The sequence below is a fragment of the Myxococcota bacterium genome (assembly GCA_039030075.1).
GTDB lineage: Bacteria > Myxococcota_A > UBA9160 > UBA9160 > SMWR01 > JAHEJV01.
Genome location: JBCCEW010000027.1, coordinates 1 through 57,401 on the forward strand (window position 1 = coordinate 1; position 57,401 = coordinate 57,401).

Below are 57,401 nucleotides of genomic sequence, written 5' to 3' on the forward strand. Positions count from 1 at the left end.
ACGGCCACCACCTTGCCCTCCGAGGGCTTCTCCTTCGCCGTGTCGGGAATGATGATCCCGCCCTTCGTCGTCTCTTCCTCGTCGATCCGCTTGACGAGAATCCGGTCCTGCAACGGACGGATCTTCATGGGATTGCTCCTTGTCCATGTTGGATTGGGGGGCCCAGGCCGGGCTCACCGCCGGGGTGTTGTCGGATGCTTCGGGGCCAGGCCCCACTGCGCACACCCCCCGGTCCCCAGGCGAGGGCGGCCGGGCGGCGTCGCAAAACGCCGGGTGTTCTAGGCACGGGCGGGCCGGGGTCAACGCGTCGCGGCGGATTTTTTCGTGCGACGGGCGGGCGACCCGGTCCCTGGCGGTGGGGTTTTCCCTCGCCCGACGGACGGACCCGGCTGCCTACGGCTTGTGCAGTGCCTGCTCAAGGTTCAGGCGGCCCGGTGGCTTGGGAGCGCCTCACGCGCGCTGCGACGCTCCGAGGCGGGCCGCTCGTGGCACATCGCTTGCTTCCTCTCTCGCCGTCGCGGGCGCGCCCCGGAGATCGCCTGGATCTCCGCCCGGCGGTGTCCCGCACTCCATGGAGAACACCGCGTGCTCGACCCCAAGCCCACGACCCGAGGCCTGCTCGCCGGCATCACCCTGCTCGGCCTGGCCCAATCCGCTTCGGCCGACGAGATCTCGGCCGGCGACACCGCCTGGATGCTGACCAGTACGGCGCTGGTCCTGATGATGACCCTCCCCGGCCTGGCGCTGTTCTACGGCGGCCTGGTCCGGGCCAAGAACATCCTCTCGGTGCTGATGCAGTGTCTGATCTCCGCCGGCATGGCGGGGGTGCTGTGGGTGGTGGCCGGCTACAGCCTCGCCTTCGGCGAGGGCAACGCGTTCATCGGTGATCTCAGCATGCTGGGCCTGGCGGGGATCACGCCGGACTCGGTGTCGGGCTCCATCCCCACCTACGTGTTCGTGATGTTCCAGGGCATGTTCGCGATCATCACGCCGGCGCTGATGCTCGGCGCGTTCGCCGAGCGCATGCGCTTCGCCCCCTACCTGGCCTTCATCACGATCTGGCTGTTCGTCGTGTACATCCCGCTGGCTCACATGGTCTGGGGCGGCGGCTACATCGGCGAGACGATCGGCGCCCTCGACTTCGCCGGCGGCCTGGTCGTCCACATGTCGAGCGGTTTCTCGGCGCTGGCGGGCGCGATCATCATCGGGCCGCGCCGCGGCTACATGAAGGACATGATGCCGCCCCACAGCCTGCCGCTCACCGTGATCGGCGCGGCGCTGCTGTGGGTGGGTTGGTTCGGATTCAACGCGGGCAGCGAGCTTGCCGCCGACGGCACCGCCGGCCTCGCGTTCCTGACCACGAACACGGCCGCGGCCACCGCTGTGCTCGCGTGGGTCGCCATCGAGTGGATCCACCGCGGCAACGCGACGGTACTCGGCGCGGCCACCGCGGCGGTCTCGGGCCTCGTGGCCATCACCCCGGCCTGCGCCTTCGTGACGCCGGTCGGTGCCATCTGGGTCGGTCTCGGCGGCGCGGTGATCTGCTACGTGGCCGTCACGATCCTGAAGCCGATGCTCGGCTACGACGACTCGCTCGACGTGTTCGGCGTGCACGGCATCGGCGGCCTATGGGGCGCACTCGCCACCGCGCTCTTCATCGCCGACTTCGCCCTGCCCGAGGGCCAGACCTGGGGCGGCCAGCTCTGGGCCCAGGTCCAGAGCATCGTCCTGGTCGCGGTCTACGCGCCCGTCGCCAGCGCCATCATCCTCTACGTGTTGAAGGCGGTCTTCGGCGGTCTGCGCGTCGGCGACGAGCAGGAGTCGCAGGGCGTGGACGTCGTCGAGCACAGCGAGACGGCCTACACCTCGTAAGCGTGTGAACACCGGGTGCGGCGTCGTCGGGCGCCGCACCCGGCCACTTCCCGTATGCTCCCGTCTCGCGCCGCATGCCACGACGGAGAGAGCCGTGAAGTACCTGCACACGATGGTCCGGGTGACCGACCTCGAAGATTCCCTCGAGTTCTACTGCGAGAAGCTCGGCCTCGAGGAAATCCGCCGGGTCGATGTCGAAGCCGGCCGTTTCACCCTCGTCTTCCTCGCGGCGCCCGGCGACAACGAGGCCCAGGTCGAGCTGACCCACAACTGGGATCCGGATCCGTCGCCCCTCGCCGGCGGCCGCAACTTCGGCCACCTCGCCTACCGGGTCGACGACATCTACGAGGTCTGCCAGCGGTTGATGGACGGCGGCGTGACCGTGAACCGCCCCCCGCGCGATGGCCACATGGCCTTCGTGCGCTCGCCCGACGGCATCTCCATCGAGCTCCTCCAGAACGGGCCGCCGCTGTCCCCGCAGGAGCCCTGGGCCTCGATGCCCAACGAGGGAGAGTGGTAATCAGGAGCGCGCAGAACTCGCCGTAAGGCGAGCCATCTGCACCGGTTCTGGGATCGCCGCCAGGCCGTGGGCGTCACGTCTGCGCCCGGCGTGGCCACTCCTACACATGAATTGGATCCTCCTCCCCGTGCGAACCGAACCGAGCCCCTTCCGGCGACGGATGGGCTGGAACCGTGAACAGCGCATCGCCCTGCTCAAGCGCCGGCTCGTCAGCGAGGCGGGTCTGAACGGCGCGAGCGCGATGGCCATCTCGACCGAGCTGGAATCCCTCCTCGCCGAAGAAGAGCGATCATTACAGAGTTAGCGATCCCATCGCTTTTTCTGTAACATTGCGTGCGTGGCAGCCCCCACCGCGCGCAGCCTGATCCTCGACCTGCTCTCCACCCTTCGGGAGGGGAGCATGCCCGTGGCTGCGCTCGTGAAGGCGGGAGGCCTCTTCGGGCTCGCCGAGGGCAGCCTCCGCGTCGCCCTCACCCGCCTCGCGGCCGACGGCCGTGTCGAGCGCGACGAGCGCGGGTCCTACCGCCTCGGTGCCGCCGCAGCCCCCGTGCAAGGCGTGGTGGGCGGCTGGCGCACCCTCGACCGCCGCCTGCGGCCATGGCGCGGCCCCTGGTGGGCGGTCCAGCGCCCGGAGCGCGCGCTGCGCGGGGCCGCTGGGCGACGCGCGGCCCAGGCCCTGCGACTCCACGGCTTCGCGTCCCTGCGCGCTGGGCTCTGGGTGCGTCCCGCCAACTGGCGTGAGCCCCTCGACACGCTGCGCGAGCGTCTCCACGCCATCGGGCTACCCGACGACGCCTGGGTGTTCGAGGTGCGCGATTTCGACACAGCGACCGATGCCCGGGCCCGCGCGTTGTGGGACGGCGCCGCCCTGGTCGCCGACTATCGACGCGCCACCCAGGCGCTGCGCACCAGCGCCGCGAAGCTCCCCGAGCTCGACACAGGCGTTGCGATGCGCGAGTCGTTCTTGTTGGGCGGCAGCGTCGTGCAACAGCTGGTGCTCGACCCCTGGCTACCCGCACCGCTCGTCGACGAAGACGAGCGCCAGACGCTCCTCGAGACCATGCGCGAATACGACCGCCTGGGCCGCAGCGCCTGGGCCGACTTCCTCGGACGCTTCGGCGTCCCCCATCGCACGGCACCGGCGGATACCCGCTGGGCCGCAGCCGGTGCCTGGCCCGAGACCGCTGAGCACCTCGGAGGGAACCCGTGAACGAATCGACTGCATCCGCGAGCGTAGAACCCGATGCACTGAGCTGGCGCGAACGCGTCACCCGGGAAGAGATCGACGGCTGGCTCGCCATGAACGACTGGAAGAGCGCGTTCTCGATCGTGCTGAACTGGGCACTCGTGTTCGCGTCGATGGCGCTGGTCGCCGTGTGGCCGAACCCGCTGACGATCGTGTTCGCCCTCTTCGTGATCGGGGCGCGCCAGCTCGGCTTCGCCGTGATGATGCACGAGTCGTCCCACCGCACCCTGTTCTCCAACCGCAAGGTCAACGACTGGGTGGGCAACTGGCTGTGCGCCTACCCCGTCTGGAGCGACATCACGCCCTACCGTCCCTACCACCTGCAGCACCATGCCCACACCGGGAAGCGCAAGGACCCGGACCTCGGCCTGGTGAAGCCCTTCCCGATCACGCGCACGAGCCTGACGCGGAAGATCTGGCGCGATCTCTCGGGCCAGACCGGTTGGAAGTTCGCGAAGGGCGGCTTCAAGCGGACCTTCGGCCGCTGGAACGAGGACGAGACCGCGCGGCGCGCGGCCCAGGGTGTGCTCGTCACGAACCTGGTGCTGCTGGGTCTGCTCACGGCCGTGGGCCACCCGGCGCTCTACCTCTTGTGGGTCGTCGCCTGGCTCACCACGAACACGCTGGTGACGCGCATCCGCGCGATCGCCGAGCATGCCCTCACCCCCGACGCCGAAGAGCCGAGCGGCCACACGCGCACGACGATCCCGGCCTGGTGGGAGCGGCTGTTGATCGCGCCGAACTGCGTCAACTACCACATGGAGCACCACCTGCTGATCATGGTGCCTCACTACAACCTGCGCGCGATGCACGAACGCCTGATGGAGCTGGGTGTCATCGACCCCGGTTGCATCACCCACGGCTACGCAGCGGTGCTGCGCCACGCGGCGAGCAAGCCCGACCAAGCGTCGGCCGCCGACGTCGGCGAGACCCTGCCGAAGCGCTACCCGCCGTTCTGAGGCGCGGAGCCGCCGGGTCGCCACCGTTCACGCCGCGCGCATGAACCGCCCGCGCGCGTGGGCTAGGCTGCGGCTACTGCGCGAGTAGCTCAGTTGGTAGAGCATCAGCTTCCCAAGCTGAGGGTCGCCGGTTCGAACCCGGTCTCGCGCTCCAGAGATTCCGAAGGCCTCGTAGTCGAAAACCGGCGCGGGGCCTTTGCTTTTTCGTGCAGCGTCGCCGCTTGCGACACGGGTCGAGCGACTTCCTGCCACTGGGAAACGCGGAACTGACGGCCTAGTGACGGCCTACGCGCCCGAGTCATCCGCGCCCGCGATCATGGCATCGAGCCCCGCCATCGCGGTCTCCAGGTTCTCGGGTATGTGCTTCGCGTAGATGTCGAGGGTGGTGCTCGCACGCGAGTGACCCAGCATCGCCTGCGTGGTCTTGAGATCGGTCCCACCCCCGAGTACGAGCGTTGCCGCGGTGTGGCGAAGGGGCTGGAGCGACACCTTCTTCCCCTGCAACCCGGCAGCCGCCACCACCGGCCGCAGGTTGCGTCGGCCCCAGTTCGAGAAGCGAATCGGCGTGCCGGCACCAGACGTGAAGACAAGCACCGTCGGATGCGGAGACGCGGGCAAGCTCTCGCGGTGCCGATTCACGGCCTGTCTGGCCCAGGACGGCAGCGGTACCGTCCTGCGTGACATCTTGGTCTTCAGGTCGGCGATGTACTGGCGCCCCTGAGCGGTCTCCTTGAGCGCCTGGGCCAAACGGACACGGCCAGCGCCCAGGTCGATATCGCCCCAGCGCAGGCCGAACACCTCGCCGCGCCGAAGACTACACAGCCCCAACGCCAACGCAGCCTCGACCCACGGCGGCTGGGTGTCCCTGGCGACCGCGAGCAGGTGTTGAGCCTCCTGCGGAGTCAGGTGGGCGATCTCCGGCCTGGGGAGCTTCGGGCGGTCAACATGAGCAGTTGGGTTCGCCGCGAGCTTGCCCCTGCGCACTGCGAGCTCGAACACCCGAGCAGCCAGGTCCAACACCATCCGGCGCGTTCGCAGACCAACGCCAGCATCCCGCATGTCGTTCTTCAACGACTCGATATGGGCGTCCGTCACGCGCTTGATCTGCATTCCTCCCAACCTGGGAACAAGGTGCTTGTTCAGCGTGCTTCTGTACGTGCCCAGTGTCGTGGGCTCAACAGCCTCCTCCTTTGAGGACAGGTACAGCTGCACGAGGTCCGAGACAGTCATGAGTCCGGGGTCAGCGATGCGTCCACCGCTATCGAGGGTCTCCAGTGCCTTGCGAAGCGCTCGGTTCGCCTCTGTCTTCGTCTTGAAGTAGCCGAGCGTCCGACGACGCCGCTTGCCGCTGCCATCCCGGCCAAGATCGATCTGGGCCTGGTAGGGCCGACGGCGCCCTTCCCTCTTGGTGACGCTGCCGTCTCCTTGATCTCGTCGTTTTGCCACTACTTTGTCCTCCTGTTCTTTCCCTTGAGCCACCCTTGAACGGTCTTCGTATCCGAGTCGAGCTTCTTGGCGATCTTCGCCGGCGTCATACCCCTCTGCGCCAGCTTCACAGCCTCTCGCTTCCTCTCGCGATACGCCGCCATCCGGCACTTTTCGGAGCAGTACTCCCTGCTCCGGCGCGTCTTGCGACGGTTGTCCACGATGAAAACGTCGTTGCATACGAGGCATCGCTTCTCGACACGCTCAATGTCGAGCGAGTAGGCGAACTCCAACCAAATCAGCCCCAGTAGAGACCGAGCCTGATCTCTCATCTCAACGCGATCGCCATAGAGAACGGGCCGACGGAGCACGGCCGGATCAAACGATTCTGTTTCGGGATGTAGCGAGCGACGCCGACCTCCGAACTGGTCGGTTACGCGTGCTACGACCAGTTGCCGCAACCGACGACTCGCTAGCTCCTTGCTGTCAAACCGCTCAGCAGACGAACGAGGGAGTAGGTTCGCCCAGACTTCCCCACCGCTCTCGGTCAATCCGACGCGCGAGCCCAACGAAGCCGATGCTGTCTTGTGCCACCACGACAGCCTTTCGTTCATCTCCTTGAGTGTCCCGCTCTCCGCGGCCTCCCATGAGCTCATTGCGAGGCGCAGGTCCAGAGATTCAGAGATCCAACTGTCAACTCGCTCCGCCCAGGGTTGCTCGCCCTCGGCGTCGTGGACTGTGACCGGGACTCGCTCCCAGATTCCGAGCATCCCGAACTCGTCCGCGAACGCCTGAACCGCGCCGAGAGCCTCTTCGCCTTGATAGGCGAACAGACTTGAGAATCGACGGTGCAGAGGTGGACCCCCCTCTGCGGGCAGGAAGAGATCCTCTTCGTCGCCGGTCCACCAGACGAGCCATGCCCCAGCTGGGGCTTCGTGAATGCCGTAGCCACCTGGGTCGCGGCGCCAATTCAGGACCACGCGGTCCGCAAGCTCCACCGGCTCCCCTCCATCGGTTGTTACGCGATGAACACGATAACATATTTTTTACCGTGGTTGCGAATTTCGAGTCCCGACGGCACATTCCTCACTGCGGAACGCGGGAATACACACAGGTGGCCGAGCGTGTCCGCCTGGAACTCAGGAGGCCCTATGCCGGATCGAGATCCTTCAAGCCCTCAAATCAATGCGGCGCACCAGGGCGACGACGAGTGGGAGGACGGTGCTCTCGGCGGCAGCAACCGCTGGGAGTTCATCGGGACCAGCAGATCGCGTTGGTACGAGCTCGTCCGGGAGGGCGAACTTGTGGTCGCGCGCAACGGAAACCGACTGGTGTCTTCGGTCAAGAGTTCGAAGGCGTACCTGGCTCGGAACCGGGTCTGACCCCAACCCCTCAACGCAGAAGCGCCCCGCCCCCCGTATTCAGCGACGAGAGGGCCGAGGCGCTGGAGCGAAGCGATGAGTTTATCGCGATGGACCCGAGAGCACCCCTGCCCCATCTGCAGCGGGCACGACAAGCTCCCACGCGGTCACGGAGAGCGCTGCCACGGGTACCTCTCTTCCGATTCCCTGTACGCCTACTGCGCGCGAGAGGAACTCGCCGGCAGCCTGACGCCGCAGGGGGAGTCTGGATGCTACCCGCACCGTCTGGAGGGCAAGTGCCGCTGCGGCGAGACGCACGGCATTGCCAAGTGCGCCTCGAAGCCAAACGGCGTGGCACGTAAGCGCGCGTTCTCCCCGAGTTCGGCAAATCGGTCCCATGGGTCCGTCTTGCGCGACCTCGGCCCTGAGGTCGCCTCGTACCAGTACCAGGATGAGGACGGGCAGCCGCTCTTCGAAGTCGTGCGCTTCGAGGCCCCTGATGGCGGGAAGGAGTTCCGCCAGCGCGCCCCGGACGGCACCTGGAGCGTCCAGAGCATCCGGAAGGTGCCCTTCCACCTACCCGAGCTCCTCCGGGCCGTGGCGGCCGGCGACTCGATCTACGTTGTCGAAGGCGAGAAGGACGTGCTCGCGGTCGAGGCAGCCGACTGCGCCGCCACCTGCAACCCCGGCGGCGCCGGGAAGTGGCAGGACGATTGGGCTCCGCTCTTCGACGGCGCCCACGTGATCGTCGTCCAGGACAAGGACGATCCCGGCGAGAAGCACGCCCGGAAGGTGTACCACTCACTAAAGAACGTAGTGGCCAGCATCCGTGTCGTGGAGGCTGCCAGCGGGAAGGACGCCGCGGACCACTTGAAGGCGGGGGAGCGGATCGACAGCTTGGTGGAAGTCAGCCTCGAGACCCAGGAAGACAGGACGGGGCGACTCAGGATCCTCACAGCCACCGAGATCGAGCAGGACCGGGCACCACGGGAGATCGTCGAACGCCTGATCCACGAGGACTCCCTGCACTCCATCGTTGCCCCTGCGAAGGGTGGGAAATCGTTCCTCGCTCTTCAGCTGGGACTTGCGGTTTCCCATGGTGAGCCCTTTCTCGGGCAGCGCACCCGCCAGGTACCGGTGCTCTATGTGTCCACTGAGCCTGGGATGAGCGCGGCGGTGCTCAGAGGGCGGCTCGCAGCTATCGCGCGGGATGTCGGACTCCCCGCACCAGACTTCGACCGCGGGCTAAGGGTGGCTGCATCCACGACCGAGCGCGGTGCGCTCGACCTGGACCTGACAACGGATGAAGGCCGCGCCGAGCTGCGCGACGCAGTTCGAGAATCCGGGGCCGGCTTGGTGGTGCTGGACACCTTCTACAGCATGTCGGGGGACAAGGACATGATCGACAACCTCCAGATGAAGGAGGTCTACCTCGAACTCTCGCGCCTGGGGAAGAACGAGAGATTCGCGAACGTCCTCCTCGACCATTCCGGGAAGTCCGCAGCCGAGGGGTTGCCAGTGAGCTTGTCCGCGATCGGCGCGTCTTCGAAGGGCGGCGCGTGCAACACCATCATTCAGCTGAACCGGCAAGGTGGCGCCTGGGAGATGAAGGTGGCCTCACACTTCGGCACCTGGGATGACCCGCTCGTCTTCACCCGCCCCATGTGTGACGGGAAGCCGGGCTTTGGCGTCGTGCCGACTAGCCACGCCGAAACCAACGACATCGACATCTCCTGGCTCCAGGAGCTCTTCGAGAGCCATGGCGAACGAAGCGACGCGTACGAGGGCTGTCTCCACTTCGGCTCCGCTACCAAGCTCAAAGCAGCCCTTGCGAAGAACGGCATCACCAGCACCCCGAACCAGGAGGCCATCGACGCGGACATTCGACGGCAGTTCTGCTTCTGGCCAACCACCTCACCCATGAACCGAGATGGGAAGCCGATCGAGGTCCTAGACGGATCCCGGAGCGCTCGAATCTATGTCTGGAGGTGGGGGGAAACGACCTCCACCACCGCCCCTATATAGGAGGTCATGGTGATGGTGGAGGTCAGCGGTGAAACGAGTGTCACACGGAAGCAAGCCGAGCTGGCGCTCGCGCGCCCAGCTTCGGCTCTTGCATTCCGTAGGGATGACTGGTGTAGGTCGGTGGCGGTTGGTGTCGGTGGTGAGAGTGGACCGGGTCCGTCAGCGTTTTCTGCCCCGATTCGGGACCGGGTTAAACGTCATGGAAGCGCGCGCAGATTTCGGGGCGACCTGGGAGAATTGACCCCCCGGTATGCCGCTGCGAACAGCCTCCCCCCTGGCCGTCAGTTGGCCGTCGAGGCAGAAAACCGCAGCCACCACAGTCGCTTGGCGCTGACCCTTAGCTACGCAAGCGCAGGGTACTCGCCGTTGACCCGAGGGAATGCTGCGGCCGCCGGCGATTCGCGGGGACAGAGGGAGAGGAGGTCCCCCTCCTCGTGGGTTCACCTCGGGCCGCCTCAACGATTCACAGGGCACGATGCCCAAAGAAAGGGAGAACGAACCTTGAGCTTGAACAACAACGAACTCTTCATCGGAGCCTGCGTCCGGAACGACCACGAGCGGGCCGCTCTGTTGTTCCTAGAGGAGGCGTTTGCGGCGGAAGACGACGCTTTCTCCAAGACTCAGGAACTCGCGTACATCGACTATTGGTGTGACTACGACACCGATCCGCTCGGGCTCGTGATTGTCGAGCGCACCCAGGATTGGCTACGAGCCTACTACCCGGACAGCCTGGGCTTCATGGCACCGGGGAAGCAGTTGCCCTTTGCGCAAGCCATCATCGCGCGGTTCAGGGAGATCTGGCCCGCGCGTGCGAGTGCGCCGTGCGACGATTCAACCTCGCCGGTGAATTAGTCCAGGACCCGGACCTCTCCCGCCAGTTCACGGGCGCGTGTGTTCGGGCCTGGCGGGAGTCCACGGGCCTCTCCAGGGCTCGTCTGGCCGCCATCCTCGGCTGCTATGAGAGCACTGTCCAGAGATGGGAAGCCAGTGCCGTGGTGGCGCCCCGGGTCGTGTTCCAGCTGGCGGGCACGGAAAGACTCGTCCGACGCCTGAACTACCAGCGGCGGGAGGCCAAGCACTCCCGGGACTACCGGCGTCGTCGCGACGTTTGCGAAGACCGGATCAAACGCGGTTTGAAATCAGAGCCGGAAGTGCCCCTCTGGTAGCAGGCATGAGAAAGATTGCCCTGGACAGTGGCGGAGGTGCCTGGACAGGCCGTATCTTTCCGAGTTACCCCCTCCAAGAAACCAGCAACTTCCTCCGTGAAGAGGAAACGGTCAATGGCGACCGAATTTGGAGATGTATCCGTAGCAGGACCCCAACAGCCCCAGGTCCCGATCACAGGCTTGCCGCCGCAGGTCTTGCAGCAGATCGCCAACCAGGCGAGTCAGCAAGCGGCGATTCAGTCGGCCAAGACGCACTATGTCTCGTTCTCTGCCGAGGTGGTGCCGCACACGATCGAATCGTTGCTCGCACTGTGCGCCGACCTGGTGAACAAGCATCAGCCGGACGAGATCTACCTCGCCCTCAATACCCCTGGCGGCCAGGTCGCCTGCGGGATCGGTGCGTACAACATGCTCCGGGCACTGCCGGTGAAGATCATCACGCACAACGTGGGTGCGGTTGATTCGATCGGAAACGTGATCTTCCTAGCGGGTGACCAGCGCTATTGCTGCTCGAACGCGGGTTTCATGTTCCATGGCGTCGGATTCGACATCAATGGACAGAACCTGCGCCTGGAGCGGAAGCTACTCGGAGAGCGACTCGACGCTTTGCAGGCAGACGAGCGCAAGATCGCCAGCATCATCTCCGATCGGACCGAGATGACGGACGATCAAGTCGAAGAGTCCTTCCTGAACCAGGTCACCCGCGATCCGGACTTCGCAAAATCCAACGGTATTGTTCACGAAGTCCGAGACCTGGACATTCCGAAAGGCGCACCCATTTACCAGCTTGTATTCCAGCGGCAGGGCGTCGTTGTCCGGTAGGGTCGGGAGGAATTCGTCGGTCACGGGGGGGAGCCTATCACGCACCATGATACACCCCTGTGAAGCAGTTCACCGATGACATTATCGGCAGGTCGATCCAGAGGGATTAGCGACATTCTGTTCGAGTCGCAAATTCTGGGGGTTGGCCGTCTTGTTGCGCATTCGTTAAGGAGCTCTAGATCCCCCTTTTCCACACCTGCGCCCTACTCCAGCGCCCTCAGCACCTCGGTGCTGTTTTCCGCCGTCTTGCGGGCGAGGTCCTCGAACCCTGGGTTGGCGGCCAGCTGACGCACTCGCTCCTGGACCGCGACTAGTTCTGCCCGCTGCACCGGGAGTCGCTCTCGGAGGCTGAGGAGCCTGCGGAGCCGCTGTGTGCGGCCCTTGGCAGTGAGCACCTTGCCCTTGCTGCGGCCACTGCGCGCGCGCATCGGTTCACCGCTCACGAACTCGGCCTCAATCCGCGCGGCCTCCTTCTCCGCGTCTCGGATCCGCGCTCGAAGCCCCTGAGCGTGGGACTCCAACAGGGACCGCTCCGAGGTGGCCTCGGGCAGGATCGCGTCCAGTCGGTGCCACCGCGCCACCATGGCGGCGAGCTGGTCAGCGGGTCGTTCCAGCACCCGGCGTTGGTGGTCCTCGTCAAGGCCCAGGACAACCTGGGCGGCCTTCTCGCGCAACTGCATCTGTTCTGCTTCGTTCAGCATCAGCATGATCTCCAGCTTGGGGTTAGTTCAGAGTTTCAGTGCTCGGCTCAGCGAGCCTGCCACCCTGCCGGGCCAGAATGGCGGCCTCCTCTGAGAGCCGGACGAAGGTACGCATGCTTCCGCCCTGGAGTGAGTCCGTGTAATCGAGGAAAGCGGGTAGACGCAGGAGTTCGGCGTAGACCTGCATCGCCTTCCAGTCGGCTCTCGGGCGAACCAACCTCTCAGGTTTGCCCGTGTCGATGATGCGATGGCACGTCCAAAGGAGCTCGTTCGCGCTGAACGACATGCTGACCCATTCCTTGTGGGAGGGATCGTCACTAGGAATGTGCGTAAGGGCGTCGTGGATGAGCTCGAAGGTCTCGTAGTGGTACTCGCGGAGCCATCGACGGGCGCGCTTCGGCGTCAGCTTGTTCCAGGGGACGGGAACGAAATCGATGTGGAATCTGTCGATACCCATCACCGCCCCTCCGACCGATAGGTCTCGGCGCGATCCGACCTCATCTCGCGCGACCACCAATGAGAGGCTTCGGCCTTGAGCTGGGTCGCCGCATTCTCCAGCGCCGCGGTGAGAAGCTCGTAGGTCCTGGGCCAGAGCTGCGCCCCCTTGTCGCCGTACCCGAAGCCGTCGTCCGTCTTGTCGCGAAGCTCTCGGATGCTGCGGGCGATCTCCTGGGTCTGCTCCGAGGCGTGCACCGAATCTACGTCGAGTCGGCAGCGCGGGTGTTCGAGGAACTCCGGCACCGCCTGCAAGACCATGGCGAAGTCCTCCAGGAGCATCTCGGGAACGTAGACGCCGGCGTGCACGAGGTCCGCGAGCACGAGCGTCCAGTCCCGGAAATCGCCGCGGAGCCAATCGAGGGCCTCGCCGCGGTTCTTCCACTCGGGAACCGGAATGACGTTGGTGGGGATCGATACGATGGGGCCGGGCTGGACTGTGTCGGACATGGGTGGACTCCAGTGGTGGGAGGCATTGTTAACATTTAAGCGTTAACATAGGCTGCCATGGAGCCGCAACGGGTAAGTGTTAACTTTCCCGGGTGGGGCTAAAGAGGCTTGAGGCCGAGCACCGGACTCGGCGGAAGACCGTCGTGGTCGACGAGTATCGGTGCGTCGTCTGCGGCGAGTGGACAGCGGCGAAGCGCCCTCGGCTGACGTGCTCGGACTCACATCGTGTGATGCTGGCGCGGATGCGGAAGCGCGGCGAGATGCCCCCGCACACCCGGTCAACGGAGTGTTAGCCAGATGCGCCTCCACTATGTCGGTTCGTTCCAGCGAGGGCACCACCACCCGTCTGAAAGCGCGGCCGGAGAAGCATGGGGCCAGCTCTCACGGTACGGAGCGGTCAACTTTCTATCAGCCTTCAGCGGAAATATCGGCGGCGAAGATCCCGACCGTCCGCGAATAACGTCGTATGCGGCCGTACGGATCCGTCAGGGGGTTGAGTTTCGGAGTTTTTCGCAAGACGGCTCGCTTCTGACTGCGCCGCTCTCCTTGTACTACGCCGCGTTGAACGCCGCACGCGCGTGCCTCGCGCTCGAAACGGGAACCGAATCTGGGAAGAGCCACGGGCTCACGTTTCGCCTGGGCGAAAGCCTGATGGATTGCCATGCGATCATCGCCAAAGGTACGTACGCAGATCTCCTTGCCGCGTTCGACGTGTCGTTCGAGGTCGGAGACGAAATCTCGTTGCGAGATGCCCTATCGGCGATTCCAGAGATAGCTCACGAGTTCAACTCCCCGGACCGGGGATTGACGAACGTGTACTCGGTCTCGGTCAAAGCGGCACGAGGCGAACTAACGCTTCGCGTGAACGACTCCTACCGGCCTCTTGAGGATTTTGCAGCCAGCTGGCGAGATTGGTTTCCGATCCTCGCAACGATCTGCGCGTACAACGAGAACGAACGCAGCCTGGCCCTGGTCGATGCAGGGTCAATCGCTGGCCCGGAAACCGTTGAAGAGTTCTGCAACGCTCACCTTGAGACCAGCCTCACGTGGCTCAATGCTCCAATCTGGTGGCTTATTCGACACCCCGTATCGAAGCTGGAATTGCCACGGATCGCCTACTACTTCGTTGCCCTCTTCATCCTGGGAAGCGTCGTCCGCTATGAACCCGAGATGATGATCGAAGCTGCATCACCTGATGACGAGCTCAACTGGTTCTTGCAGCGATTCCTTGCAGCGGCAGATCGGCATGTGCCACAGCTGCTCGTCTCGCGGCTCCGCGGACACAACGTGTTTTTCCCCTCGGTCTAGCCGTGCTCGCCTACGCTCCCGACCCGCGAGCTCTGCGCTGCGCCGCCAACTCACGGAGGAGCGATTCGACGGTCGCCCCAACGCGTGGCACGCGTTGTTCAACGAAGATCGGATCGTCGATCTCCGGCAACGCCCTAGGTAACGCTCCCAGAATCCGCGCCTGGGCCTGGAGGACGCTTAAGGTCATGACGACGAAGAGGCCGGGGTCATCCGGGTCGAACTCTTGCGCCTTGATCTGAATAGCCTGGTGAAACTTCCCGCCCGCAACCTCGTGCTTTACGTCAAGTCCGAAGGCGATTCCCAGGAATCGAGAATGCATTGCAAACGAAGACGCCCGCTCGTAGGCATCGTGTAGCCCGAAGTCTCTCGCGGCCGACCGAACCGCGTGTTGGTGTGTCTGGAAGAACGCGCGGCCGTCGGCTTCGGTTGAGATGTCCTGCCACTCCGACGCGATCTCAGGGCTCTCACTCATGAGGTAACAAAGCGAAAGAGACTCCACCTGCAGTCTTGTGTAGGCAAACGGGGCGGAGAGTCGAAAGCGAAGCAGATCCGCGAACGCGGCCGAGTTCAATACTGCGATCTTGGCAAGGAGAGTGCCTCGTGATTCGCGGCTCCTGAAAGCGTGCAGCGCATCCCTCACCCGGGGGTTTGTGCCCGCATGAGCCGGGAGCTCGCCGTCGGATTCCAGGCCTAGCTCCTCTACAAGCTCTTGAATGGGTTCGTAGTGCCGGTCGCTGAAGCTCTGGGTAAGCACGCGCAACGCGGTGTCATAGAGACCGCATACGTCATTGAGAGCCGACCAGAAACCGGGACAATGATCGCTGAGCACGCTCTTGCAAATCGGGACGTTCTCATTGTCCGCTTGCAGAAGCTCATCGATAGTCGGGCTAAGCATGTGTTCGTACCCGCCGTTTGACCGCGCGACGACCTATCGAAGCTCGTCTCGGATCCGTAAGGCCTCCTGAACCACATCCCGTTTGTCGAGGTTCGTGTCAGGGTCTCCTCCCGAAACTGCGTTCGAGAGGTACACCAAGCCCTCCCGCGCGATGGCGATATTCGAAAGGCTCGGAACTATCCCTAGGTACGCCCAAACGCGATAGTGCGGAACGAGATGTGCGCGTGCTGCGAGCTGCGTGGCTCTCTGCCGCAGGACGAGAGAGGATTCCATCTCCCGCTCAGGAGAGTGCGCGCCCGGATTGGCGAAGACATTCGAGTGGAACACGAGGTCATCGGCAACTTCACCGATCAGCATTCGCAGACCCTGAACGGGCTCCAGAACAACTTTGAGTAGTACTTGTCCCACAACGAATACTGCGACTCCTCCGAGTACTGTGAATGCCATCGTGACGGCCGCCTGCTGAAACTCAACCACAGAGCCCTCCTCCACCCCAAGCTCCCAGGGGCCGCTTAGTCACAGAACTTAGTCGCTGCGCGATCGCACTCCGAACTCAGCGAGGAACGGCGCAAGATCTTCTGGTACCGAAGTGAAGTGCTTTGAGGAACGCTCGCGGAAACGCTCGAACAGAACGTCGTCAATTGCGATGCGCTTCAAGTAGCGCCTCACGGCCTCCACGAACGCCGATACAAGCTCCTCGACCCGCACAGCTACGAACTGGTCGGGAGCGAGGGCCTTCATTGCATTGGAAATCGCGTCGAAATCAGACTGACCATACGAGTAGCCTATGCTCCGAACGCCGAACTTCGCTCCAACCCGCGAATCCGGTGTCAGCGTATGGAGCAAACCGCATCTAGCTGCATAGAGCTCAAGAGCGGTGCACTCCAGCGCGCTATCGGGGAGCAGATAGCTATCGACCCATCTCGTGAACGACTCGCGCACCGACTGATCCGCCGGGGCGGTTAGCCAGCTCAGCGCGTCAATCCCGGTGTAAAGCAAAATCAGGGCCGGGATGGGTAGGCCTTCCGCAACGCAGCGCTCGATTCCCTGACGGAGCTGAACAAGCGTTCGCGATGTTCCCTCGGCGTGCTCCATTCATCTATCCGGTGAGATTCAGCATCATCTTGTCTGGTGCAGCTCGCAGCAGCGGGCACGGTTCTTCCGAACACACGGACTCGCCAACTAGGCGCGTCTTTCGGGCGCCCGCGATCTCATATAGAGCTTGCCGAGCGAAGTCAGCTGAACTTCCGCTGCGTCAGCCAAGTAGGCATTCCTTGGAACAGTCATCACCAAGCCAAAGTTCCGCAGCGGACGAATCAGCTTTCGCTGGCTTGATGAAGGCTTCTCTGGATACTGAATGGCGCCCGAGGCGTGGATCTCGTCTAGGTACGCCTGCTCCGAGTCAGTGAGCGAGCCGCCCACTTGCTCCTGGAGTGCTCCTTCCAGCTCGGGAAGGCTCGTCTCGATCTTCTGGCCGAAGAGAGAAAGCGTGAGCTTCGAGCCACCGAGCAAGGCGGGAAGACTACCGCGAACCACCACGACTCCGATCAGTGCAACTACAGGCCAAGCGAGAACTTTCAGTAACTTGATCGTCTCATCTAAAGACAACATGACCGGAAAGATGCCCCCGTATTCAGTGCCTCACATGGCTGATCTGGCCCCAGGATGCTCCGTACCGCTCAACCCGCGGACCTAGAGGAAGCTCCAGCGTGCTGAGAGGTAGGAGGAACACAGGATCATTGCATTCGCAACGAGGTACCTATTGTAGGGACCTCGCTTCTCCGTAGGAGCGTACTGTGCACGGTGAACTGTCTTGAACAGTAGCCATCCACCGATCGCGCCAACTTGAGAAGACACGATGAGCATCGGGTACGCCAGCATCTCGAAGATACCGAGAACTAGCGGTAGCCAACTCGAAGTGCGAAACGCCGTGGGCCATGGCACTTGAGTGCGAGAGGCCAGTTCGTGGGAAGTGACCGCTCGGACAGCGAGGGGGCTAGCAGCCGCCAACGCTAGGTACACGAGCCAGCAGTCAGGGCTCCTCGTAAGAAGCGTCTCCACCATCAGCTCCTTGGCTCATCCGAAGTAGCCCCTGAATGTGTAGGGAGAGATCCGCTCATCCAGCGGGACCAGCTTCCGACGAAACGGCACAAAAGGGCAACACAGAAAGGTCTCTGGGACAGCCCCGAACAGAGGAATGCGCAAGCTCGATTGCCCTCCCGACACTACCAATCGGGCGACTATGCGATGTTGCCTCCCAGCACGCTCGGCCCACCCGTCGCGGGAAGGCGTCGACCGGTTCCCGTCGTGAGCCTCGTCGAGCTGGAAGACGACCGGGGCACGGAGTTGATGAAGCCACTCGCTGAGCGCACCCCACCGGAGACGGAGAGAAGCGCCCCCTCGATGGCCTGGTTGCGAGCAGCGCGCTTGAAGGCACGGCCCTCTGCCACCTGTTGGGCTGCCAGCCGTCGCCCGCGCTCACGGAGGCGCTGAACAGCGAACTGCTCGCGGAAGACGCTCTCCGCCAGCTGGCCCAGGGGCGTGCCCGTATCGACCCGCACGCCGGCACCGGCGAACGAGGACCGAATGGTCCCGCGTTCGTAGAGCCCCTCCAGTCTGCGGAGGAACACCTCCTGCTCGGCGTCCTGCCGAATCTGAATCGCGTTCTTCCGCGCTGTGCGCCGAGCGCGAACGCCCGCGCGACGCAGCTCCACGGCATTGAGGATCGATCCTGCCCCCTGCCCAGCCAGGCCGAGGGCGAGTAGTGCGGCGGCTGCTGCCATTATCCGAGACTCCTATTCGAGAGAAGGGGTGTTCCGAGGGCATTGCGGCGGTTCTGCTCCGCCAGGTTCCCGCCGGTGCCCAAGAGCGAGGTTCGCCCTTGCGAGCTACGGACCCGGAACTGGGTCAGCGCCGCCTTCCGACGCTCTCGCTCCACCTCCTCCGGGTCTGCCTCGTCTTCGGGAACGGGTGGGTTCCGGCCTGTCGTATCGCCGAGATTCTTCCGGGCGATGCCGCGCAACGCGGGGTCGAGCAGCGGGCCAGCCAGCAAGCTGGTGACGGCGCTGCCCGTGCTGTCCCGCAGCGTGCGGCGAACGACTTTCTTGAAGGTGCCCATCAGGCCGCCTCCTTCGCTGTTTGGGGAAGGAGCAAGTGCCATGCGCCGGGCTTGTTGAGCGCCACCAACGTGCCCGAGCCGGGGGGCAATGCGTGTGGTCCGAAAGCGCAATGCAGCCGACCGGTGTGGCCGCTCAGCGTGTACCGGCCGCCGACGCGGACGCAGTTGACGAAAAACCGGGCTTCGATCCAGTCATCGGATTCCGGATTGCCGATGCCAACCCCCTTGTTCCCAGGCACGAGCGGCGAGTGGGCGTCATCGAGGGCGCCGTGACCGCCGACCAGCACCCCGAGCGGCGTGATGAGGTTCACGCGGGGCGACCGCCGTGCGTTCTCAGCCGTGCCGCGAGGCACCACGAGCTCTACCCGTACTGAGGCGCCGCCCTCCTCCGCGAACAGTCCACCATCGCTCGCTTGTAGGGCCGTGAGCCCCATCAACTTGGCGGAACCACCACACACGCTCGCATTGGTTGTGAGCGTGTAGTCCATGGTCAGCTCGTGGTTCGCGTAGTTGATCGCCTGTTTGACGACAGGTGTCGGAATCGCAATCTCGACGCGTTGGGTGTTCATCAGCTCTCCTTCTTTGCCGTCACGCCGTGGTGCGTTCGGCGACGGTGCAGCTCATCGAGCTCGGCACGGCGCTTTGCGTGGTCGGGGTGCCCGCCGTCGAGCAGCTCCCGCTTATGCTTTTCCCAGAAGGTATTGATCGCGTCCGCTTCAACCGCTTCACCTTCACCGAGACGCGCCACTCGCTCTTGCTCGGCGCGAGCCTCGGAACGGGCCACGATCCGGTGCAGCCCGTCCAGCTGGCGCCGTCGCAGATCCTGCAGCGGGTGACCGTTCGAGTAGAGCTCCCGGTCATGAGCAAGACGGAAGCGGCCTATTTCGTCGCGAGCCTGTGCGGAAGTCAACGACAGTGGGTCGACGCCGGTCTCCAGGCGATAGCTCTCGAACTCACTCGCTTGCTGCGCGAGTCGACGAATGACGTGCGGGTTGTTGCCGCGCGTTCCGAACTCGGGATCGGGCTCGTTCACGAGCGCGTCGAACTCGCTACCGAAAACGCGCTGGGCGAAGACCGACGCCGACTCGACGGCCTCGTGAGCGGGCTGACTCGGGTTGGCTGCTTCGAGCTGGTCGAGCGCGAGGCTGCGGGGATCGGGCGGCGACGCCGGGACGGGCAGGGAAACAGTCGCCGAGGTGGCGTTTTCCGACGCCGCCGCCGAATCAGATTCCTGGGTGAGGATGGATTCCATGGCTGAGAGCCTCCTGGTGCTTGGAGGAACTCCCACGAGGCCATCGGCGGTCGCGCGACCGTATCGAGAATCTCACCTCTATGTTTCCCCCGAGATGACATTCTACACCACGAGGATCAGGAATTGGGCCGCAATCTCGCCCTACTCATTCGTGTGTTCTTTTGACGGCCCGTTTGACGGCCAACGGGGCGCACACCGCCAGACACTGATGGATGGTCGGGCCCGCAAGCCACCGAAGTCACACGCACCCGGACAACCGTGGACGCACCCCTTTCAGCTTCCCAAGCTGAGGGTCGCCGGTTCGAACCCGGTCTCGCGCTCCAGGTTTTCGGAGCCCCTTCGCGTGTTTGCGCGAGGGGGCTTCGTCGTTTTAGGGGCCTGCCGCGCTGCATGAACTTTGCGGCCAGGGATGCGTCCCAGTCCTGGGTCTCCCATGGACGCTCGAAGATCGGGCCTCGCCTCCACGTCGCTCTGCGTGTGATGATGCAACGACCAAACGGAGGCCCGATGCGTCACGTCCGGTTCACGCTGCTCCTCGCCTGCCTCACCTTGCTGGGTGCGACCTCCAGCTCCGCTGTCGTCATCAACAACGGCAAGGCCCCGCCGAATCCGGAGAACGTCATCGACGGCGGCGATCCCGTCGCCCTTTGGGTTCGCAACGCGCGTTGCACGATGACGCCGTGCGCCCTTCCCGGCCGGTCGACGACAGCCGAGATCACCGGCAGCGCGCTCATCACCCAGGTCACCGTCTCCGAGTCCTCCGTGTTGCAGATCACCGGCGGGCGCATCGACGCGAACGCGTTTCCGATCATGACGCTGCACGAACAGGCCACCCTCGTCGCCCTGGGCGGCAGCGTCGGGCGCGCCGTGCGCCTCGAGGATGCGACGCGCGCAGTCATCGACGGAGGCGTCTTCGAGGATTCCGTTTCATTGGGCCCCGGCCCTCGCTACCCCGCGCCCTTCGCGCCCGAGCTGGAGCTGCTCTCCGGGGATCTGGCAGGCGGCCTCCTCGTGTTCGGCAACGCGGTCGCACGGATCCAAGGAGGACGCGTCAACGACGTGGTGGCGCGCGACGACAGCGTCGTCCAGATCTTCGGAGGTCAGATCGATGGGACCGGGGTCAGCGCGGGAATCCTCACGACCGCCGATCGAGGCCGGATCGAGGTGATCGGCAGTGACTTCGCCATCGACGGGCAGCCGATCGGCTTCGGCCTGATCCCGACGACGGGACGCGCGCTGACCGGGTCCTTCGCCTCGGGTGAGCCGTTCAGCGCCTCGGTCCGGACACTCGCGGCCGAACGCCGGCGCGTGTTCGTCCTCGAGGCACCCGCTCCGCTGCCCGACGCGGACTCCGATGGCGTTCCCGACCACCGCGATTTCTGCGCCGGATTGCCCGGCGGCTCGGTCGACGCGGACGCGGACCGGGTCGGCGACGACTGCAACGATGCACTCGACCAGGACGGCGACGAGTTCGCGGACACGCTCGACGTGTGTCCAGCGATCGCCGACCCGGACCAGGCGGACGCCGACGTGAACGGGATCGGCGACGCCTGCAACGACGCGCTCGACGAGGACGGCGACGAGTACGAAGACGATGTCGACACCTGTCTCGGGCTCCCGAACGCGAATCAGGACGACAGCGACGGCGACAGCCTGGGCGACGCCTGCGACCCCTACCCGACGGACGCTGCGAACCTGGCTGCACTCGAGGCCCTCGAGACGGCGTTGATCGAGAACGAGACACTCACCCTCGAACTCGCCGAGGTCGAAACGGGCCTGCAGATGTGCCTCGACGACCCGCCGTTCCTGGATGCGGACCTCGATGGCGAGCACGATCGCACCGATCGCTGCCCGGCGACTCCAGCCGGATCCACCATCGATGGCTTTGGCTGCTCTCGCCCACAGTTCTGCGAGGGCTTCCCCGTGTCGAACCGTCGAGAACGGCGCGCCTGTCGGTTCGCGGTTTGGGGCGGACGCGACCCCTCGCGGATCCGCCGGGACTGCCGCGTGGTCGGCTGGGGGACGTCCCTCACCTGCCGCGCGATCGAACCGGGGCGCTGGTAGCGCCGGCGGAATCGCGCGACATCGCCGTCGCGGCTAGTCCGAGCGCCTCCGGGCACAGCGCCGCCGCGCGATCCCGTTCGGCATCCCCATCCCTGATACGCCCAGCGCCACGAGGAGCCCCGTGGACGGCTCGGGGACGGGCGTGAACTCGAACTGGGTGACCAGGCCAAACGGCAGCAGAAACTCGGCCTGGTCCGCGTCTGGGCCAGAAGCGAATCCGACGTTGTAACGAGAATCGCCATCGGTGTCGGCGTCGAGCCACACCACGACGCCGTCCTGGCCGGTCACCTTCCATTCGAGCAAGAGGTTCCCGAGCGCCGGGTCGTAGCGAAACGGATTCGCGAACGGAACCTCGACCTCGAAGGGGCTGGGGCTGCGGTTGTCGCTCGACTGGGAACGGATCGAGAGCGGGCCATCTCGGACGACCGCCGCGTCCGCGCCGCGGTTCGCGGCGAACGCGGACGACTGCTGATCGGGAGCGACCGATGTGGTCGAGAGGACGATCTCCACCTGGTCGAAGTTCTGGAAGAAGATCGTCTCGAACGGAGAGCGCCGAAAACGCACGCCGCTGATCTCCATCTCGCCGGCCCCGAACATGCTCGCGGCGAAGATGTGCTGGGTGCGCGATTCCCCTCGGAAACGAACGCCGATGTACCCGGCTTCCTCGTTCTCGAACTCGGGGGGCGTGACCAGCGTTGCGGCGGCCACGCCGGACGCCCAAGCCAGACACACGACCAGGAACGTCGTGGCGCACATCGAGGCGCGGGCACTCCAAGCAGAGGGACGGAACGTCATGGCGGGGCCTCCGGGCCCATCCTCTCCGCTCGGGCACACCCGCGCAGGTGCGCCTTCCTACTCCGGGTAGCGCTCGAGCGGTTGAGAGCAGTCAGCGCACGTCTCGGCCGGCGCCCGGTACTCGGTGTGGCAGCTTGGGCAGAAGCCCACCGCCCATGGATCCTGTCGCGTGGGTCCCGCGAGCAGCCCCTCAATCGGCTCCCCGAGTTCCCGGGTCAGCTGCTCCAGCGCGCGCAGCTCGAGCGGCGCGAGGACACCATCCGCGCCTCGGGCCGCCAGGATCTCGGACCGGAGTGCAGCCTGGCGCGCGTCTCCCGCCAGGAGCAATGCCGCGAGAACGGCCGGGTGAACGCGGCCCAGCGCTTCGGCCTCGACGCGGTGGTACGCACGCAACAACTGCGGCGGATAGACGAAGGCCTCGAAGAGCAGCTGGACCCGCTCGCCCAGGGCTCCCGGGCGCACCGCGCGATCGCTCCTAGCCAACGCCAGCAGACACACCAGGTGCCAGAACAGGACTGCTGGAAATGCAAGCGAAAGCGCTCTTTCGCTCCCGACGGCGGCAACCGCGATCGGCAGAAGCACGAGCAGGCCCAGGGCATAGACGTTCAGGACCCAGCGGAGGCCGCGCGTTGCACGGGCGAGCGAGTCGCTCCTCTCCGAGAAAGAAGCCACGTCGGTATCGCGCGCCAGCTGCTCCGCAGTCCCGGCGAGCCATACCTCGTTCTCGCTGCCCCCTGCGCTCGCGATCAGCGACTCGATCGCGCGCGCGCTCGCCTCACTGGCACCGCGCGCGAAAGGGCGACCATCGACGCGAACCAGCGTCCCGGTCCGCGTGACCTCGGGGGCTACCCCAGGATCCCAATCGGCCTCAGCCGCGGGCGGTGTCCATGCCGACCACCGGGAAGCCACACCCGGACTCCGGAATCCGGTCTCGGATTCGACCCAAGGCAGCCGCTCGCCAACCGGATTCGAACTCGACGGAAGCGGATTCGTGAGCCTCCACCCCGGCCCCGCGGATGCAACGAAGCCACCCGGCCCCATCCTGAAGAGCACGGAGCGCGCCGGCAAATGCACCGCACACTGCAGTCCGTACAAGAGCCACAGTGCGAACACGAACTCCACACAACCCTCACGCGACCGTCAGGGCTACCAACAGTCCTCTTTCATCCCGCTGGAAGGACCCTGCGTGGCGCCTGCCGCCCGGCATCGCTCCGAACGCCAAACCACGCGTTCAGCCGATGGGCTGCTCCGGGTCGTGCTCCGCGGATCGCCCGGAGAAGAAGAACCGCTTGATGCCCGCGCCCAGCGCCACGAAGAATACGGCAATCGGCTTCCAGAGTTTCGCAAGAAGGCCGCTTTGTGCGAGAGCCGCTGCGCCGCCACCGACCACGAGCGCGGCGAGCCCATAGGTAGCGAGCTTGTCCGTTCCCGGAACGTACTCGGCGTACGTGCTTCCCGGGCGATAGCGGTACCCCGCGAGCAGCGCATCCACCTTCGCCATCGCACTGTCCAGCTCTTCGGGAGCGGCTACGAGCGTCGCCGTCATGACACCGCGGCGCCCCAGGAGCTTCACGATGCGATTGATGTTCTGGCCCTCGTCCGTCTCACCGATGATGGCCCAGCTGAGATTGTTGGTACGCGCGTCGTAGTGGGGCTGTTCGTGCCAACCGATGATCGACATCGTGGACCAACCGCGCTCCGCGCGTTCCGCATTCGCGACTTCCGTTCCTTCGCGAATCGAGGCCAGAAGAGCGTCTGCATCCAGGTCCTCGCGCTCGGAATCGTCGACGTACCCACTCTCGTCGAACTCGAAGATCACGAACCAGCCCTCTTCATCCGAGGCCGCGGCGATCGTGCCCACCTCCATTCCGCTGATCGGATTGTGGGTGAGCTCCATCAGGCGCCGGGAGTCCTCCGCATCGAGATAGACGGTGTTCTCGTCCAGGTCGATCTCGGCCAGATCGTCACCCAGGGGCGCCGTGCCGGGACCGAGCGTCCAGGACAACTGCGGGGGCTCTTCCGAATCGGCCTGGGCCCCGATCGGGATCGGACTCGCAAGGAGAAACACGGCCCCCACCACGAGCCCGATTCGGATGCCACGGAGTTCGAACCGCATTCCCCTCCCCCTCCTTTTCGGGCAGTCAGCTGCCCATTTCTGTGTTGCGTGAACACTCTACTCGGGATTCGGCTGTGGGGGGAACGCAAGAGCGTGCCCTTTGCCGGGACCGCTCCAGGGCGTGGTTGACGGCGTTTCCGAGCGCCCGCTTCGGTAGAACCCTCGACGCCGCGCTTGGCGCGGGCGGCTCCCGAGGCGCGCGCCCAGACACCGAATCTCGCCCTGATGGCTGAACCCGCCGAAGCACTCGGATATGCACCCGATTGCCGACGACCGCCTGGCCCTCGTGCGCGACGACCTCGTCGCCCTGGACGGCCAGTTCGATCTGCTGCGCGCGAGCGACGCCCTGCCCTTCCGAAGCGTCCTCGACATCGGCTTCGGCCGCGGCGGCGCCTCGGTCTACTTCGCTTCGGCCGGGAAGCAGGTGACGGCGCTGAGCCTCACCGAGATCGGCGTCGACTACCCGCGCGAGATCGCCGACCAGGACTACCCGGCCGACCTGATGGACGAGCTCGGCATCGTGCGCAGCGGTGTCGATTTCCACGACTTCGACGCCGCGCCGGGGAGCTTCGATGCGATCTGGGCCGCCCACATCCTCGAGCACTCCCTCGACCCGGGCCGCTTCCTGCGCCGCTCCCACGCGCTGCTCGCCGACGACGGCTGGCTGTTGATCTCGGTGCCGCCCTTCAAGCACCAGGTGGTGATGGGTCACGTGTGCGTCGGCTGGAACCTCGGCCTCTTGATGCACGCGCTCGTGGTGACGGGCTTCGACGTCCGCAGCGGACGCTTCGTGCGCCACGGCTACAACATCGCCGCCTTCGTACAGAAGGGGAACCCGCTCGAACCGCTGATCGCCCGCGGCGCGAGCTACGACGAGCTCTCGGTCACCGCCTTCCAGGAACCCTACTGCGAGAGCTGCTGGCCCTTCCGGGTGAAGCAGGGCTTCGAAGGGGATCTCGAGGCCATCAACTGGGAATGGCCGGACGGCGCCGGCCCGGGCTGAGCCCTACCCCGTCAGGCGGCTGCGGCCGCCTTCGCGATCGCCTCGAACTCGTGCGCCACGGCCGGCCGTGACGCCACGCGCCCCGCCCAGTCGGCGAGATGGGAGAGTGCGGGATCGAAGCCGGCGCCCAGCGAAGCGGCGAAGCCGAGCGAGACGTAGACGCTCACGTCGGCCACCCCGAAGTCGCTGCACAGGAAGGCGCGATTGGCGAGGGTGCGGTCGAGATGCGCGTGAAACCCTCGGTACGCAGCGAGCGCGGCCTCCTGGGCTGCCGCGTCGCGGCCGTCCGCATCCGCGTCGAGAAAAACCTCACGGATCAACACCGTGAGGTGCTCTTTGCAGAAGTGGTCGCCCATGTCTTCCCACATGCGCGCCTCGGCACGTTCGCGCGGGCCCTTCGGGTAGAGCGGCACGTCCGGATGGGCCTCTTCCAGATACTCGAGGATCACCGTGGAGTCGACGACGGCGAGCCCTTCGAGCGCCAGCACCGGCACTTCTCCGCGCGGGCTCAGTGCCCGGAAGGCCTCGGGCTTCGGGCCCCAGCGGTTCTTCCGCGTCCAGGGAATCTCGCGGTGGGTGTAGGCGAGCTGCTTCTCGGCGAGCGCGATGCGCACCTTCGCGCTGAACGGACTGAGAATGCCGGACCAGAGTTCCATACGAGACCTCCCGGGCGCGAGCGCAGTGTCGCACGAGCAGGAACACCGACCATTCCCTCCCGGGTAAGGGAAACCCCGCCTCCGCCGGCCTCAGGCCTTCGCCGGGCCCGCCCCCAGTTCCTCGAAGCGCGCACCGAAGGGCTCGTTCTCGAGGTCGAGCGCGTTCACGAGGAAGCTGACGGTGTGGTAGAGGCCCACCGTGTAGATCAGCTCCAGGATCTCGAGCGGTTCGAAGTGTTCGCGCAGGCCTTCCCAACCCGCGTCCGAGAGCGTGGCCGTGTCGTGCAATTCGTCGCAGAGCCGGACCAGCGCGGCCTGGCGCGGTGCGAAGGCTGGATCGTCGGCCGTGCCATCGACCGTGGCGCGCAGCACGTCTTCTCCGAGTTCGAGCGGCCGCCCGAAGGCGTTGACATGGACGCCCCACTCGTACTCGGCGCGGCAGCGCGCGGTCGTCCGGTGGATCACGATCTCGCGATCGCGGATCGGCACGGGCCCCCGGTCGAGCACCCCAGCGCGCATGAAGCGGGGGAACAGTCGCTCGCTGCGGGCCATCACGCGGAAGAGCACGAGCGGGTCCATGCCCTCAGGCATGACGAGATCGAAGAGCTTCTGGGCCTCGGGATCGTACGGGGGGTCGACGGGGGCGATTCGGGGCATCGGTTCCTCGGCTGCGGGCGCGCTACTATTTTCGTAGCAAGCGAGAAGCTAGTGCTTCGATTTTCGTAGCGCAAGACTCCGAACGATCCACCACCGAAGGAAGCCCATGCCTCCGCCCCGTCCTGGCCAACGCGTTCGCGGCAGCCGCACCGGTCGCCCGGTCATGGCGCTGCTCGACCTGCTCGGGCGGCGCTGGACCCTGCGCGTGCTCTGGGAGCTCCGCGACGGCCCGCGCTCCTTTCGCGGACTGCGCTCGGCGTGCGACGACATCTCGCCGAGCACGCTGAACGCACGACTCACGGAACTCCGCGACGCGGGGCTCATCGTGCTGGAAGAGCCCGAAGGCTATGCCCTCACCGATCAGGCCATGGACCTCTGCAAGCTGCTCCTGCCCCTGGACGGCTGGGCCCGGCGTTGGGGGAAACGCCTGCCAACGAACGGGAGCTGAGGGCGCCGTGGTATCGTCCGCGCGGTCGTCGCACCGAAGGCCAGGAGGTTGCGGAATGCGTGGGGGTCGGGTCCGTCGGGGTGTCGTCGCGCTGGCGACCGGCATCGTGCTCGCACTTCCGGCCGCCTCGGGAGCCGCGCCACGCGGCGCCATCCTGGTGCTCGTCGACACGCTCCGCGCCGACCACGTGGGCTACGCCGGCTACGAACGTCCCACCTCCCCCGCGCTCGACGGGCTGGCGAAGCAGGGCGTCGTCTTCGAGCAGGCGATCGCCTATTCGAGCTGGACACTGCCCTCGGCCGTAGCGCTCTTCTCGGGACGTTGGGGCGACAGGCGCGCCTACGACACCGACCGACGCAAGCTGCGCCGTTCCTTCGCCGAGCACTTCCAGGCCGCCGGCGTCCGCACCGCTGCCTTCACCGAAGGCGGCTACGTCTCGCGCCATTTCGGGTTTCAGCGCGGCTTCGAAACTTATGTCGAGGAAGAGGGACCCGTGCGCCTGGTGGTCGGCGATGCCGCGGCCAAGAACCGACGCGCCGGGTCGGTCGACCGCACCTTCCGTCAGGCGATCCAGTGGCTCCGCTCGAACAAGGACGAGCGCTTCTTCCTGGTGATCCACACCTACGAGCCCCACACCCCCTACCAGCGACACCACTTCGCGGGCCGCCTCTCGCCAGGTCGCATTGGGCCCGTCCTGCACAGTGCGCCGCTGAAGGACTTCCAGACCGGGAAGAAGCACTTCGCTCCGTCCGAGATCGAGTACATGCGCGCGCTCTACGACGGCGGCATTCTCGAAACCGACCGCCACCTGGCGAGGCTACTCGGCGCTCTGTCCGAGCTCGGTCTGTCTGGCCAAACGGTGGTCGCGGTCTCGAGCGACCACGGGGAAGAACTGGGCGATCACTACCTCGGCTTCAGCGGCGACCACGGCCACTCGCTCTACGACGAGCTCGTGCGCGTGCCGCTCGTCATCCGCGATCCGACCCGCAAGCGGCCCGTCACCCGGGTGAAGGCGCAGGTGCGCAGCATCGACATCCTGCCCACCCTCGCCGACCTGATGGGGCTGCCCCGCGCCATGGGCGTCGAAGGTCAGAGCCTCGCACCGCTCATGAACGGAACGGAACGCCAGGGACGCATCGCCTACGGGGGCGCGGTGAAGGTCGCCCCGCGCCGGAACTTCGTCCGCCACCTGGGCTGGAAGTACATCGAGGCCGTGCCCGAAGGCGCCGCGGCCAGCCCGCTCCGCCCACGCCCTGCCCCGGTCGAACTCTACGACCTCACGGCCGACCCCGGCGAGCGCAAGAACCTCGCAGCAGAGCAGCCCGAGACCGTCGAGCGCTTCCGCGCCTGGCTGGCCGCGCACCGGGCCGAAGCGCGCGGAGGGGCGCCGCAGCCCGCCGTCGACGAGGACCTGCCCGAGGAGCTTCGCGAGCGCTTGCGTTCGCTCGGCTACGTCGAGTAGCCCGCTCGCGGCGGCTTCCGCGGCCCGAAACGACGAAGCCCCGGCGAGTAGTTCTCGCCGGGGCTCTTCTCGCAGCCTCGGATTGGTTCCACCCGGGAATCGTCACCGAACGCCGCGAGCCCCCATCTCCGTGACTCCGCGTCGGAGTCACCCGATCCGGCTAGTCGTCGTAGCAGTCGTCGTCGTAGTACCGATCGCGGTAGCGCGAGTGACGGTGGCCGCGATGGCGGTAGCCGTCGTCGTAGCTCTTCTCGTACCGCTCGTAGCGCTCGTACCCGTGACGCCGACCCCGCGGCGGTCGGTCGTAGGGGTCGCCGTCGTAGTAGTGATACTCCTTGCGCACTTTGTGGATGTTGACCGGCTGATATGGCGGGTGATGGACGTAGCCGCGCTGGCGATAGCCGCGGTGCCCATACCCGTGACCCCGGTAGGGCCCGGCGTAGCCGTGACCGGGACCCAGCAGGATCTGCTGCAGGAGAAACTTGCCGCCGCCCACCACTTCGTGGGCCGCGATCGCACCCAGCGCCGTCTTGAACCCGTCTTCGAACTCGTCGCCGGCCTGCGCGGGGGTCGCCATCGCCAGCCCCGCGACGACGCCCATCGCACCCAGCCAACCTGCGGTGCGCGTCGCCTTCCCTCGATTCCTTCGCTCCATCGCGAACCTCCTCCCATTCTCGTATTCGGGGACACTTCCCGTCCGTCCGAGGCTCTTGGGTCTTGGGGGATGGGACGCCCCGCAAAAGCGGGGTATTCGCGGTTTTGGCGAATCCGGGCCGATTGCCGCGCAGATTCCCAGCAGCGCCGCGGCCGATTCCGAAGCGACTGGAATCATTCAGGATTTCAGGAGCGCCCCGACGGCCCGCCGGGTCCCCTGAATCGTCCGGGCTGGCCTACCGTCCGTCCTGGGGCCGTGGGCGGCGGCCGATTCCCGGGTGAGACGTCTCGCGTCCGCCCTGCGAGGGACCGATCTCCAAGGTGATGGCCCAAACCGACCTGCGCACCGGAATCCGACGCGCCTTGCTCGGCCTCGGGGTCGTCACGCTGGTGGCCAGTGCCGTGCTGTTCGTGAGCGTGCAGTGGCCGATCGCATTGCCGCCCCTCGAGCTGCCGGTGGTCGTCGAGAGCCGCCCGCATCGACTCGCGCCAGGGAACGACGTCGAGGCCCAGCGCCTCTGGGATCGACTCGCGCGCATCGGCTACCGCGAGACCGAGGAAGCCCGACCCGGCCCCGGCGAGTTTCATCGCAACCGCCGCGGGCTGCGCCTGCAGCGTCCGCAGCCCACCCCGCCTGGGGCGTCCCTCGAACTCCAGATCGACCTCGATACGCGGGGGCGCATCGTCGCGCTCCGCGACGACACCGGCCGCCGCCTCCGCGAAGCCCACCTGGCCCCGGAGAAGATCGAGTCCTTCCAGGGCGGGCGGCACCTCGACCGCCGGCCCGTCTCGTTGCAGGCGATCCCGCCGCATCTCGTCGACGCGGTGCTCGTGGTCGAAGACCGGCGCTTCTTCGAACACCGCGGGCTCGATCTCTGGCGCACCTTCGGCGCCTTCCTCGCCAACGTGCGGGCGCGCGGGGTCACCCAGGGCGGCAGCACCATCACCCAGCAGCTCGCGAAGAACGTCTTCCTCACCCACGAGCGAACGCTGGCGCGCAAATTGCGCGAGGCCTGGCTCTCGCTGCGCCTCGAGCGGAGCTACGACAAGCCCGAACTGCTCGAGGCCTACCTGAACACGATCTATCTGGGACAGCGCGGGCCCACCTCGATCCTCGGCATGGAAGCCGCGGCCCAGCACTACTTCGGGAAGTCGACGCGCGCACTCGACGTAGGAGACGCGGCGCTGCTCGCCGGGTTGATCCACGGCCCCGGTCTCTACAACCCCTTCACCCATCCCGAACGTGCCCAGAAGCGGCGCGATCGCGTGCTCAAAATGCTGGGTGAAACCGGCGCCCTCGAAGAAGTGGTCGTGGAACGCGCGCTGTCCAAACCGCTCGGCACTCGCGACACGCCACCCGAGCGCACCGACGCGCCCTACTTCCTCGCCAAGCTCGAACGCGACATCGAGGCGGTCGTGGGTGCCAACCAGAAGGCGCTGCGCATCCGCACCGGCCTCGATGCCGAGTGGCAACGGGTGGCCCAACGCGCCGTCGAGGCGGGGCTCACCCAGCTCGAAGCCGACTTCCCGAAGATCGTGCGGGAAGACGCCCCCCTCCAGGCAGCTCTGATCGCGATCGATCCGTCCAACGGTGCGATCCGCGCGCTCGTCGGGGGCCGCGACTGGAAGGCGAGTCAGTTCGACCGTGTGACCCAGGCGCGCCGGCAACCGGGAAGCGTCTTCAAGCCGGTCGTCGCGCTCGCCGGGCTCGCCCGGGCCGCCGACGGTCTACCCCTCTACACCCTTGCTTCGGTGCTCGAGGACGAGCCGCTACGCGTCGAGACCCCCGAAGGCGTCTGGGAGCCGGCGAACTACGACGGCGAGTTCAGTGGGACGACCAACCTGCGCACCGCCCTCGAGAAGTCCCTCAACGTGCCGATCGCGCGTCTCGGGCTCGACCTCGGGGCCGAGCGCATCGTCGCGACGGCGGAAGCGATGGGCATCGAGTCTCCGCTGCGCCCGGTCGCGAGCCTGGCGCTCGGGTCGAGCGAAGTCACTCCGCTCGAGATCGCGGAAGCCTACGCGCTCCTGGCCAACGGTGGATACCGCATCGAAGCCCGCTCCTTCGAGCAGGTTCAGGGTCCGGAGGGACCGCTCGCCCGGATCGATCCGGAACGGGTCGAGGCGTTCGCGCCCGCGGAGGTGGCTCTGGTCACATCGGCCCTCCGCGGGGCCGTCGAGCGCGGGACCGGACGCGGGCTCCGTGCCCGCGGCTATCGCGGCGACATCGCCGGCAAGACCGGTACCACGAACGATCACCGCGATGCTTGGTTCGTCGGCTACGCACCCGAACTCGTCGTCGTGGCCTGGGTCGGCTACGACGACGGCAAGTCCTTCGGCCTCACCGGCGCCCAAGCCGCGCTGCCCATCGTCGCGCGCTTCCTCGTCGACACGCTCGGAGCCCGAGGCGGCGCGAGCTTCCGACGCCCCCCACACCTCGAACGCGTGGCGATACACGCGCCCACCGGGCTCCGCGCCGGTTTCCTGTGCAGCGGCGAACCCGAGCTCTTCCTGGCCGGCACCGCGCCGCGCGAGCGCTGCGCACCGAGCTTCTTCGATCGCGACCGGACCTGGGATCGCCCGCGCGAGCAACCGCGTCCCGAGCGCCCCCGACGTCGGCGGACGGAACGGAACACCTGGTTCGACCGGGTGCTCGACGCGGTCGACGACATCGCCGAGGGCCGCTAGCAGGTTGCTGAAGAACCCTGGACAGAGCCACGCGGCGGGAATGGGTCTCAGCGGCCTGTTGACCTCAGTCGTCGAGGAGCTCCATGAAGAGATCGTCGACGTCGTCGCCTTCCTTCGGCGGCGCGTCGAGCGGCTCGTCCAGCTGGATCTCGGTCTCGGCGACCGGCTCGGCGTCGGCAGCCGGCGCGTCGAAGTCCATCACCACAGTCGACGGCGCGGCCTCGGGCAACGGTTCCATCTCGCGCTCGCCCGACGCGAAGATCGTGTCGAGTTCTTCGTCTGTCTCGAGCGGCGGCAGGGCCTGGAGCGGCTCCGGTTCCGCAGACGCCGGCGCTGCAGCCGCGGCTGCCGGAGCGGGAGCCGGTGCCACGGGGGCCTCTTCCTGCGCCGCTTCCGGCGCGCCTTCGATCGGACCCCACGCCAGGTCTGCGTAGGCCTTCTCGACGTCGTTTCGCGCAACCTGGTCGCGCTGGGCCACCCACGCCTCGAAGAGCGCGTTGTCGGCGAGGATGTTCATGCGTCCGGGCGCACCATCGGCGAGTGCGTGCAGCGCGGCGGTGGCGCCGGGCAACAGGATCTCGGGGTTCCCCCCGGCCACCTGGACGCGCGATCCGAGGTAGCCCGCCGCCTCGGCGCGCGGTAGCGCGCGGAGCTCCACCCGCACGTCGACGTGGTGGGCCAGCGTCGGGTCGGATGCGATCGTCTCGGAGAGTCCCTCGGTGCCGACCAGCACCACCGTGATCAAGCGGCGCTCCTCGTACTCGAGCTTCACGAGTGAACACACTTCCGACAGGGTCTCGACATCGGCGAGTCCCTGGGCGTCGTCGATGATCACGACGGCGCGGCGACCGTCCTCGTGGATGATCGCCAGACGCTCGTAGATCTGGCCGATCAGCACATCGCGGTCCGCCTCGGGTTCTTCGACCCCGAGCTGGCGCGCCATTCGGACGAGCAGCCAGTCGGCGCTCACCGCACGGCGCAGCACGACCATCATGCCGGCTTCGAAGAGTTCCTCTTCGAGCTCTTCGTAGAGACGGCGCACCACGCGCGTCTTCCCCGAGCCCACTCCGCCCGACAACACCACGAGCCCGCGCCCCTGACGTACGGCACGATCGATCCGTGCGAGCGCGTCCTCCTGGGAGGGCAGCCGCACGTCGAACTTGTCGAGCGGATCGCTGCGGAACGGATCCTCGACGAGCTGGAAGTGTCGTAGGTGCTCCATGGGTCCTCTTATACGAAGGAGATCTTCTTCTTCTTGCGCCGCGCCTTCGTCGCCGGCGAGGCCGGGGCGTCGGGCACGTCGCGCACGCTCTCGGCCGCGTCGGGAGCGGCTTCGTCGTCGGAGGCCTCGTCCTCGATCACGACGGCTTCGGCCTCGACTTCGTTCGCTTCGGCGACGAGGTCGTCGAAGGTCTCGCCCTCGGCGACCGCCGTGCCGTCGTCTTCCTCGAGGACCGCGTCCATCACATCGTCGAAGGACTCGAAGTCCTCGCCTGCATCCGCGTCGGGAGCGGAATCGGGATCATCGAGCCCGGCGAGCAATGACTCCACGTCCTGGAAGCCGGGGCGCTCTTCGGCGACGGCCTGCCACGCCGCGCGCGCACCGTCCAGCTCTCCCAGCATCTGCAGGGAGCGGCCCAGGTCGAGGCGTCCGGCGAGCGCCTGCTCGGGATGGAGACCATCGAGGGTCAGCAGCTGCTCGAGGTGCTCGACCGCGAGCGGCGCCTGGTCTCCATCGATTGCGCACAGGCCGATCAGGTGGAGGCACTCGGCTGTACGACCCGGGTCGGCCATCGCCGCCCGCAACTCGTGGATCGCGTCGTCGTAGAGGCCCATCTCCTTGTAGGCGATGGCCAGGTCGTAGTGGGCCTGGTGATCGCCGTCGGTCAGGGTCTCGCTCACACCCTTCTTGAACGCAGAGAACACGGCGGCGAAGCCGTCGTCGTCGCTCCCGCCGATCGAACCCGCGCTCGTGGCGTCGTCTTCGTCGTCGAACGCATCCGAGAGCGCAGCCGCCAGATCGAAGTCGCCCGCTTCCACCGGCGGCGCCGGATCGGGCTCGACCTCGGCCGCCACCGCGGCGACCTCCTCGGCCACGTCTTCGATCGTCGCGCCTGCCGGCTCCTCGGCCGACTCCTCTTCCGGCGCTTCGGACGCTGCGGCCCGCTCGGCCACGTCCTCCGAGGCGTTTTCCTCGACCACGGATGCGGGCGTCGCTTCGGCTGCGGCGTCCGCCAGGGCCGTCTTCGGCGCCTGGATCTCCTGGGTATCCGAGGGATCGGCCGTGATCTCGCCGGTCGCGTCGTCGCCCGTCTCGACGGCGACGTCGTCGACGAGTCCGACTTCATCGTCGAGAGCGACCTCATCGGCGAGTGCGGCGTCGTCGGCCGCCGCATCGAGATCCGAGAGGTCCGCGGAGTCGGCGAGGCTCTCCTCGTCGGCCACCTGCAGGGCGTCTTCATCCCGCGGAATCGCGCTTCGGGTGACCTCGCCCGAGGAACCCGCGTCGTCTGCTCCAACGGCGTCGTCGAGGGTGATCTCGGGAGCCGCCTCGGCCGCGGGCTCGGCCGCGGGAGTCGCGCCACCCAGCGCCGTCGGGCTCCCGCCCTTCGCCGCCATCACCTCACCGAGACGCACGAGCGCGCGGGGGTGGTTCGGTGCCACCGACAGCACGCGCTGATAGATGGCCTCGGCTTCGTCGAACAAGCCCTGCTGGACGTAGAAGTCGGCCTCTTCGAGGTCTTCGAGCACCTGCTGGGTCGTCGAGGTGCTGAGACTGTTGCCGTCGAAACTGTCCTGGACGGCAGCCTCGGCCATCGACAGCGACATCCCCTGGGCATCCTCGAATGGGCCGTCTTCCTGGCCGCCGCCGTCGGGAATCTCGACATCGAGGTCCGCCAGCGCTTCGTCGTCCGGGAGCGACACCGGGTCGTCCTCGCCGGCGAGATCCTCGTCGTCGATCGACAGATCGATCTCGATCGAAGCCGGGTCTTCGAAGCCGTCGTCGCCGGGCGCGCCAGCATCCGGCGTGAGCGGCGCCGACGGATCGGCCGCGGGCGGTGCCGGGTCGAGGGACGCGGCCGCGCTCTCGTCGAGGGCCGCGATTCGTCCGCGCAAGACGCGCACGGCGTCGGCATCTTCGTCTTCATCGGCGCGCTTCGCGGCGCGCAGCCAGACCTCGACGGCCCGGTCGTTCTGACCCGACTCGGCGAAGGCCTCGCCGAGCTTCTCGAGTGCCGAGCGATGGTCGGGGTCGGTCGCGATGACCTGCTCGAGGTGATCGATCGCCTTGTCACTCTTGCCGTAGCGGAGATAGACGCTCGCCTCGGCCAGCAGCTGTTCGACGTCGAACTCGGGTGCTGCCGAAGCCGCCGGGGCGCTCGCCGCCGCGGGCTTGACGATCTGCGGCTGCACGACCGGCTCGTCGAGGACGATCTCGTCGTCGAGATCGATCTCCACTTCCGCCGGCGCAGCTTCGGGCTCGGGCGTCGGTTCGGGAGCGGGCTCGTCGAGCACGATCTCGGGTCCCGCGTCGTCGAGGTCGGGACCGGACGTCGCCGGCGCGTCGTCTTCGAGGAGCGGCTCATCGAGGAGCGGATCGTCGAGGTCCGACGCGAGATCGTCCATCAGGGCGGGCTGCTGCTGCGATCCCGCGTCGTTGCCGATGCTGTCTTCGTTGCCGAAGTCGAGGGACGGCTCGAGGCCCTGGTCCTCGGGGAACTCCTGATCGAAGAGTGCGTCTTCGCCGTCCAGGAACTCGTCGTCGCCGAGGGCATCGCCGCCGTCGGCCGAGAGTTCCTGTGCCGGGACGAAGCGCTGCAGGATGCTGCGCGCCTGGTCCTCGTCCCCCCGCTGGCGATAGAGATCCGCGAGCTTCCGGTAGACCTCGCCGCGCTCGTTCGGTCGTTCGAGGCGATCGTAGAGCCCGGCGAGGACCTCGTAGCGCTCGACGGTGCCCGCATCGAGCTGCAGCGCACGCTCGGCGAGCGGGACCGCTTCGGCGAGCTTGCCGCGTTCACTCAGGTTGCGCGCGAGCGAACCCATCGCGGCGACGTTGCTCTCGTCGAGCTCGAGGATCCGTCGGTAGACGTTGCCGACGCTCTCGACGTCGCCCTGGCGTTCGAGCTCTTCGGCAGCGAGGGAGTACTCGCTCACCGCGTCCTCGTTGCGGCCTTCCTGACGCAACAGGTCGGCGACCTTGATGCGACTCATCGTGTTCGCCGGGTCGACGTTTGCCATCCGGCGGAGCAGCTCGAGCGCTTCCTCGCGCTCGCCGCTCTTGTAGTAACCGTCGGCAGCGGTCTGGAGCGCGGCGATCGCTTCCGCCGTCAGCCCCATCCGCTCGTACAGCTCGGCCAGCGGCGTGTACGCGGCCAGTCGCTCGGCATCGAGCGAGAGGATCTGCTTGAAGACGGCGACCGCGCGGGCGTCGAAGCCCTCGGTCATGTACTGCTCGGCGACGCGGGTGTAGGTATCGACCGCTTCGTCGACCTGCCCCCAACGCCGATGCGCGTCGCCGATCTCCAGACGCAGCTTGGCGTCCTTCGGATCGAGCTTCAGGAGCTTCTGGTACTCGGCCAGCGCCTTCTCTTTGGCGCCTTTCTGAGCCAGCTTCCGCGCGCTCTCGAGGATCTTCCGCTTGTTCGCCGCCAATGCCCCGCCCAGCTTCCACCGACTCGCAAGCGATCGGGGAATGGCACCGCAAGGATCCGGTGCTCATTTACCTATCGGTTGCCCAGACGCCCTCTTGAGGCAGGCATCGGCGGCCCCCACGGGGATCCACTGGGTCGGTGGGGGGCAGGCGCGGTCCTAGCGGGCGGCCTCCAGGTGGCCGAGCAAGGCTTCGAGCCCCAGGCGATAGCTCTGGGCGCCGAAGCCCGCGACCAGGCCGACGGCCACCCCCGAGACGTAGGAGTGGTGCCGGAACGACTCCCGAGCGAACACGTTCGAGAGATGGACCTCGACCACGGGCAGACCCGTGCCGGCCAGGGCATCGCGCAAGCTGACACTCGTGTGGGTCAGTCCGGCCGGGTTGATCAGCAGACCGTCGAAGGCACCGATCGCGGCCTGGATCCGGTCGACCAGCTCGCCTTCGTGGTTGCTCTGGAAGCTCTCGACGGTCGCGCCGCGTTCCTTCGCGAGGCGTGCGAGGCCCTCGTCGATGCTGACGAGGGTGTCGCGGCCGTAGATCTCCGGCTCCCGCGTTCCGAGCAGGTTGAGATTCGGTCCGTGCAGGACCAGGATCCTCGGCGACGCGCTCACGTGACCCCCACCGCGAGTTCGGTTGATCGGATCCCCGCTGGCAACGGCGCCCTTGTCCGGGCGCTAGAGCTCCTGGCGAATCGCCAGCAGGTGTCGGCGGAGGAGATAGCGCGCCTTGCCCAGGTTGCCATCCGGCGTCACCACCAGTGCGAGGAAGGTCTCCTCATCGACCGGGCGGAACACCAGGCTCATCTGGGACAGGCACACGACGGTTTCCTCGACCGCCCCGCCCTCGAGCGAATCCGAGGCCTTGCGAATCTCATCGAGGATGCGGCCGAACTCGACGCCGGCGGTGCCGAAGTCGTCCTGGAGCGCGCCATCCGGCACGGGCCCGAGCACGACCTCTTCGATCGGAATGCCGTCGGCACCCATCAGCACGGCGCCGATGCCGCCTCCGCACTCCTGAACGATTTCAGTGAGGATCGATCGAAAGCTCATTGCATTCTCCGGGCGTTGTCGAGCCAGCGCTCGAGCGTGGCGAGCGTCCCGACAGGGGCTTCGCGAAGCAGAGGCGCGGCGACGGGCTCCGCGGTGGGCACGTCTTCGAGGTTCGCACGGATCCGTGCGGCCCCCTCGCTGTCGCCCTGCCGCTCGAGGAGGGCGGCCATCGTCTCCGTCGCAAAGGTCGGGTTGTCGGCCAGCGGATCGCCGGCCACCTCGGCGATCGGCGGATCGTCTCCCGCCCAGCCGGCATCCGCTTGGATCGCAGCCTCTTCGGCCACGCGATCCGGCGTGATCATCTCTTCGATCTCGGGGGTGGCGGCCGCGAAGGCGCGCTCGAACTCATGCTCGGACACGCCCTCGGCTTCGACTTCGACTTCGGGCTCCTCCGACTCTTCCGTGACGGGAGTCTCGGGGAGCAGCTCGGCCGCCTGAGGCGCTTCGGCGTACGGGCCGAGGGCGCCCTCTGCCCAGGCCTCGAGTCGCTCGCGAACAGTCGGGTCCTTGCCCGCGTCGAGCTGGATCAACAGCCACACCATCCGGCCTTCGGCCGAGTCCGGCGACGCCACGAGACCGCGCTCGGCGGCCTCGCGCGCCTCTTCGAGGCGCCCGGCCCGGCGCAGCATCTCCGCGAGCGCGGGGAACGCGGGGTTGCCCGGATCGTGATCGCAGATGCGTTCGAGATCGGCAATCGGGTCTTCGAAAGCCACGATTCCCCCTAGCGTCCCGCGCGCGTCCGCACGGCCTTCTTCCCGCGCCCCCGAACCGTCCGCGGAAGCCCCGCGGCGATCTCCGAAGGCGTGAGCGGAACGGTCTTCGCCGACCCGATGCCTTCGAGGACCACGTACTGGATGCGCGAGTCCTGTTTCTTCTTATCGACCCCCAGGGCGTCGAGATAAGCCTTTCTGTCGAAGGCCGGCGGCTCGGTCGGCAGGCCCAGACGCGAGAGCAGGGCTTCGATCCGCTCACGGGTGCCGGCCGGGGAGAGATCGAGCGCCTCGGAGCGTTCGGCGGCGTAGACCATGCCGATCGCCACCGCCTCGCCGTGGAGGAGCCCTCGATAGCGCTTCAAGGCTTCGATGGCGTGCCCCAGCGTGTGCCCGAAGTTGAGCAACATGCGCACGCCCTGCTCGCGTTCGTCACGGCGCACGACCTCGGCCTTGATCTCGACGGCCCGCGAGATCGCGCGAACCAGTGCCTTCTCCTCGAGGTCCATCAGGGCCTCGGCATCGCGCTCCAGGGCCGCGAAGAACTCGGCGTCCCAGATCGCGGCCTTCTTCACGACCTCCGCGAAGCCGGCTGCGCGCTCGCGGTCCGGCAGGCTCCGCAGGGTCTCGATGTCGACCGCCACGAGCTTCGGCTGATGAAAGGCGCCGACCAGGTTCTTCCCCTCGGAGAGGTTCACACCGGTCTTGCCGCCGATGCTCGAATCGACCATCGCGAGGACCGTCGTGGGTACCTGGACGAAGGGAATGCCGCGCAGAAAGGTCGCGGCCACGAAGCCAGTGAGATCTCCGACCATGCCGCCACCCAGGGCGACGAGCACGGTCTTGCGGTCGACCTTCTCTTCGAGCAGGGCGTGGTAGAGCTTTTCGACCTGGCGGAGGTTCTTCGAGCGATCGCCATCGGGCACTTCGATGCGGGTCGCCCGGATCCCAGCGGACGCCAACGACCGCTTCGCGCGTCCCACGTAGCGACGCCCGACGGGCGGCACGGTGAGGATCACGGCGCGCTTCGCGCCGGTGCACACCGCCACCCGAGCGCCCAGATCGTCGAGCGTGCCGGCTCCGATCTCGACGGCGTACGAACGCTCGTCGAGCTCGACGTAGACCCGCTCGAGCTCCCTGCCCTGCCGCTTTCCCGGCGGCTTCTCACCCGTCATGCGCGGCAGTATACAAAGGTACTCGGGCCCGAAACGCGAAGCGGCGGAGATGCCCGTGGGCACCCCCGCCGCCGTCGGTCCTGGCCTCTTGGATCTAGCTGGCGTCGCCGCCCGGCGTCTGGACGATGCGCGGGCTCACGAACACCAACAGCTCCTTGCGGCTGTCGCTGTACTCGTTGCTCTTGAAGAGCCGACCGAGGCCGGGCAGTCGCGACAGGTACGGAACCCGCGACTCGCGCTCGGAGCGGTCGACCACGTAGATGCCACCGAGTACGAGCGTCTGCCCGTCCTTCACCAGCGTCTCGGTCTGGACCTGGTTCTTGGCGATCGCCGGAGAACCGGTCAGGGTGAAGACGCTGTCGTCCGGAGCGTTCCGGCTGACCTCGATCTCCATGATGATGCTGGCGTCGGCCGTGATGTGCGGCGTGACGTCGAGCTTCAGCACCGCGTCGACGAACTCGAGCTGGGCGTCACCGTTCTCGAAGGTCTGGAACGGAATCGACACACCCTGTTCGATGTTGGCCGTGCTGTTGTCCAGCGTGACGATGCGCGGGCTCGAGATGACCTTGCCGTCACCGTTGACCTCGGCTGCCTGGAGCTCGACTTCGAAGTTGAACTTCTGGTCGAGGACCGAGGCCGCGAGGCCCAACAGGCCGGTCGGGCCGGCGGTGATCGGGTTCCCGAACACCACCTGGTTGCCCAGGCCGTCGGCGATGCCGTCATCGTCACCCTGCTGGAACACGTAGTCCCGGGTACCGAGCGTGGACTCGGTGGCCGGGTTTGCCCCGAAGGTCCAACGGCTACCGAGCTCGCGCGAGAAGTCGAGGCTGGCCTCGACGATCTTCGCTTCGATCATCACCTGCGGCGTCATCGTGTCGACGGCCTTCACGAGCGCCGTCGCCTCGTCGATCACCGACGCGATGTCCTTGATGATCAGGGTGTTGGTCCGCGTGTCGGTGTTCACCGAACCGCGCGGGGTCAACAGCTCCTTGACCATGCGGGACACGTCGGCAACGTCCGCGTAGTTGACCGGCTGGAGCTTGACCACGAGGTCCTCCAGCTTCTCCTTCGCGCGACGCTCCTGAAGCCGCAGCTCCTCTTCCTGGGCCAGTACGTCCGCCGCAGCGATGCGGAGCACGTTACCGATCCGGGCGAAGCCGAGGCCCTTCGTCAGCAGGATCACGTCCAGTGCCTGGTCCCAGGGAACGTCCACGAGTCGAATCGTGACCTTCCCCTTCACCTCGTCACCGGCGATCACGTTGAGGTCGGAGACCTCGGCGATCAGGCGGAGCACGTCGGCGATGTCGACTTCCTTGAAGTCGAGGGAGATGCGACGGCCGGCGTATTCCTTGCCGTCCATCAGGCTGCCTTCGTTCAGGATCTCGATCGCGGCCGGCGGGGCGCCGTTCGCAGCGTCCGCGGGCAGCCCCGCGATCTCGAGGCCCGCTTCGGGCGGCGCGATGGCAGCCGGAGCCGTGAGCGGCGCAGGCGCGGTCACGACCGAGTCGCTACCGAGCGCCGGAGCCGAACTCGGAACCTGGGCCACCTGGGTGTCCTGGTAGGCCGGCGGCGTCGCCGCCAGACCACCCGACCGCGGGAAGTCCATGATCAGGACCGAACCGCGGCGCGTCACCGTGGGCTTCAGGTTCGCCGCCCGCTTCACGACGATCCGCACTTCGGGCGTCTCGACGTCGGGCTGATCGAAGGCCGTCACCAGCGACACCGCACCCGGGTTCTCGGGAGCGATCCGCACGGCGGCATCCGGCGAGATCTTCGCGCTCGAGATGCTCAGGATCACGGTCTCGGGCTCGGGCTCGAACACCAGGTAGTCGACGGCCGACTCGCCCATGATCATGACCCGATCGGTCTCGTCCTGGGCGTCGTACTCGACCCCGTAGATCGTGACCGGACCGCTGCCACTGTTCGCGGCAAGCGTCTCGTCAGGCGTGGTCTCGGCCAGGGGCGCCTCGTCCGAGGTCTCCCAGGCTTCGGTCTCGGTCTCTTCCCAAGCCGTCTCGGTCTCGGTCTCCGCGGCCCAAGCCTCGTCGTCCGAATCCGGGGTGACCTCGGCGACCGTCTCGGCCACCTCCGACTCCACGGTCTCGACCGGCAGCTCCTCGTCGAGGGCCTCCATCGTGTCGGCCACGACCGGGGCCGCTGCACCCATCAGGCTCGCCACCTTGTCCTCGAGCATGGCGCCCTCACCGAGCGCCACGACCAGGCCGGTGGGCACCGGAATCACCCGGCGACCATCGAAGGGAGCGTCCGCGGACCCACCGTCCACGACCACACGCACCTTGTCGGCGTGAGCACCGACCCGCACGCGACTGACCTGCGCGGAGCCGACCTCGACCTGCTGACCCTTCACCTCGCTCTGCAGCTCAGGGAGATCGAGCACCAGGCGAGCCGGATCTTCGAGCGTGAAGGTCACGGCGGTTTCGACACTGCCGTTCGCCATCAGGTGAATGAGCGAGCCCTCGCCCACCGCGCTGGCGTCGACACCCGAGAGCACGGTCGCGGCGGCCACCGAGGCCTGGGCCTCGTCACCGTCCCAACCCGTCTCGGCGTCCGCCACCGCGTCTTCCTCGGTCTCGGCGGCCCACGGATCTTCTTCCGCGGCGTCGTCCTCCCAACCGGTAGCGTCATCGCCCGAGGCGTCCGCCATCGCGTCGAGAGGCATCACGTCGATCTCGAGACCGACCTCGTTGGCCTGAATCTCGTAGTCGGCGGGACCGGTGAGCGCGATCGCCAGGCGCGTCATCGTGCCAGCGCCGGCTCCCGAATGCTCTTCCACCTCGACGCTCTCGATCAGGCCGTCACCGACCGGGATCGACCCCTCGAGGTTACCCACGGACACACTCGCGAGATCTACGATCAACCGGTCGTCCCCATCCTGGAACGCCGTGAAGATCGGCTGCACCGGCCCGATCACGGTCACCGTCGACCCCTCGACCGAGGCATCGACCATCACGTCGACCACCTCGTTCGTTACAGCCGCGGTGTCGGTCGGCGGAGCACTCGAGCTCGCGCACGCACCCATCGCGAGTACGCCACAAAGCGCAGCCGCAACAGCCACCTGGAACTTCAAAGTCTTCCACTCCAGCATCGAAATCATCCCCCTTCGTTCCGACGCATGCGCATCTCGATGTCCTTGGTCGTCTCCTGACCGAGGTAATCGACGTAGGTCTCCTTGACCACGACCGTGTTGTCATCGATCGAGATCACGTGACCTTTGTTCTTGCCCACCTTGGCGCCCTCGCCAACGATGTAACTCTCACCCGACGGATCCTCGAGCAGCGCCCGGGCATTCCCGGTACGCCACACCACGGCCACCACCTCGAGCTGCGTCAGATCGAACTGCTCGAGGGGTCCAGCCTCCGCCAGGGGCACCAGGCGATCGGGTCGATCCCAGGTGAAGCTGCGGAACGGGTCCCGCTTCCCGGTGGAGTCATAGGTGTATCCGTTGTCGATCAGTGCCACCGACGTCACCGCACTGGGGGCCGTCGCAGGCTTCCTCTCGACCGGCTTCGGCCGCTGTGCAACAGCCGCCTTCGCCGCAGCGCTACCGGCTCGGGCCTTCTCGGCCAGCGCCGCGCGCTTCGCACTCTCTTCGCGTTCCTTTGCGAAGTCGGTCGTCGTCGGACCCGAAACCTCGTTCGAGCACCCGAGCGACGTCGCGAGCATCACGCTCACGATGGCCGACCCCACCCCTCCGACGCGTCGACTCTTGCGCATCATCATGATTCGCCTCAGCCTTGGCCCACGAAGCGGAACGTCGTCGCGGTGCCATTCACCGTCAACCGCGTCTCCACTTCGGATTCGTTCGCGACCTTCATCTTGATCGCGCCCATGTTCACGATCCGGGGCAGCTTCGCGATCAGGTCGAAGAAGCGGGCAACCTCGTGATAGTTGCCCTCGAGCTTGATCGCGATCGGCACCTCGGCGTAGAAGTCGTGGACCACCTCGTTCTTACGCTTGAACGACTTGATCTCGATCCCCGCCGTCTTGCCGAGGTTGCTGATGTCCGCGAGGAGCACTTCCAGCTGCTTCTGGTTCGGCAGCTGGCGGAGCGCGGCTGCGAGCTGCACCTCGAGTTCCGTGATCTCCGCCTCGAAAGCGGAGATGTTCGCGGCGATCGAGCGTACCTCGGAGAGCTTGCGCTGAAGCTCCATCTCCTTGGCCTGGAGCGTCTTCAGACGCTCGTTCTCGGCCTCATAGATGCTGAAGTAGTAGCCCGCACAGATCGCGGCAACGATCCCGAAAAGGATGCCGATGCGGGCCCCCTTCGGGAGCTTCGCGACCTGCTCGAGACGACTCTGGAGTTCCGGTGAAAGTTCCATGGGACGCTCCGATCAGCTCTGGGCATTCTTCGGCGGCGTGACCACCGAAGCCTGGATCTTGAACTTGACGACCTTCAGCCCGTCCGGGCCCTTCGCCAGCTCGGTGCTGTCGAGATCGACGTCCGAGAAGTAGGGCGAGTCACCCAGCGAACCGAGGAAGACGGCCACCAGCTCGTTGTCGAGGCTGCGCCCCGACAGGCTGATCGTCGTGCCCTTGGTCTCCACGTTGTCGAGCCAGAGGCGCTCGGGCGTGTGGGTGGCGAGCTCGTCCATGACCCGCACCGGACCCTGCCGCGCGCGATCGAGACCTTCGATGATGTCGATCTTGCGCTCGAGGGACGCCTTCTTCTTGCGGAAGGCCTCCACTTGCTGGAGCTGGGGCTTGAACTTCTCGATGTCCGCTTCCATCTGGGCGACGCGCTGCTCGGCCACGGAGATCTGATCCGTGATCCGATCGTGGACGTACCAGATGGTCACTGCGACCAGGAGCAGCGTGATCGCGAGTTGCGTGACGTGCTGCCGCAGGTCGGCAGCACGCTTCGCCTCACGTACCGGAAGAAGGTTGATCTGAATCATCACGCCTCCGGGTCACGCAGCGCGAGGCCAACGCCGACGCTGAGTGCAGGTGCCACATCCTCGAGATACTCCGGCTCGAACTTGTTGCTGGGCAGCATCCGCTGGAGGGGGTTGAGCACCTCCACCGGAAGGCCGGTCCGCTCACGGAAGGCGTCCGGGAAGCCGGAGACCTTCGCGGCACCGCCCGAGAGGAACACCTTCTCGATGCGGCTGTCGGCGCTCGTAGCACCGTAGAAATCGAGCGAACGGCTGATCTCGCCGATCACCGTCTCGGTCACCGACTGGATCGCCCGCTCGACTTCCTGCGGCACGACGTCCTGGCTCTCCGATCCGCGACCACCGAGCTTGATCCGCTCGGCCTCCTGGAAGGAGATGGACAGCGCCTTCTGGATCTCTTCGGTGTACTGGTTGCCCGCCGTCGTGATGTCACGCGTGAAGCAGGGAACACCGTTCGAGACGATGTTGATGTTCACGACCTGGGCCCCGATGTTCACCAGCGCGACCGTCTCACCCGCGGGTTCGTAGTTCGCCTCGAAGGCGTTCTCGACCGCGAAGGCGGCGACGTCGATGGCCACCGGCACGAGCCCGGCCTCACTGATCACCTGTACGTAGTCGTCGATGAGATCCTTCTTCGCGGCGACGAGCAGCACTTCCATCTGCCCCTCATCGCTTGCGCCTTCGAGGATCTGGAAGTCGAGGTTGACCTCGTTCACGTCGAACGGGATGTACTGCTCGGCCTCCCAGCGGATCTGCTCGTCGAGTTCGTCCCGGGTCATGGAAGGCAGGCTGACCTTCTTCACGATGACCGAGTGGCCCGACACCGCCGCGGCGACGTTCTTCGTGCGGATCTTTCCGTTCTCCATCGCTTCCTGGATGGACTCGGTGATCGCGCTCGCGTTCAGGAAGGCCCCCTGAACGATCGCTTCGGAGGGCAGGTCGGCGACGCCGAGGGCCGAGAGCTCGAAGCTACCCGAGCGACCCTTCTGCGTTAGCTCGACCGCCTTGATCGTGGACGACCCGACATCGAGTCCCACGATCGACTGGCTACTGAAGCTGGGAAAGCTGAGTTTCACGTTCGTTCCCCCGTGAGGCGATGGGCCTCAGGAAGTGCGTCCCGTCGTCATCGTCACGCTGCTCTGGACCAACTCGTCCGTGACACCAAACACGCGATCCTTGTCACTGACGCGGAGCCCGAGTGCGACGAGCACCTTCCGCTTGGTATCGAGGCGGCACGGACGGCCCGCTTCGACTCGATCGATCGTCAAGGTGGACAGCCCCGCCTTGCGCGCGAGTTCCGCCTTGCTCATCATCAGAGCTTCGCGAAACCGCTGTACGTTGTTGCTCGGCACTCTCTCCCCCCAGCAGCTGCAGTCGACGTTCAGGTCCAACAGGAGCGACCTGGCAGATATCGGCGACCGGTTTCCGTGACTTGAGGTAACGCTGCCTCCGTACTGCGGCGGATTTGCGTTGTGCGTGCGCGGGGGTTGCGGCGTTTCGGAGAGGTCGAGGTGGAGCGGAATCGTTGCCTATGCGAGAGCCCGATCCGCTCACGCTTGGGCCGCATTCTTCCGATATCGGGAGCGTGCGTGGGCGCCTGCTGATCATCGATGACGACGAGGCACTGCGGGAAAGCCTGCAGCTGGTCCTCGCAGCCGAAGGCTACGAAGTCAGCTGCGCCCCTCATGCCGAGGCCGCACTCGAGGCCATCGAAGAGGCGGCCTTCGACATCGTGCTCTGCGATCTGCGGATGCCCGGCATGGACGGGATGGAGCTGCTCCCTCTCCTGGCGCGCCGTCTCCCCGAATCGACGCTGGTGATGATGTCGGCCTACGGCACCGAGGAGCTCGCCCTCGAGGCGATGCAACGCGGCGCCTACGACTATCTCGCGAAGCCCTTCCAGCCGAGCGAAGCACTGCTCACGCTTCGGAAGGCGGAACACCGCGAGCAGCTGCGCCGACGCGCCGCCGTCCTGCAGCGCGACGTGGAACGCGTGATGGGCGAGCGGCCCATCGTGGCCGCCTCACCCGTGATGATCGACCTCCTGGAGGTCATGGAGCGGACCGCGGCCTACAAGACCACGGTCCTGCTTCTCGGCGAGAGCGGGACGGGCAAGGAAGTGTTGGCGCGTGCGATCCACGCCCAGTCTCCACGGCGCGAGGAGGCCTTCGTCGCCGTCAACTGCGGGGCCATCCCCGAGAATCTGCTCGAGAGCGAGCTCTTCGGACACACGAAGGGGGCCTTCACCGGCGCAGACCGCGCCCGTCGGGGCCTCTTTTCGGAAGCCCACCAGGGCACCCTCTTCCTGGACGAGATCGCCGAGCTCCCGCTGGCGCTCCAGGTCAAGCTCCTGCGCGTCCTTCAGGAAGAGGAAGTGCGGCCCGTGGGCAGCTCCAAGGCCTCACAGGTCGACGTGCGGGTCATCGCGGCCACGGCCCGCGACCTCGAAGACATGGTCCGAGAAGGCAGCTTCCGCGAGGACCTCTACTACCGGCTCAACGTGGTCCAGCTCGAAGTCCCTGCCCTTCGCGACCGACCCCAGGACATCCCGCTCCTGGTGGATCACTTCTTCGCGAAGGCCTGTCAGAACCTCGGCCGCGACCTGCGCGGAGTCTCGGACGAGGCACTCACCCAGCTCGTCGGCTACCACTGGCCTGGAAACGTCCGCGAGCTCGAGAACGTGCTGGAGCGCGCCGTCATCCTGGCGGACGACGACGGAGTGACGCCCGGCCAGCTTCCCGAGAACGTCGTGCGGCGCGAGGAGGCGTCGGTGGGTGACAGCCCCCGCGACTTCGGCCTCAAGCGCGCCCGCAAGCGTTTCGAAGCCGATCTGATCCTGCGCGCGCTCGACGCGACCGGCGGCAACCGCACCCATGCGGCCCGCCTCCTCGAGATCAGCCATCGCGCGCTGCTCTACAAAATCAAGGAATACGGCATCGGCGACTAGCCGCTCGCGCCGCGACCGCGCCGCTCCTCGCAAGAACTTGCGCGGCTCGCCGTTTCTTGCGGATTCGAGCCCGTCGGGCGCATACGCAAGTGCCCGACGAACCTCAAGCCGCGGCGGCCGGAAACCGATTCAACGTCGGTTGGTATAGAGCTTGCGAAGAGGTAGCGACATGCGCAGCGATCTCGCCAGGAAGCGCCAGGCCGGACTGTCGATTGTCGAACTCGTGATCGTGGCGGCGATCATCGCGTTCGTCACGGCATTGGCGGTTCCCAACTTCCTACGCTGGAGTGACGACGAGCGGGTCAAGTCCGCGGCCCGTTCGGTGTCGGATGCATTCAACCTCGCCCGTTCCGAGGCGATCCGCACGGGCGACAATCACCTGCTCATCTTCGGAATGGCGCTCAGCGCCACCGAACCGATCGTCGTCGTGAACGACGGGCCCCAGACGACCGCGAACTGCACGATCGACGCGAACGAAGTGGTCCACTTCGTCGCTGCCGCTCAGGGCGTGAACTGGGGCACCTCGACGGGAGCCGCGAACGGTACCCTCGGTCCCGACGACGCCGGCGCACTCCCCGCCAACGTAGCCACCGGCTGGACCTTCTCCGATGCGGGCGGCGCCAACACGGCGAGCTGGATCCTCTTCCAGGCCGACGGCATCCCGCGCACGTTCACCGCGAGCGGAGGCGCCTGCACCGCGATCGGCACGGCCGGTCAGGGCGGCGGCGGTATCTACCTCACGAACAACAACCGCGACTACGCGGTGGTCCTTCGACCCCTCGGAACCGCGCGGGTCCACAAGTGGGACCCGAACGCGTCTGCTTGGAGCAACTGATGCAGCCGACTGCTCACCGTCACCGTCGACGCCGCTCGGGCGGCTTCTCCCTCCTCGAGGTCGTGATCGCCATCGGCATCCTGTCGTTCGGCCTGCTCGGCCTCGCCCTCATGCAGGTCCACGCCCTCACCCAGGGCCGGGCCGGCCGCCACACCGGCGACGCCGCCGCCGTCGCGCGTACCTATATCGAGCAGGTGCATCGCATTCCCTGGGCCGTGCTGACGCCGGCGGTGGGAGCCGGCTGGCAGAATCCGGCCTGGGCATCCGCACCGCCCACCTGGAACAACCTGGTCGACAACCCCGCTGGCGGCACCAGCACCGAGCACAGCTACGGCATCCAGTGGCGCGTGAGCGCGATCGGCGGCACGGCCTGTGTCCGCGACGTCGAGATCCAGGTGAACTGGACCGAGGAGAACTTCCCCGCCGGCAAGCAGGTCGTCCTCGCGACCCGCCGCTACGACTGGGGAGGTGCCACGTGCTGAGCCATTCCAGCCAGCGACGCGGCTTTACCCTCGTCGAGCTCCTCATCGCGATCGCCGCCATGGGGTTCGTGCTCGTCTACACGCTGGGCACCTTCACGGCGAACCGCAACACCTACGTGGTGATCGAGAACGTCTCGGAAGCCCACCAGAACACGCTGGCCATCGCGAGCCTCGTGGAGCGGGACATCCGCAATGCGGGCTACATGGTGCCTCCGGGCGCCGCCGCCTGCGGGGTCGATCTCGCAGCCGCGCCCGACACGCTCTTCGTCAGCGATTCGGACGCGATCCGCACCGCCGACACCCTGCCGAGCGAGCTGGCGGGCGGTTCGAACAACATCGCGCTCTCGACGATTCCGGGCAGCTGGTCGGGTCCTCAGAACATCAACCTCGGCGAACTCGCCGTCGACGACCAGGTCACCTACGACACCGACGCCACGGTGGGTGCAGACAGTGACTTCCAGGTCAATGGCGGCGTCATCTTCACCGACCTCGACAACCCGGACCGCGGCGTGCACTGCGGCATCGTGACCGCGGTGGACACCGCCAACGATCGGATCACCGTCAACAAGCTGAGCCCGGGCACGCCTGCGACTTCGGGCAACTGGGCGTTCGTGCCCGCGCACGTCTATCGCATCAACGGCAACGCCCTCGAGCGCAACGGAGTCGTGATGGCCCGCAACGTCGAGGACCTCCAGCTGGCCTGGTTCTACGACCTCGACGAGGACGGCCAGGTCGATGCGAACGAGGACCTGGGCGCTGGCGGAACCGAGCCCAACTACACGGCGGACGATATCGGCGGTGGCGGCACGAATGCCGACCCTGCCCTGCTCCGCGAGATCCGCTTCAACCTGATCGTCCGCACGGCGGAGAACGACCCGACCAACACCACCTCGGCGGGCACCGGTCAGGTCCGTGAGAACCGGGTCAACCCGCCGGGCCCGGACGGCCGCAGGCGTCGGGTCCACACCGCCACGATCCGCCTCCGGAATCTCTAGAAGTGAGGAACGCCATGGAACACGCGCACCCGCGCTCGCGTCGTGAAGGCGGCGCCGCCCTTCTGGTCGCGGTCATGATGCTCGCCCTGATGGGCATCATCGGTTTCGCGTCGATGGACACCGTCATGCGCGATCGCCAGGTCGCGGGCAATACCAGCCTCTCTCAGACGGCCCTCTATGCGGCCGACGCCGGCGTCGCCAGCACCCTGGACGTGCTTCGCACCGAGGTCACCACGTCGGCTCTGACGCCGGGCGACTGCCTCACCGGGACCGTGCCCGTAGCGACACTCCCCAACAACTCGTCGTACGGACCCGACTCGACGGCTCCGAACCAGATCTGCATGCTGGCCGCGGCCGAGCCGTGCATCGAAGACACCAGCCTCGAGCTGAGCTTCTTCTACACGGTCTGGAACATCCAGAGCGAGGGTACTGCTCCCGGCGGCGCCACTGCGCGCGTCCAGGCGACGGCCGGACGCTGCCACTCCTTCAATTGACCCCCCCGAAGCGAACCACGAACCCATCACGGAGCCCGTGAACGGCTCGATCGGCCGCGCGCACAGGCAGAACCGGAACTCGAGACGTCCTGAGGGACGTCTCCGAACGATTTTGTGGCTCCCGGATCCGGGAGCGAGGGGAGAACCAAGATGATTCGACCGATGACGCGCACGCTCGGCGTGCTTGCGAGTCTCGGCCTCTGCACTGCGTGTGGCGGCGGCGACGACTCCGCCACGACGGGAGCGTCGATGGACGCCGCCACCCAGCCCGTCGAGCAGGCCACCACCAATGCCACGAACTCGGCGCCCGCCATCACCCGGGTGGAGCTCTCTCCGAGTTCGCCCCAGCCCGGCGAACGCCTGACGGTGGAGATCCAGGCCAGCGACCCGGAGAACCAGCAGCTCCGCTACGAGTACGAGTGGTTCGTGAACGAGGTGCGCGCGGCGTCGACCGAGTCCAGCTATCACATCGAGGGCAACGTCGGGAAGGGCCAGACGATCCGCGTCTCGGTGATGGCCTACGACGGGATCGACCGCAGCCCGGCTGTCACCGACTCGGTCCGCATCGGGAACTCGGCGCCGACCCTCCATGCCCTACGGCTCGACCCCGAGGAGCGGGTCTCCGCGGGGAGTGACGTGACCGCCCGGCCCCAGGCAACGGATCAGGACGACGACCCGCTCGAGTACACCTATCGCTGGGACGTGAACGGCGAGACGGTGTGGACCGAGAGCGATGTCTTGTCGTCAGAGCTCTTCGAGCGCGGCGACTCGATCGTCGTGACCGTGACCGCCTCGGACGGGAACGACGAGAGCAACGAGATTCGCAGCGCCCCGATCCCGGTCGTGAACTCGAACCCGGTGATCACCTCGACGCCGGGCGCCTTCGACGACGAGGGCCGCTTCATCTATCCGCTCGAGGTGAGCGACCCCGACGGCGATCAGAAGTTCCGCTACCGCCTGGCGAAGGGGCCGCTCGGGATGGAGATCGACATCGTCGACGGGACCGTGCGCTGGACGCCGACCGAATCACAGGCCGGGAAGCACCCGGTCCGGATCGAGGTCAGCGACGCGAACGGGGGCATGGCGACCCAGTCCTTCCTCGTCACGCTGAACTTCGAAGACCTCGACGAGCTGGCGAACACCCCGCCGGCCTCGAACGAGTAACGCGGGCCTTCGCGCGGGACGTCTGCGGGCGTCCCGCGCTACCCCGCGTCGGCGTTTCGGACGCCGCGCCCGGACCGCGCAGCCACCGATGGGAGGCGCAGGGCGAAGACGGCCCCACCGAGCGCACCCGGCGGCTCGAGCGACAGGTGTCCTTCCTGTTGTTCTGCGACGCGCAGGGCGTTCGAGAGTCCGAGGCCCGTGCCATCCCCCGGATCCTTGGTCGTGAAGAACGGGTCGAAGATCCGTTCCAGGTCCTCGGACGCGATTCCCGGACCATCGTCCTCGACCCGGACCTCGACCGCATCGAAGCGCGTGCGGCCCTCGGCCGCCGCCGCGTCTTCCCCCGCACGGACCCGCGCAGGAGCCGGCCCCACCCGAATGGCAACCCGTCCCGAGGTGGGATCCACCGCGTCGGCGGCGTTCACCACCAGGTTCAGTACGGCCTGCACCACTGCGCTGCGGTCGGCATAGGCCTGCGGAGCCTCGGGTCGAACCTCGACTTCGAGCGCGATACCGGAGTAGCGACGCTGGGCCGACACCAGATCGACGACCTCTGCCACGAGCGCCGCCACGTCGACCGGACCCTGATCACCACGGGCGGGCCGCGAGAAGTCGAGCAGCTCGCGCAGGATCGAGCGGACGCGCGCCCCCTCGCGCTGGGCCTTCGCCAAGTGGGATCGGGTGGCGTCCTCCAGCGCGGGGTCACGCCCGACCAGATCGAGATACGCCAGCAACGCTCCCATCGGGTTGCCCACTTCATGGGCGACACCCGACGCGAGACGACCCACCGCCGCGAGGCGCTCCGCACGATCCAGACCGTCTCGTGCGGTGCGCAGGCTCTGGTTGCTCTCGCGCAGATCGGCAACCGCCTTCTGCAACGCCTCGGTGCGGGCCTCGAGCGCCTCGGCCATCTGGTTGAACGCACGCGCGACGTCCGCGGTCTCGGCCACCCCTTCTTCGGGCACGCGTTCCTCCAGGCTCCCCTCACCCACCGCGCGCACTGCGCCAGCCAGGCGTTGCAGAGGACCCACGACGCGGCCGCGCAGGACCGTGACCCCGAAGGCCGTGAAGACGGTCACCGAGCCGAGCGCCAGCCCGGCGAGCAGGAGCGGTGGCGCGGCGGGCGGTAGCCGCATGACCGAGACGCCTCGGCTCTCGGGGACGGCGAAGCGCACGGGCTCCCACGGCGCGCCCGAGGCCAGCAGAGGCGCGTTCTCGTCGCGCGCCGCGGCCGCGATCTCGAGCGATGCGGCATCGATGGTTTGATCGGTGGCGCGCGGCTGGACCGTCCCGTCCGGACGCACCAGCCACCAGTCACTGCCCGGCGGTCCCAGCTTGAGTCCGAGCGGTGCGTCCGCCGCCTTCACCAGCGACTGGGCGGCGAGCGGGCGCAGCTGCTCGAGCTGGTCGCTCTGGATCCGCAGCCCGAGCGACACGAGCAAGCTCGTCGCGGTGGCCATGACGAGGCCGAGCCCGATCAGCAGCTCGGCCTGGAGGCCTCGCAGGCGGGGCGGCCCGGTGCGCCAGCCCACGGGTCAGCTCCCGGGTTCGGGGTCGTCGAGTCCGAGCTTCTCGAGGCGATAGCGGAAGGACCGGAAGGAGATCCCCAGCCGTTGGGCCGCCTTCTTCTTCACGCCACCCGACTGCTCGAGCGCCTCGCGCAACAGACCCCGTTCGAAGTCGGCGAGGACCTCTTCGAGCTGGAAGCCCTCGTCGGGAATCCGCTCGCGACGCGGGGTGGACTGCGTGCGGACCACCGTCGGCGGGAGCACGTCCACGCCGATCTCGTCCTCCCGGGACAAGGCGACCGCGCGCTCGACGATGTTCTCGAGTTCCCGGACGTTCCCCGGGAACTCGTAGTTCGCCAGCCGCTCCATCGCCGCCGGACCCAAGCGCTTCGCCCCCGCGCCGAACTCCTGGCTGTACTTCTCCACGAAGTGGGCCACCAACAGCGGCACGTCCTCTCGGCGTTCGCGCAACGCGGGAAGCTCGACCTCGATCACGTTCAGGCGGTAGTAGAGGTCGTCACGGAAGCGACCTTCCGAGACTTCCTGTTCCAGGCGGCGGTTCGTGGCGGCGACGATCCGGGCCTCGAACTGGATGTCCGAGGTCCCGCCCACACGACGGAAGGTCCGCTCCTGAAGCACGCGCAGCAGCTTTACCTGGAGTGGCAGCGAGAGCTCCGCGATCTCGTCGAGGAAGACCGTGCCCGAAGCCGCCGACTCGAAGAGCCCCGGCTTGTTCTGCACCGCACCCGTGAAGGCGCCCTTCACGTGCCCGAAGAGCTCGGACTCGAGCAGGTTCTCGGGGATCGCGCCGCAGTTCACCGCGACGAAGGGGCTGTCACGCCGCTCACCGTGGTCGTGGATCGAACGCGCGACGATCTCCTTACCGGTGCCGCTCTCGCCGGTGATCAGCACGTTGGCTCGGGTCGTGGCGACCTGGCCGATCAGCTCGAGCACACGCTGCATCGGGCGACTCGTGCCGATCAGGTTCCGATCGCGCACGTGGGTCTGCAGCTCGCTTCGCAACCGGCGGTTCTCCGAGGAGAGCGCCTTCTTCTCGATCGCCTTCTCGACGACGATGCGGATCTCGTCGACCTTGAACGGCTTCGTGATGTAGTCGTACGCCCCTTCCTTCATCGCCTCGATCGCGGTCTCGGTGCTCGCGAAAGCCGTCATCACGACGACCATCGTCTCGGTCTCTCCCGATTCTCGCGATTGGATGTGGCGAAGCAGGTCGAGGCCACTCGCGCCGGGCATCTGGAGATCGGTGATCACCAGATCGAAATCGTCGTGCTCGAGATGCGCGCGCGCCGCGTCGACGTCCTTGGCGGTGACGGCGGCGTAGCCCTCGCTGCGCAGGAAGATCTCGAGGAACTCCTGCATCGACGGCTCGTCGTCGACGACGAGAACGGCTCCTCGGGTGCTCACGCCAGCGCTCCCTCTCCGCAGGGCAGTCGAATCTCCACCTTCGTGGCGAAGCCCGACGGCCCCTGGGTCACCCGGATCACGCCGCGGTGCTCCTGGATCACCCGGTGGACCGTGGCGAGACCGAGCCCGGTCCCGCGCGGCTTCGTGGTGTAGAAGGGATCGAACATGTGCTCCGCGACTTCCGGCGGCACGCCCACGCCCTGATCGAGGACGCAGATCTCCACCGAGTGGGGCTTCCCCTGGGGATTGGATCGGCGATCTTCGCCTTCCTCTTGAGCCTCGTCCCGACCCGGCCGGGCCTCGATCCGGACGCAGCCTCCGTCGGGCATCGCCTGGATCGCGTTGTTCACCAGGTTCCAGAGCACCTGCCGCAGCTGGGCCGGGTCGGCATCGACCTCCAGCCCATCCGCCACGTCGCACTCCACCTCGATGCCTTCGAGGGCCGACGCCTCGAGCATGTCGAGAACGCCGTCGAAGACCTCGGTGACCAGCACCCATTCCCGGCGCGTCTCGCCGGGCCGCGCAAACTGCAGGAAGTCGCTGATCAGCCCGTCGAGACGGTCGACCTCGCGCACCACGATCTCCATCAGACGCTTCGACTCGGCGCCCGCGCCCACGGCCGGTGTCTGGGCGTGCATCATCTGGATCGATCCCGAGATCGCGGCGAGCGGATTGCGCACCTCGTGGGCGATGCTCGCGGACAGCTCACCCACCGCAGCCAGCCGCTCGGAACGGCGCAGCTCCTGCTCCATTGCGACGACGTCGGTGACGTCCTGGAAGATCACCACCTCGCCCCGGGCCTCGCCGCCGCCGTCGCGGAGCACGTAGGTCGCCAGCCCGAGATGCAGCTCGCGCCCCTCCTGGCCGGCGAAACGCATCCGCGATCGCGAGAGCGCGCCGCCTTCGCTCTGCACACAACGGAGCGCTTCGAGTCCGGGCAGGATCTCGTCGACGACACGCCCCAGCGCCTGGGATCGCGACAGCCCGGTGATGCGCTGGGCCTCCTGATTGAAGGAGGTCACATGGCCCGTGAGATCCGTCGTCAGCAAGCCACTCTTCAGGCTCTCCACCGTGTGCTGATGGAGTGTACGGAGCTGGAGCAGATCCTCGGTGCGTTCATCGAGGGCGCGACCCGCGCGCACGAGCTCCCGGGCCAGGAACCCGGCGAGCCCCCCGGCGGCGAAGAGACCCGACGACAGCACCAGCCAGCTGGTGAGCAACACGCTCGGCGGGGCGGAGCCCACCCCGGGCCCCAACCAGCCGAAGGCCCCGATCGCCAGCACCAGCCCATAGGTCGCGGAGCCGACCGCACTGCACAGCAGCGCCCCGAGCCCCGGGAAGAGCACCCCCGAGTACAGGCCGACGGCCACGTAGAGGAAGGTGAAGACGGAGTCCTTCCCACCAGAGAAGAGCACCAGCGCCGAGACCAGCGCGAGGTCGGTCGCCACGTTGATGGCGCCGAAGCGGTGAGGACGGCGGATCGCCCCGACGAAGGGCCGGTACACCAGCGTCGCCACGAAGCACAGGGCGACCGTGACGTAGAAGCCCGGCCACGACGTGGCGTGGTTCTCGGCCCCGCTGATGAAGTCGAGGATCAGCCCGATCCCGAGGCTCGCGAGAGCGAGCGCGAGCCTCGCTCCCATCAACACCAGCAGCAGGCGTTCGACCTGGCCCTGCCGGTGCTCGCGAACCCGTGAGATCACGGGAAGCCCCCTCCCCTGTCCGTCCGGAGCGCGCCCAGAACGAGCGACTAGCCGATCGTCTCGGCGATCTTGAAGATCGGGAGGTACATGGCAATCAGGAGACCACCGACGGAGCCACCGAGGAACACCATCATCAACGGCTCGAGCATCGAGGTCAGTGCGTCCACCGCCGTATCGACCTCTTCGTCGTAGAAGTCGGCGATCTTCGAGAGCATCGTCTCCATCGCACCGGTTTCCTCACCGACCGCGATCATCTGGGTCACCATCCCCGGGAAGACGTCCGACTCGGCGAGCGGCTCCGCGATCGTCTTGCCTTCCGCAATGGCGGCCCGCACGTCGCGCAGGGCATCCTCGATCACCATGTTGCCGGCGGTCCGCGCGACGATGTCGAGGCCGTCGAGAATCGGGACACCCGAAGCGATCATCGTGCCGAGGGTCCGGGTGAAGCGTGCCACCGCCACCTTCTGGAGCAGCGACCCGAAAACCGGCGCCTTCAAGAACAAGCCGTCCGTCGTCCGACGGAACTTCTCGTTCCGCTTGCGAGCGCTCAGGAAGGCAATGATCACCGTGATGATCGAGATCAGGAAGAGGCCGATCCACTCCTGCATGAAGTGCGAGAGATTCACGACGACCTGAGTGGGACCGGGAAGCTCGCCGCCGAAGTCCGCGAACATCTTCTCGAAGGTCGGGATCACGTAGACGAGCATGCCGGCAACCACGGCGATCGCCACGACCAGGACGGTGGTCGGATAGACCATCGCGCCCTTCACCTTCCGCTTCAGCGCGTCGGCCTTCTCGAGGTAGACCGCGAGGCGGTTCAGGATCGTGTCGAGAATACCGCCGATCTCACCGGCCTGGACCAGGTTGACGAAGAGATCGTCGAAGGGCTTCGGGTGCTTGCGAAGCGCGTCGGCAAAGGTCGAACCCTGCTCGACGTCGTTCTTCACCTCGCGGAGGATCTTCTTGAACGTCTTGTTCGGCTGCTGATCCGAGAGGATCTCCAGGCACTGCACGAGCGGGAGGCCCGCGTCGATCATCGTCGCGAACTGGCGCGTGAAGATGACCAGGTCGCGGGTCGTGATCCCCTCCTGGAGGAAGGGAAGATACTCGGAGACGTCCTTCGCCTTCTCCTTCACCGTCACCGGCAGGAGCATCTGCGCGCGAAGCTGTGCCATCACGGCGGCTTCGTTCA

The 57,401-nt window shown here is 66.8% G+C and carries 56 protein-coding genes and 1 tRNA gene (1 of these 57 running past the window's edge); 21 read left to right on the forward strand and 36 right to left on the reverse strand.

The features are described 5' to 3' along the window. The coding region (locus AAF430_21985; GenBank protein ID MEM7412918.1) for a co-chaperone GroES at positions 1–128 on the reverse strand (128 nt) is incomplete at its 3' end. Positions 129–585: 457 nt separating this feature from the next. Between AAF430_21985 and AAF430_21990 the strand changes: the two genes are divergently transcribed. The 6 genes from AAF430_21990 to AAF430_22015 all read left to right on the forward strand — a co-directional run bounded on the left by AAF430_21990 (position 586) and on the right by AAF430_22015 (position 4,751). Beyond that, a complete protein-coding gene (locus AAF430_21990) occupies positions 586–1,872 on the forward strand; it encodes an ammonium transporter (protein ID MEM7412919.1) in 1,287 nt (428 codons plus the stop codon). Between the two features lie 94 nt (positions 1,873–1,966). Continuing rightward, positions 1,967–2,392: a VOC family protein gene (locus tag AAF430_21995; protein MEM7412920.1), complete on the forward strand. Its 426-nt coding sequence runs from the start codon at positions 1,967–1,969 to the stop codon at positions 2,390–2,392. A gap of 106 nt (positions 2,393–2,498) precedes the next feature. Beyond that, positions 2,499–2,696 carry a hypothetical protein gene (locus AAF430_22000; GenBank protein ID MEM7412921.1) on the forward strand — a complete coding sequence of 66 codons (198 nt, stop codon included), beginning with the start codon at positions 2,499–2,501 and terminating at the stop codon, positions 2,694–2,696. A 33-nt stretch (positions 2,697–2,729) separates the two neighbouring features. Continuing rightward, positions 2,730–3,602, forward strand: a complete 873-nt coding sequence (locus AAF430_22005) for a PaaX family transcriptional regulator (GenBank protein MEM7412922.1) — start codon at positions 2,730–2,732, stop codon at positions 3,600–3,602. Then, positions 3,599–4,597 (forward strand): fatty acid desaturase family protein, encoded by a 999-nt coding sequence (locus AAF430_22010; GenBank protein MEM7412923.1) that lies wholly within the window; start codon positions 3,599–3,601, stop codon positions 4,595–4,597. The genes AAF430_22005 and AAF430_22010 overlap by 4 nt, the downstream gene beginning before the upstream one ends. A gap of 78 nt (positions 4,598–4,675) precedes the next feature. After that, a tRNA-Gly gene (locus tag AAF430_22015) sits at positions 4,676–4,751 on the forward strand. 131 nt (positions 4,752–4,882) lie between these two features. On the opposite strand, the gene AAF430_22020 is transcribed toward AAF430_22015, so the two are convergent. Both AAF430_22020 and AAF430_22025 read right to left on the reverse strand, forming a co-directional pair. Continuing rightward, the gene (locus tag AAF430_22020; protein MEM7412924.1) at positions 4,883–6,043 is read right to left on the reverse strand and encodes a tyrosine-type recombinase/integrase; all 1,161 of its coding nucleotides are present in this window, start codon (positions 6,041–6,043) and stop codon (positions 4,883–4,885) included. Next, positions 6,043–7,020 carry a hypothetical protein gene (locus tag AAF430_22025; protein MEM7412925.1) on the reverse strand — a complete coding sequence of 326 codons (978 nt, stop codon included), beginning with the start codon at positions 7,018–7,020 and terminating at the stop codon, positions 6,043–6,045. Before AAF430_22025 ends, AAF430_22020 begins: the two co-directional genes overlap by 1 nt. A 771-nt stretch (positions 7,021–7,791) precedes the next feature. On the opposite strand from AAF430_22025, the gene AAF430_22030 reads away from it, so the two are divergent. From AAF430_22030 to AAF430_22040, 3 genes are all read left to right on the forward strand, one after another. Then, positions 7,792–9,408: an AAA family ATPase gene (locus tag AAF430_22030; protein ID MEM7412926.1), complete on the forward strand. Its 1,617-nt coding sequence runs from the start codon at positions 7,792–7,794 to the stop codon at positions 9,406–9,408. A 507-nt stretch (positions 9,409–9,915) separates the two neighbouring features. Next, a complete protein-coding gene (locus AAF430_22035; GenBank protein MEM7412927.1) occupies positions 9,916–10,260 on the forward strand; it encodes a hypothetical protein in 345 nt (114 codons plus the stop codon). A gap of 428 nt (positions 10,261–10,688) precedes the next feature. Next, positions 10,689–11,396 (forward strand): ATP-dependent Clp protease proteolytic subunit, encoded by a 708-nt coding sequence (locus AAF430_22040; protein ID MEM7412928.1) that lies wholly within the window; start codon positions 10,689–10,691, stop codon positions 11,394–11,396. Between the two features lie 203 nt (positions 11,397–11,599). Here AAF430_22040 and AAF430_22045 read toward each other — a convergent pair whose 3' ends face one another. From AAF430_22045 to AAF430_22055, 3 genes are read right to left on the reverse strand one after another with little or no spacing between them, the layout of a single operon-like run. Continuing rightward, positions 11,600–12,103, reverse strand: coding sequence for a hypothetical protein (locus tag AAF430_22045; protein MEM7412929.1), 504 nt, complete (start codon positions 12,101–12,103; stop codon positions 11,600–11,602). A gap of 16 nt (positions 12,104–12,119) precedes the next feature. Continuing rightward, on the reverse strand, positions 12,120–12,557 hold the full coding sequence (locus AAF430_22050) for a hypothetical protein (protein MEM7412930.1): 438 nt from the start codon (positions 12,555–12,557) through the stop codon (positions 12,120–12,122). Further along, positions 12,554–13,042 carry a hypothetical protein gene (locus AAF430_22055; protein MEM7412931.1) on the reverse strand — a complete coding sequence of 163 codons (489 nt, stop codon included), beginning with the start codon at positions 13,040–13,042 and terminating at the stop codon, positions 12,554–12,556. The genes AAF430_22050 and AAF430_22055 overlap by 4 nt, the downstream gene beginning before the upstream one ends. Positions 13,043–13,339: 297 nt before the next feature. Here AAF430_22055 and AAF430_22060 point away from each other — a divergent pair, with 297 nt between their 5' ends. Continuing rightward, on the forward strand, positions 13,340–14,350 hold the full coding sequence (locus AAF430_22060) for a YaaC family protein (GenBank protein MEM7412932.1): 1,011 nt from the start codon (positions 13,340–13,342) through the stop codon (positions 14,348–14,350). A 10-nt stretch (positions 14,351–14,360) separates the two neighbouring features. Here the strand turns inward: AAF430_22060 and AAF430_22065 are convergent, their stop codons facing one another. From AAF430_22065 to AAF430_22100, 8 genes are all read right to left on the reverse strand, one after another. Beyond that, the gene (locus AAF430_22065) at positions 14,361–15,110 is read right to left on the reverse strand and encodes a hypothetical protein (protein ID MEM7412933.1); all 750 of its coding nucleotides are present in this window, start codon (positions 15,108–15,110) and stop codon (positions 14,361–14,363) included. 168 nt (positions 15,111–15,278) lie between these two features. Then, positions 15,279–15,737: a hypothetical protein gene (locus AAF430_22070; protein ID MEM7412934.1), complete on the reverse strand. Its 459-nt coding sequence runs from the start codon at positions 15,735–15,737 to the stop codon at positions 15,279–15,281. A gap of 33 nt (positions 15,738–15,770) precedes the next feature. Then, positions 15,771–16,340, reverse strand: a complete 570-nt coding sequence (locus AAF430_22075) for a hypothetical protein (GenBank protein MEM7412935.1) — start codon at positions 16,338–16,340, stop codon at positions 15,771–15,773. Between the two features lie 87 nt (positions 16,341–16,427). After that, positions 16,428–16,856, reverse strand: a complete 429-nt coding sequence (locus AAF430_22080; protein MEM7412936.1) for a hypothetical protein — start codon at positions 16,854–16,856, stop codon at positions 16,428–16,430. Between the two features lie 629 nt (positions 16,857–17,485). Continuing rightward, a complete protein-coding gene (locus AAF430_22085; protein ID MEM7412937.1) occupies positions 17,486–18,028 on the reverse strand; it encodes a hypothetical protein in 543 nt (180 codons plus the stop codon). Continuing rightward, positions 18,028–18,363 carry a hypothetical protein gene (locus AAF430_22090; protein ID MEM7412938.1) on the reverse strand — a complete coding sequence of 112 codons (336 nt, stop codon included), beginning with the start codon at positions 18,361–18,363 and terminating at the stop codon, positions 18,028–18,030. The genes AAF430_22085 and AAF430_22090 overlap by 1 nt, the downstream gene beginning before the upstream one ends. Next, on the reverse strand, positions 18,363–18,932 hold the full coding sequence (locus AAF430_22095; GenBank protein ID MEM7412939.1) for a hypothetical protein: 570 nt from the start codon (positions 18,930–18,932) through the stop codon (positions 18,363–18,365). The genes AAF430_22090 and AAF430_22095 overlap by 1 nt, the downstream gene beginning before the upstream one ends. Next, positions 18,932–19,615: a hypothetical protein gene (locus AAF430_22100; protein MEM7412940.1), complete on the reverse strand. Its 684-nt coding sequence runs from the start codon at positions 19,613–19,615 to the stop codon at positions 18,932–18,934. Before AAF430_22100 ends, AAF430_22095 begins: the two co-directional genes overlap by 1 nt. Positions 19,616–20,122: 507 nt before the next feature. Here AAF430_22100 and AAF430_22105 point away from each other — a divergent pair. Next, positions 20,123–21,679, forward strand: coding sequence for a thrombospondin type 3 repeat-containing protein (locus AAF430_22105; GenBank protein ID MEM7412941.1), 1,557 nt, complete (start codon positions 20,123–20,125; stop codon positions 21,677–21,679). Between the two features lie 33 nt (positions 21,680–21,712). On the opposite strand, the gene AAF430_22110 is transcribed toward AAF430_22105, so the two are convergent. The 3 genes from AAF430_22110 to AAF430_22120 all read right to left on the reverse strand — a co-directional run bounded on the left by AAF430_22110 (position 21,713) and on the right by AAF430_22120 (position 24,590). Continuing rightward, positions 21,713–22,474, reverse strand: a complete 762-nt coding sequence (locus AAF430_22110) for a hypothetical protein (protein MEM7412942.1) — start codon at positions 22,472–22,474, stop codon at positions 21,713–21,715. Between the two features lie 57 nt (positions 22,475–22,531). Beyond that, positions 22,532–23,383, reverse strand: coding sequence for a hypothetical protein (locus tag AAF430_22115; protein ID MEM7412943.1), 852 nt, complete (start codon positions 23,381–23,383; stop codon positions 22,532–22,534). 322 nt (positions 23,384–23,705) lie between these two features. Continuing rightward, a complete protein-coding gene (locus AAF430_22120; protein ID MEM7412944.1) occupies positions 23,706–24,590 on the reverse strand; it encodes a DUF2167 domain-containing protein in 885 nt (294 codons plus the stop codon). A 253-nt stretch (positions 24,591–24,843) separates the two neighbouring features. Here AAF430_22120 and AAF430_22125 point away from each other — a divergent pair, with 253 nt between their 5' ends. Beyond that, a complete protein-coding gene (locus tag AAF430_22125; GenBank protein MEM7412945.1) occupies positions 24,844–25,593 on the forward strand; it encodes a class I SAM-dependent methyltransferase in 750 nt (249 codons plus the stop codon). An 11-nt stretch (positions 25,594–25,604) separates the two neighbouring features. On the opposite strand, the gene AAF430_22130 is transcribed toward AAF430_22125, so the two are convergent. Both AAF430_22130 and AAF430_22135 read right to left on the reverse strand, forming a co-directional pair. Continuing rightward, a complete protein-coding gene (locus AAF430_22130) occupies positions 25,605–26,249 on the reverse strand; it encodes a glutathione S-transferase family protein (GenBank protein MEM7412946.1) in 645 nt (214 codons plus the stop codon). 90 nt (positions 26,250–26,339) lie between these two features. Further along, positions 26,340–26,906, reverse strand: a complete 567-nt coding sequence (locus AAF430_22135; GenBank protein MEM7412947.1) for a carboxymuconolactone decarboxylase family protein — start codon at positions 26,904–26,906, stop codon at positions 26,340–26,342. 106 nt (positions 26,907–27,012) lie between these two features. Here AAF430_22135 and AAF430_22140 point away from each other — a divergent pair, with 106 nt between their 5' ends. Both AAF430_22140 and AAF430_22145 read left to right on the forward strand, forming a co-directional pair. Further along, the gene (locus AAF430_22140) at positions 27,013–27,354 is read left to right on the forward strand and encodes a helix-turn-helix domain-containing protein (protein ID MEM7412948.1); all 342 of its coding nucleotides are present in this window, start codon (positions 27,013–27,015) and stop codon (positions 27,352–27,354) included. A 55-nt stretch (positions 27,355–27,409) separates the two neighbouring features. Further along, on the forward strand, positions 27,410–28,816 hold the full coding sequence (locus tag AAF430_22145) for a sulfatase (GenBank protein ID MEM7412949.1): 1,407 nt from the start codon (positions 27,410–27,412) through the stop codon (positions 28,814–28,816). A gap of 160 nt (positions 28,817–28,976) precedes the next feature. Here AAF430_22145 and AAF430_22150 read toward each other — a convergent pair whose 3' ends face one another. Then, on the reverse strand, positions 28,977–29,471 hold the full coding sequence (locus AAF430_22150) for a hypothetical protein (protein MEM7412950.1): 495 nt from the start codon (positions 29,469–29,471) through the stop codon (positions 28,977–28,979). 323 nt (positions 29,472–29,794) lie between these two features. Between AAF430_22150 and AAF430_22155 the strand changes: the two genes are divergently transcribed. Beyond that, a complete protein-coding gene (locus AAF430_22155) occupies positions 29,795–32,158 on the forward strand; it encodes a PBP1A family penicillin-binding protein (protein MEM7412951.1) in 2,364 nt (787 codons plus the stop codon). 64 nt (positions 32,159–32,222) lie between these two features. Here AAF430_22155 and AAF430_22160 read toward each other — a convergent pair whose 3' ends face one another. The 12 genes from AAF430_22160 to AAF430_22215 form a co-directional block, all read right to left on the reverse strand. Then, on the reverse strand, positions 32,223–33,380 hold the full coding sequence (locus AAF430_22160) for an AAA family ATPase (protein ID MEM7412952.1): 1,158 nt from the start codon (positions 33,378–33,380) through the stop codon (positions 32,223–32,225). A gap of 8 nt (positions 33,381–33,388) precedes the next feature. Then, positions 33,389–36,811, reverse strand: coding sequence for a tetratricopeptide repeat protein (locus AAF430_22165; GenBank protein MEM7412953.1), 3,423 nt, complete (start codon positions 36,809–36,811; stop codon positions 33,389–33,391). Between the two features lie 156 nt (positions 36,812–36,967). Continuing rightward, positions 36,968–37,420, reverse strand: a complete 453-nt coding sequence (aroQ, locus tag AAF430_22170; protein ID MEM7412954.1) for a type II 3-dehydroquinate dehydratase — start codon at positions 37,418–37,420, stop codon at positions 36,968–36,970. A 63-nt stretch (positions 37,421–37,483) separates the two neighbouring features. Beyond that, on the reverse strand, positions 37,484–37,858 hold the full coding sequence (locus AAF430_22175) for a roadblock/LC7 domain-containing protein (protein ID MEM7412955.1): 375 nt from the start codon (positions 37,856–37,858) through the stop codon (positions 37,484–37,486). Further along, on the reverse strand, positions 37,855–38,571 hold the full coding sequence (locus tag AAF430_22180; protein MEM7412956.1) for a tetratricopeptide repeat protein: 717 nt from the start codon (positions 38,569–38,571) through the stop codon (positions 37,855–37,857). The genes AAF430_22175 and AAF430_22180 overlap by 4 nt, the downstream gene beginning before the upstream one ends. Before the next feature lie 8 nt (positions 38,572–38,579). Continuing rightward, positions 38,580–39,743, reverse strand: coding sequence for a 3-dehydroquinate synthase (aroB, locus tag AAF430_22185; protein ID MEM7412957.1), 1,164 nt, complete (start codon positions 39,741–39,743; stop codon positions 38,580–38,582). Positions 39,744–39,837: 94 nt separating this feature from the next. After that, a complete protein-coding gene (gene pilQ, locus AAF430_22190) occupies positions 39,838–42,858 on the reverse strand; it encodes a type IV pilus secretin PilQ (protein MEM7412958.1) in 3,021 nt (1,006 codons plus the stop codon). Next, the gene (locus tag AAF430_22195; protein MEM7412959.1) at positions 42,855–43,484 is read right to left on the reverse strand and encodes a pilus assembly protein PilP; all 630 of its coding nucleotides are present in this window, start codon (positions 43,482–43,484) and stop codon (positions 42,855–42,857) included. The genes pilQ and AAF430_22195 overlap by 4 nt, the downstream gene beginning before the upstream one ends. Positions 43,485–43,492: 8 nt before the next feature. Continuing rightward, positions 43,493–44,083, reverse strand: coding sequence for a type 4a pilus biogenesis protein PilO (locus tag AAF430_22200; protein ID MEM7412960.1), 591 nt, complete (start codon positions 44,081–44,083; stop codon positions 43,493–43,495). A gap of 12 nt (positions 44,084–44,095) precedes the next feature. Beyond that, complete coding sequence (locus AAF430_22205; protein ID MEM7412961.1) at positions 44,096–44,659, reverse strand: PilN domain-containing protein; 564 nt, start codon at positions 44,657–44,659, stop codon at positions 44,096–44,098. Continuing rightward, the gene (gene pilM / locus AAF430_22210) at positions 44,659–45,732 is read right to left on the reverse strand and encodes a type IV pilus assembly protein PilM (GenBank protein MEM7412962.1); all 1,074 of its coding nucleotides are present in this window, start codon (positions 45,730–45,732) and stop codon (positions 44,659–44,661) included. Before pilM ends, AAF430_22205 begins: the two co-directional genes overlap by 1 nt. Before the next feature lie 27 nt (positions 45,733–45,759). Next, positions 45,760–46,008, reverse strand: coding sequence for a helix-turn-helix transcriptional regulator (locus tag AAF430_22215; GenBank protein MEM7412963.1), 249 nt, complete (start codon positions 46,006–46,008; stop codon positions 45,760–45,762). A 233-nt stretch (positions 46,009–46,241) separates the two neighbouring features. Between AAF430_22215 and AAF430_22220 the strand changes: the two genes are divergently transcribed. The 6 genes from AAF430_22220 (at position 46,242) to AAF430_22245 (ending at position 51,573) form a co-directional block, all read left to right on the forward strand. Continuing rightward, on the forward strand, positions 46,242–47,603 hold the full coding sequence (locus AAF430_22220; protein MEM7412964.1) for a sigma-54 dependent transcriptional regulator: 1,362 nt from the start codon (positions 46,242–46,244) through the stop codon (positions 47,601–47,603). Positions 47,604–47,772: 169 nt separating this feature from the next. After that, entirely contained in the window at positions 47,773–48,438 is a 666-nt protein-coding gene (locus AAF430_22225) for a hypothetical protein (GenBank protein ID MEM7412965.1), read from the forward strand. Then, positions 48,438–48,920, forward strand: coding sequence for a prepilin-type N-terminal cleavage/methylation domain-containing protein (locus tag AAF430_22230; protein MEM7412966.1), 483 nt, complete (start codon positions 48,438–48,440; stop codon positions 48,918–48,920). The genes AAF430_22225 and AAF430_22230 overlap by 1 nt, the downstream gene beginning before the upstream one ends. Next, positions 48,914–49,915: a PilW family protein gene (locus AAF430_22235; protein MEM7412967.1), complete on the forward strand. Its 1,002-nt coding sequence runs from the start codon at positions 48,914–48,916 to the stop codon at positions 49,913–49,915. The genes AAF430_22230 and AAF430_22235 overlap by 7 nt, the downstream gene beginning before the upstream one ends. Positions 49,916–49,929: 14 nt before the next feature. After that, on the forward strand, positions 49,930–50,409 hold the full coding sequence (locus AAF430_22240) for a pilus assembly PilX N-terminal domain-containing protein (GenBank protein ID MEM7412968.1): 480 nt from the start codon (positions 49,930–49,932) through the stop codon (positions 50,407–50,409). Positions 50,410–50,559: 150 nt separating this feature from the next. Next, positions 50,560–51,573, forward strand: a complete 1,014-nt coding sequence (locus AAF430_22245; protein ID MEM7412969.1) for a putative Ig domain-containing protein — start codon at positions 50,560–50,562, stop codon at positions 51,571–51,573. 38 nt (positions 51,574–51,611) lie between these two features. Here the strand turns inward: AAF430_22245 and AAF430_22250 are convergent, their stop codons facing one another. The 4 genes in view from AAF430_22250 to AAF430_22265 are tightly spaced (at most 47 nt apart) and all read right to left on the reverse strand, a layout consistent with a single transcriptional unit that may run on beyond the window. Continuing rightward, positions 51,612–53,105 carry an ATP-binding protein gene (locus AAF430_22250; protein ID MEM7412970.1) on the reverse strand — a complete coding sequence of 498 codons (1,494 nt, stop codon included), beginning with the start codon at positions 53,103–53,105 and terminating at the stop codon, positions 51,612–51,614. A 3-nt stretch (positions 53,106–53,108) separates the two neighbouring features. Then, entirely contained in the window at positions 53,109–54,506 is a 1,398-nt protein-coding gene (locus tag AAF430_22255; GenBank protein ID MEM7412971.1) for a sigma-54 dependent transcriptional regulator, read from the reverse strand. After that, on the reverse strand, positions 54,503–56,209 hold the full coding sequence (locus tag AAF430_22260; GenBank protein ID MEM7412972.1) for an ATP-binding protein: 1,707 nt from the start codon (positions 56,207–56,209) through the stop codon (positions 54,503–54,505). The genes AAF430_22255 and AAF430_22260 overlap by 4 nt, the downstream gene beginning before the upstream one ends. 47 nt (positions 56,210–56,256) lie before the next feature. Next, positions 56,257–57,401: the 3' portion of a type II secretion system F family protein gene (locus tag AAF430_22265; protein MEM7412973.1), read on the reverse strand. The gene runs 67 nt beyond the window's last position; 1,145 of the gene's 1,212 nt are visible here — the last part of the coding sequence; its start codon lies off the right edge, out of view; its stop codon occupies positions 56,257–56,259.

Bases quoted from the DNA above. Each gene is read 5' to 3' on its own strand.
- AAF430_22000 (MEM7412921.1), top strand. From the start codon at position 2,499: ATGAATTGGATCCTCCTCCCCGTGCGAACCGAACCGAGCCCCTTCCGG.
- AAF430_22040 (MEM7412928.1), top strand. From the start codon at position 10,689: ATGGCGACCGAATTTGGAGATGTATCCGTAGCAGGACCCCAACAGCCC.
- AAF430_22045 (MEM7412929.1), bottom strand. From the start codon at position 12,103: ATGCTGATGCTGAACGAAGCAGAACAGATGCAGTTGCGCGAGAAGGCC.
- AAF430_22055 (MEM7412931.1), bottom strand. From the start codon at position 13,042: ATGTCCGACACAGTCCAGCCCGGCCCCATCGTATCGATCCCCACCAAC.
- AAF430_22060 (MEM7412932.1), top strand. From the start codon at position 13,340: ATGCGCCTCCACTATGTCGGTTCGTTCCAGCGAGGGCACCACCACCCG.
- AAF430_22075 (MEM7412935.1), bottom strand. From the start codon at position 16,340: ATGGAGCACGCCGAGGGAACATCGCGAACGCTTGTTCAGCTCCGTCAG.
- AAF430_22080 (MEM7412936.1), bottom strand. From the start codon at position 16,856: ATGTTGTCTTTAGATGAGACGATCAAGTTACTGAAAGTTCTCGCTTGG.
- AAF430_22085 (MEM7412937.1), bottom strand. From the start codon at position 18,028: ATGGCAGCAGCCGCCGCACTACTCGCCCTCGGCCTGGCTGGGCAGGGG.
- AAF430_22090 (MEM7412938.1), bottom strand. From the start codon at position 18,363: ATGGGCACCTTCAAGAAAGTCGTTCGCCGCACGCTGCGGGACAGCACG.
- AAF430_22095 (MEM7412939.1), bottom strand. From the start codon at position 18,932: ATGAACACCCAACGCGTCGAGATTGCGATTCCGACACCTGTCGTCAAA.
- AAF430_22100 (MEM7412940.1), bottom strand. From the start codon at position 19,615: ATGGAATCCATCCTCACCCAGGAATCTGATTCGGCGGCGGCGTCGGAA.
- AAF430_22105 (MEM7412941.1), top strand. From the start codon at position 20,123: ATGCGTCACGTCCGGTTCACGCTGCTCCTCGCCTGCCTCACCTTGCTG.
- AAF430_22110 (MEM7412942.1), bottom strand. From the start codon at position 22,474: ATGACGTTCCGTCCCTCTGCTTGGAGTGCCCGCGCCTCGATGTGCGCC.
- AAF430_22120 (MEM7412944.1), bottom strand. From the start codon at position 24,590: ATGCGGTTCGAACTCCGTGGCATCCGAATCGGGCTCGTGGTGGGGGCC.
- AAF430_22125 (MEM7412945.1), top strand. From the start codon at position 24,844: ATGCACCCGATTGCCGACGACCGCCTGGCCCTCGTGCGCGACGACCTC.
- AAF430_22130 (MEM7412946.1), bottom strand. From the start codon at position 26,249: ATGGAACTCTGGTCCGGCATTCTCAGTCCGTTCAGCGCGAAGGTGCGC.
- AAF430_22135 (MEM7412947.1), bottom strand. From the start codon at position 26,906: ATGCCCCGAATCGCCCCCGTCGACCCCCCGTACGATCCCGAGGCCCAG.
- AAF430_22140 (MEM7412948.1), top strand. From the start codon at position 27,013: ATGCCTCCGCCCCGTCCTGGCCAACGCGTTCGCGGCAGCCGCACCGGT.
- AAF430_22145 (MEM7412949.1), top strand. From the start codon at position 27,410: ATGCGTGGGGGTCGGGTCCGTCGGGGTGTCGTCGCGCTGGCGACCGGC.
- AAF430_22150 (MEM7412950.1), bottom strand. From the start codon at position 29,471: ATGGAGCGAAGGAATCGAGGGAAGGCGACGCGCACCGCAGGTTGGCTG.
- AAF430_22155 (MEM7412951.1), top strand. From the start codon at position 29,795: ATGGCCCAAACCGACCTGCGCACCGGAATCCGACGCGCCTTGCTCGGC.
- AAF430_22160 (MEM7412952.1), bottom strand. From the start codon at position 33,380: ATGGAGCACCTACGACACTTCCAGCTCGTCGAGGATCCGTTCCGCAGC.
- AAF430_22175 (MEM7412955.1), bottom strand. From the start codon at position 37,858: ATGAGCTTTCGATCGATCCTCACTGAAATCGTTCAGGAGTGCGGAGGC.
- aroB (MEM7412957.1), bottom strand. From the start codon at position 39,743: ATGACGGGTGAGAAGCCGCCGGGAAAGCGGCAGGGCAGGGAGCTCGAG.
- pilQ (MEM7412958.1), bottom strand. From the start codon at position 42,858: ATGATTTCGATGCTGGAGTGGAAGACTTTGAAGTTCCAGGTGGCTGTT.
- AAF430_22195 (MEM7412959.1), bottom strand. From the start codon at position 43,484: ATGATGATGCGCAAGAGTCGACGCGTCGGAGGGGTGGGGTCGGCCATC.
- AAF430_22200 (MEM7412960.1), bottom strand. From the start codon at position 44,083: ATGGAACTTTCACCGGAACTCCAGAGTCGTCTCGAGCAGGTCGCGAAG.
- AAF430_22205 (MEM7412961.1), bottom strand. From the start codon at position 44,659: ATGATTCAGATCAACCTTCTTCCGGTACGTGAGGCGAAGCGTGCTGCC.
- AAF430_22225 (MEM7412965.1), top strand. From the start codon at position 47,773: ATGCGCAGCGATCTCGCCAGGAAGCGCCAGGCCGGACTGTCGATTGTC.
- AAF430_22230 (MEM7412966.1), top strand. From the start codon at position 48,438: ATGCAGCCGACTGCTCACCGTCACCGTCGACGCCGCTCGGGCGGCTTC.
- AAF430_22240 (MEM7412968.1), top strand. From the start codon at position 49,930: ATGGAACACGCGCACCCGCGCTCGCGTCGTGAAGGCGGCGCCGCCCTT.
- AAF430_22245 (MEM7412969.1), top strand. From the start codon at position 50,560: ATGATTCGACCGATGACGCGCACGCTCGGCGTGCTTGCGAGTCTCGGC.